The following is a 55,707-nucleotide window of genomic DNA, read 5'->3' as shown; positions in this document are numbered from 1 at the left end:
CAGTCTCGGCACCTGTCCTACGAGGCGGCCCTGAACGGGGCCGACTATGTGGACGGGTACGACGAGCTGGAGGTAGCCGCGTAAGCGGAGGTGCGGCGTCGAGCAGTTGAATACGGCCAGGCAGGAGGCGCCAGTGGCTGATCAACTGCTCGTCTCCGCGCCTCCGCCCGCATAGGGTCTCCGCTGAAGCCCTGGCAAGTTCGGGCAAGTTCCTCGCTTCACGCCAGAGCCACGTGCAAGCTCTGGCATACGGCTCGTCAATGACGATCGAGGAGGTCATCATGGCTCTGATTAGGCTCGGCAAGGACCCGAACAGCCCTGACGGCAACTCGCCCACCATCTATGTGGACGACGAAACGGACAGGTATCTCGTCCAGGGGTTCAAGGTTCTGGACAAGAAGCGGCTCGGGCAGATGGACATCCCCGAGCACGAAACGGTGGTAGAGATCCCGCGCAATATGGTGCAGTTCTTCCTGCCGAGCGACAGGGAGTCTGCCGCTGAGGAAGCCAAGCCGGAGGTGAAGAAGGTTGTCGAGTCCCCCGACGTTTAAGGAGCTGTTCCGCGACTGCCAGAGGACAGCCGTCCACTTGGAAGCTCGCGACGCCTACAGCAAGACGGACTCCGCCTTCGTCGACTGGAAGGCCGGCAGGCCGATCGACCCGGCCGAGCGCTGGGCCGCCTGGCACTCGATCGTCTCGGAGGCGGCCTCGCGGGGAGTCAAGGTACGTCGGGCCCGCATCGTGTCGACGCCCGTGAGTGAGTACATCCGCTTCGAGCACGAGGTGACCGAGGGCCTCAACATTGCGGCGGGCGAGCAGGTGCGGTGGCTTCCCCGGCGGAGCGTCTCGGATCTGCTCGTCCCGGGAAACGACTTCTGGTTGTTCGATTCGCGGCTGCTGTACCTGAACCACTTTGACGGAGAGGGTGAGCCCACAGAGCCCGAGATCACCGAAAGCCCGGAGATCGCGAAGCTCTGCGAGTCGGCCTTCGACGCCATCTGGAGCAGGGCGATCCCGCACGCAGAGTTCGAAGCACGCTGAGCACCTCGCATAGGACCGTCACCCCAACATGGAACCGGCATCTTCGAGCGCGCGGGAAGCCCGCAAGGCGCTAGGGAAACGCCTCGCAGAAATCCGGAATACCGCCGGATTGACCAAGCGGGCCCTTTCTGTGAATTTGGGTTGGCACGAATCGAAAGCATCACGCTTCGAGAGCGGCACACGGGCGCCCTCGGAGCGTGATCTTCGCGATTGGTGCCGAGCCTGCGGTGCAGATAGCGAGGTGGAGGATCTTGTAACGACAGCCCGCGGAATCGAGGGCATGTACGTCGAGTGGCGCAACATGGAAGGTAACGGGCTCAAATGGGCCCAGGAGTCCACCCTCCCTCTGTGGGATCGGACGCAACACTTCCGGTTCTACTCGCCTTGGCTCATTCCCGGACCTGTGCAAACGGCTTCCTACATCAAGGCACTATTGACTTCCATCCGAGACCGTCGCGGTGTGATTGACGACGTGGACTCTGCTGTTGAAGTCCGGCTGGAGAAGCAGAAGATCGTATACACGCCTCGCACATTCGCCATCCTCCTGGAGGAGAGTGCCCTTTACCACCGTGTCGGCGGAACTGAGGTGATGGCTGGCCAGCTCGGTTACCTCCTGAGCGCCATGGCCCTGCCGAGGGTAAGTGTCGGCATCATTCCGCGCATCACCAACCGCCCCCTCATGCCCGTCGAGGGCTTCTTCATGTTCGACGACCACACAGTCAAGGTCGAACTGGTGTCGGCACACCTGACGGTCATCCAGCGGCACGAACTTGCCATGTATGCAAGGACGTTCGGTGATCTAGCCGATCTGGCCGTCTACGGCTCAGCCGCGCGTGAACTCATCACCGCAGCCATCGATTCTCTGGAGTGAATGCCTGGCAAGTACCGGCAAGCTCCTGGTGTCTCGCGCACTCCTCTCTCTAGCTTCATTGGCAAGGTTCCAGAACTTGCCCGGAGGAGGCACTGATGGCTTTGGCAAGTACCGGCAAGGCGATGAGGGTGACCGAGAACGCCTTAGCCGACAACCTCCCTATCGACGTTGAGGAAATCTCCTCGCGCACCGATGTGGCCCTCACCATGCGGATGGACTCCACGCTCCGCGCGGACATCTACAGGGTCACGCCGGCCATCGTGCGACACCTGAACGTCCTGCTCGACCAGAACTTGGGGGCGGACGAGGACACGGAGGTACGGGCGCTCGTTCGCAAGGGTCGCGACTTGCTCAACCCTGCGAACCGCCCGACCGCGGACGCCCCCGCCTTCGGAGCGTTCATCTACCTCCGGGATGCCGCCCTGCTCACGCGACGGCTCCTCTGGGTCTACGTCCAACGCAACGAGCTGGACGCGCCGTGAGCGTCAAGGAAGACCAGATCATTCGGGAACTCTCCCACTACATCCATGAACACCCCGCCGACGAGACGGCGTTAATGCCGCTGTACGACGCGGCCCTCGATCACTCGCGACGCCGAGCCTGCGCACACGACCAACGCTGCCCCCTCGTGATGACGGCTGCGGTCGTCGTTGACGAACAGGACCGCATCCTGTGCCTGCGGCATGAGGGCGGCTACGCCCTCGCGGAGGCGGAGCCGGAGGACCGAGACGACTCGCTCAGCGAGGTGGCCCTCCGCCTGCTGGCCGAGGAGGTCGGCATCCGCTACCTCTTCCGGGCGGCCTCGGGCGCGGTGCTCCCCTCGGGGATCGAAACGGGTGCAGCGGCCTGGGTGCCCCTTGCCGAAGTCGGCATCCCGGCGCTCCGCAGCCGCCTGGAAAGCTTTCTGATCGGAACCTGATGAGCCACCGAAACCAGCAACTCGACTGCGTCATCAGTGTTGTGGCCCTCGGTGGCGCCCTCCTGCTGGCCATCTGGAGGGGCTGATGTACGCCAAGTACATTCCCCCTGTCGGGACGGTCGAGCAGGCGAACAAGCCCCCGACCGATGTCCGGATCGGGGACTGGCTGTACCTCGACGACCGCTTTCAGCGAGTCCGGGACATGCGGGCCGCTGGCGCCTCCGCCCACCGGGTTCTCCACTTCGCCGGGCGCCGCCCATGGATCATGCGGAAGCCCCGGACCGTCTACCGGCCTCTCAGATCTCTCTGACCACAGCCCATCCGAGCAACGCCTTACCCCTCTCACTTCACGCTGCGAGGAGCTTCGCCATGCGCTTCCGCAAGATCCATGGAGCAGGCAACGATTTCGTCCTGCTCTCCGACCTCGCCCCCGGCAGCATCAGGGAGTGGCCGAAGGAGGCCGAACGCCTCTGCGCCAGACCTGCGGGCGTCGGCGCGGACGGCCTTGTCATCAGCCACCTGGTCAGCAACGTGCCGGCCGTCCTCGAAGTCGAATGCTTCATGCCTGACGGCTCGATTGCGACGATGTGCGGCAATGCACTCCGGTGCTCCGCCTGGGCCGCACATCAGGACCACGGCTTCGGCGAGATGCGCCTCCGCATGGCGGGGGTGATGCACGAGGCTCGCATCACGGACGACTCCGTGTGGGTTACGGCCGAGGTCGGCATGATCGACCCGCGTCGCGTACAGACCGTGATCAACGGCAAGCCGACCTGGTTCGACGGCGTGCACACCGGTACGGAACACGTCGTCGCCATCGTGGACGACGTGGACGCCATCGACACGGTCACGGTCGGACGCCTCATCCGGCACCATGCCGCCCTCGCGCCATTAGGGACCAACGTCAACTTCGTCCAGTCCCTCGACGGCCAGACGCTCAAGATCCGGACGTACGAACGCGGCGTCGAGGCGGAAACCCTCTCTTGCGGCAGCGGAGCCGTCGCCGCCGTCGTCATCGCCGCGATGCGCGGACTCGTTGCCCCGCGCACCGTCACCGTCCACAACCGTGCTGGCGAACCGCTCACGGTCCGGCCCCACAGCAGCCGACCCAAGCGGACGCAATGGGTTGGCGGTCCGGTCACCAACACCTTTGAAGGGGTGCTCGCATGACTCACTTTCTCACCTCCAGCTCGAAATCCGCGATGCAGGAGGCCACCGCGACTCTGCGCGGCTGGCAGCGCGACCGGCAGGGGCTCAAGGTCGCCCTCGTCTATGGCCCGGTATCCGCCGAGGACAGGCTGTACCACTCGAAGTGCCCCGTCGAGCAGCGGTCCGTGACCGCTCTGGGCGAGGCTCTGGACGAGATCGGCGCGCGGTGGACGGTGCTGGACCCCACCCAGCCCGACTTCATCGCGGAACTGGTCTCGTACGACGTGGCCCTCTCGAATCTGCACGGCCCCTACGGCGAGGACGGCCGCCTTCAGGGGTTGCTCGACTACCTCCGCGTGCCCTACTGCGGCAGCGGGGTCGCGGCCTCCGCGGTGGCCGCTGACAAGATCCTCTGCAAGCGGATCATGCTGACTCTCGGAGTTCCGACGCCCGGTTGGCGGGTCTGGTCCGGCGGCCCGGTCAACTGGGGCAGCCGGGCCGTCATGGTGAAACCGCCCTTCGGCGGGTCCAGCGTGGGCATGAGCTTCGTTCGCGACGCGGTCGACCTGCCCCGCGCGCTCACGGAGGCCGCTGGCGAAAGCGGCCACGAAGTGCTCGTCGAGGACTACGTGATCGGCACCCCTGTGACCGTGGGCCTGCTGGAGCTTCCCGGCGGCGCGGTCGTCGCGTTCCCGCCGCTGGCCACCGAGGCGACCGAGGCCGAGTACTACGACGCCGACACCAAGCTCGACGTGGACTCCAAGGGCGCCGTCACCGTCCGCGTCGCCGAGCTGGAGCCCGTGGCACTGAATCGGATCACCAGGGACGTCCGGACGCTGTGGGACGGGATCGGACTGCGCGGCTCGGCGCGCATCGACTTCATCGTCACTGAGGACGGTGACGCCTACGTGCTGGAGGTCAACAGCACGCCGGGCATGTCCCGTGACAGCAACTTCGCGGTCGGTGCGGCAATGGTCGGACTCACGCACTCTGATGTCGTACTGGCGATGCTCCACGAGGCCCTGGCCCGGCCGCCGTACGATGTTCCCCTGCCCACTCCCGTGTTCTCCAGCACCACGGCGACGCGGGAGGCCGCCGTCTCCCTGTAGGAGCCCTGCCGCTGTGCCGCGTGTCCACGATGTCCCCCTGTGCCGCCAGCTCATCGCCCCCTCCGAATGGGATCTACACGGGGGGTGGGCACTCGGGGACAGGATCGAATGGTCCAACCGGGCGTGCGGCCTGGCGTCGCTTCGTATGATCCTTCTCGCCTACGGGCAAGAGGCACCCACGGTCACGGAGCTCCTGAAGATCGCGGTCAAGCACGAGGTTCTCACGCCCCGTGGAGCGCTCCACGCAGGTGTGGCGAGCCTGGCGAGCGACCTGGGAGTTCCGTCGACCGCTGAGCCGGTGCCGGCCGAGGAGCTGCCGAGGCGGCTCGACTCCGCACCGCTGATCGTGTCCGTGACCGAACAGCTCCCCGAGGACGGGCGTAGGGGTGGTCACCTGATCATCCTTCGAGGCTACGAGGACGGCCCGGACCCGGTCATCCGCTTCCGCGACCCATCGGCCTGGGGGCAGAAGCACGACCGTGTCCCGCTCAGCCGCCTGGCCCACTCGTACACCGGCCGTGCGATCACCTTCGCGCCCCTGATCGACGGAAAGTCCTGATGACCGAGACGGACGGCGGAACGAACGAGGCCGAAGGCGGCCGGAAAATCGCCGTACTCGGGGAAATGCTGGAGCTGGGAGACCAGTCGGTCGAGGCTCACCGCGAGATCGGCCGCTTCGCCGCCGAGGTCGGCGTTGACCTTGTCGTGGCGGTCGGCGGACCCAACGCGAAGCAGCTCGCCCTCGCGGCGGGGGCCGCTGGCGTGCCCGAGATCGCGTTCGTCGCGGACAACGCGACCGCTGCCAGGTTCCTCGAAGGCACGCTCAAGCCCGGTGACGTCGTACTGGTGAAGGCATCACGAGGCGGGATGCTCTGGCAGATCGCGCAGCAGCTCACCGGGCAGCCGGTCACCGGACTGTGACGGCGTACGAGGCGACTTTCGCCCTCCAACGGGGGCCTTTCACCGCCACACGATCGCCACACAGCATCGAGAAACAGTCAAAAGAAACGGACAAACGGCCCTAAAACAATCTGGGGCCTGTCCGGGAAGTAAAAACCCCTCTGACCCACAAACATGCAGGTCAGAGGGGGTCCCCCTCCCTTGGGGGAGGGGTGGCGCAGACCGACACAGGCTGTACGCCGGGTTCTGTCGCCCGGAGACCTCGCGGTCACCGGGGAGACGGCCATCCATCTAGGACCGGCGTTGCCGCCGGCCTCGTGCGGTCTACCCGCGAACTCGGGCGGGCAGCCCTCGAACGTTCGCGCAGGGCCGTTCGTCCTGGGACGAGCGGCCCCTCTTGACCTTGCTCCGGGTGGGGTTTACCTAGCCGCCTGAGTCACCTCAGGCGCTGGTGGTCTCTTACACCACCGTTTCACCCTTACCGGGGGCCGAAGCCCCAGGCGGTCTGTTTTCTGTGGCACTGTCCCGCGGGTCACCCCGGGTGGGCGTTACCCACCACCCTGCCGTGTGGAGCCCGGACGTTCCTCGGCGGGACACGGATGTCCCGACGCGGCCGTCCGCCTGTGTCGTTCTGCGTGCGCCCATGCTACCCGGGGCCGGAGCCGCCGCCCGCCCCCGGCCGACCCCCGGCCGGGCGGGGGTCGGGCGGCGGGCCGGGTCAGGCCGGGGCGAAGAGGATCTTCGCGGTGCCCGGGTCGGCCTCGGTGAGCCGGACCCGGATGCGCTCGCCCAGCGGGAGTTCCCGCAGCGGTGACTCCACCCGGCCGACCACCGCCGGGTCCTCCAGGTGGACCGTCCCCACCAGCGGCTCCCGCTCCTTGACGTCGATCACCGTGGCCTCGAAGGTCTCCCCGACCCGGTCCTTCAGCAGGGCCGCCTCGACCAGTTCCACACACTCCCGCTCCACCGTGTTGGCCAGCCGGGTGCCCGCCGCCATCTCCTGCGGGAGCGCCGCCAGGGCCGCCACCGCCCACGGCGGCGGCTCCTCGCCCGCCACCGCCGCCACGCACAGCTCGCCCGCGTACCGGTCGGCCAGCCTGCGCAGCGGCGCGGTGCAGTGGGCGTACGGGGCCGCCACGGCGGCGTGGACGGCGTGCTCGGGCCGCTGCCCACCGGTGAAGACGGTGTAGCCCGCGCCCCGCAGCAGGGCCGTGCACTCCTGGAGGAACGCCGCGTGGGCCGGGCGGCGCGGGTCCAGGGAGCGCACCAGCTCGGCGTACGGGAGGTGGTGCGGCCAGTCGATCCGCAGGGCGGCGGCCGTCCGCCGCAGCCTGCCCACCGCGCCGTCCGGGGCGGTGGGCAGGGTCCGCAGGACGCCGGTCCCGGCGGTGAGCATCAGCGTCGCCGCGGCCATGCCGGTCATCAGGGAGATCTGCGCGTTCCAGCCGTCCGCCGGGAGCGGGGCCCGGTAGGCCAGGGTGTAGGCGCCGCCGCGCTCGACGACCTCCTGTTCGGGCACGTTCAGCGAGATGCCGCCGCGCTCGCGCTCCAGGGCCTCGCGGAGCCTGCCGACCACCTCCAGCAGGGTCAGCGGCTCCTCGGCGGTGCCGGTGGTGAGGGCCTTCTGGACGCCCTCGTAGTCGAGCTTGGCCCGGCTGCGGACCAGGGCCCGCCGGACCTCGGCGGTCTCCACCCGGCCCTCCGCGTCCAGGTCGAGCCGCCACAGCAGGGCCGGCCGGGTCTGCCGGGGGAGCAGGCTGGCCGCGCCCTCCGAGAGCAGGGCCGGGTGGAGCGGGACCCGCAGGTCGGGGAAGTAGAGGGTCATGACCCGGCGGTGGGCCTCCGCGTCGAGCGGGCCGCCCGGGGCGACGAAGGCGGCGACGTCGGCGATGGCGTAGTGCACGCGGTAGCCGCCGCCGGGGCGGCGGGCGAGGTGCATGGCCTGGTCGAGATCGACGGAGTCCGGGGGGTCGATGGTGAAGAGGGGGATGCCGGTGGCGTCGAGCGCGGGCAGGCGCGGCTCCCGGGCGGCCCGCCCGGCCTCGGCCAGCGCCTCGGCCGGGAACTCCCCGTCCGCGCCCAGCGCGGCCCGCAGTTCACGCAGCGCGGCGCGCAGGGCGGCCCCGTCCGCGGCGGCCATGTGCAGATGACGGCGTGGCATGGACCGAGCGTAGGACGGTCCGGGCCGCGCGGCGCGGCGGCGGCCCGGCCCCGGCCCGCCTCCGGGCGGTACGGCGGGCAGAGCCGCAGGTCCGGTCTGAGCCGCAGGTCCGGGCGGTGCGGCGGCCCTGCGGGCTTCCCGGCGGCAGCCCTTACGCTGGCCGGGGGCGCCCCCCCCACGTCGCGCCGTACCGAAGGAGAACCACCGTGCTCGTGCTGCTGCCGCCGTCCGAGGGAAAGGCCGCCGGGGGCTCCGGCGCGCCGCTGGAGCTGGGTGCGCTGTCGCTGCCCGGCCTGGACCCGGCCCGGTCGGCGGTCCTGGAGGAGCTGGTCGGGCTGTGCGCGGCCGACGAGTCCAAGGCGCGCGAGGTGCTCTGCCTGAGCGAGGGGCTGCGGGGCGAGGTGACGAAGAACGCGGAACTCCGCTCGGCGGTCGCCCGCCCGGCGGGCGAGATCTACACCGGTGTGCTCTACGACGCGCTCGGCCTGGCCGGCCTGGACCCGGCGGCGCGCGCCCTCGCCGAGCAGTCGCTGCTGGTCTTCTCCGGCCTGTGGGGCGCGGTGCGGATCACCGACCGCATCCCCTCCTACCGCTGCTCGATGGGGGTCCGGCTGCCGGGGCTGGGACCGCTGGGCGCGTACTGGCGTACGCCGCTGGCCGAGGTGATGCCGCGGGCGGCGGCCGAGGGGCTGGTCCTGGACCTGCGCTCGTCGGCGTACGCGTCCGCCTGGCGGCCCCGGGGCGAGGTGGCGGCGCGGACCGCGACCGTACGGGTGCTGCACGCGCAGGTGGTGGACGGGGTGGAGAAGCGGTCGGTGGTGAGCCACTTCAACAAGGCGACCAAGGGCCGGCTGGTCCGGGACCTGCTGCTGGCCGGCGCCGTCCCCGGGACTCCGGCGGAGCTGGTCACGGCCCTGCGGGACCTGGGCCACGTGGTCGAGGGCGGGGCCCCCGCGAGGGCGGGCGCCGCGTGGTCCCTGGACGTGGTCGTCACCCACATCCACTGAACCACCGGTCACGTGTCACCCGTCGCAGGTGACACGTCAGGCGCTACGGCCGCTGGTCATGGGCCCCCCGGCCGGGGCCCGGGGGGTTCAGCGGCCCAGTGGCCAGGCCACGGCGGCCGGGACCTGGTCGGAGGCGCCCGCGTACCGGGCGCAGGCGTCGGTCAGGGTCTCCAGCAGGGTGAGCGGGTCCGGGAGGGGGTGCTCCATGCCGCGCAGCCAGCTCACCGCCAGCTCACCGGGGAGCGCCGCCGGGGGGACCAGGACGTAGCTGCCCCGGCAGTGCCAGCGCAGGCCCGGGTGCTCGTCCATCGTCTCGGGGTGACAGTCCAGCTCGCACGGCCACCACTCGTCCTCGTCCTCGGGGGTGCCGCGGGTGGCGGTGAAGAAGAGCATCCGGGCCCCGTCGCCGGTGCCGCCCGACTCGGCGACGGGTCCGACCTCGATCCCGGCCGCCAGCAGTCGGCTCAGGGCGCCGAGCCCGGCCTCCAGCGGGACGTCCAGGACGTCGTGGACCATGCCGGTCGCGGTGACGAAATTGGCCTGGGGCTGGTTGCGCGCCCAGCGCTCGACCTGCGCGCGGTCGGTGGTCGACTGGGTCTGCCAGGCGAAGGAGAGCGGATGCCGTGCGGGGGTCGGACAGCCGATCCGGTCGCACGAGCACCGGTAGCCGACGGGATGCGCGGCGGGGGCGAGCGGCAGACCGGCGGCGGCGACGGCCAGCAGGAGCGCCTCGCGCTCCAACCCGGCGTCCTCGGCGGCGGGTTTCTGCCGCCTGCGCAGCCACTGGGAAATCCTGCTCTGCTCGCCGCGTTTGACGCGGCCGGACTCGGACCCCATCTGTCCCCTCACCTCACCGTTGCCCCCGGCGGACCCTCACATGGTCCCACCATCCTGCGCCCCGGGTGACCGGACTCCTCGACCCGTCCCGGGCCACCCGCAGAAAGCCCCCACATAACCACATCATTCGGTCGTACGTTCTCGGGTGGTCCGGGGGACGGCGGCCGGACAGCGGCCGGGCGCCGGGCGCCGGGCGGCCGTACGGGCGGTTCTCTCCCTCTCATCTTCTGATCAGGTTCCCCTTCTGATCAGGTAAAACCACCGGGCGGCTCCGTGCGCTTCCCGCCCTGAGGAGAGACGATTCGCTCCACCACCCGTCATGAGCCGATGACGGGTCGTGAGTCGTGAGGAGCCTTCTTTGCGCAGAGACGCCACACCCCGGCGCTACCTGATGTGCCCACCCGCACATTTCAAGGTCACCTACTCCATCAACCCGTGGATGGACCCCACGAAACCGGTGGACCTGCCCCTCGCACAGACCCAGTGGGAGGAGCTGAGGGACCGCTACCGCTCGCTCGGCCACACCGTCGAGACCCTCGTACCGGACCCCGCGCTGCCCGACATGGTCTTCGCGGCGAACGGCGCCCTGGTCGTCGACGGCCGGGTGCTCGGCGCCCGGTTCGCCCACCCGGAACGGGCCGCCGAGGCGGAGCTCCACCTGGACTGGTTCCGCGACCACGGCTTCCGGGAGATCCGGGAGCCCGACCACGTCAACGAGGGCGAGGGCGACTTCGCCGTCACCGCCACCTACCTGCTGGCCGGGCGGGGCTTCCGCTCCAGCCCGCTCTCGCACGACGAGGCCCAGGAGTTCTTCGGCCGCCCCGTCGTCGGCCTGGACCTGGTCGACCCCCGCTACTACCACCTGGACACCGCGCTCTGCGTCCTGGACGGCGACGAGATCATGTACTACCCGCCCGCGTTCTCCCCGGGCAGCCGCGCCGTGCTCCGGCGGCTCTTCCCGGACGCGCTGACCGCGAGCGACGCGGACGCCGGGGCCCTCGGCCTGAACGCGGTCTCCGACGGCCGGCACGTGCTGTTCCCCCAGGCGGCGGCCGGACTGTCCGCACCCCTGCGGGACCGGGGCTTCGACCCGGTCCCGATGGACCTCGGGGAACTGCTCAAGGGCGGCGGCAGCGTGAAGTGCTGCACCCAGGAGCTACGGCCCTAGCGTCGCGGGCGGCGGGGCGGGACTGAATCCCCGCCGGGGTGTTCAACCATGCCGCGTGGCGCTGTTCCGCCTGATCAGCGCCGCGCGCACACCGGGGGGACCTCAGTGCCGTACGGCAGGCTGAACCCTGGTGCGGCTGGGGTGTTCCTCCTCGATGTCCGCGAGGAGGAACACCCCAGGATGGCCGGGCCACACAAGAAGTGCCGGGTGTTCAGCCTGTTCGGCAGCCGGTGATCAGGTGCTGGTGCACCTCACGCTGGTGATGAGTGCCGCAAACGCGGCCGGCTCCAGCAGGAGCGCCGGACCGTCCACGACCTTCGAGTCCCGGACGGCGATGGTGGCGTGAACCGTCCGACGGAGGTCGGCCACTTCGACGCACTGCTCGCCGCCGTCGCTGAAGGACGACTTGAACCATGCCGCTTCAGTCAGCTCGGAAGCGTGGATCGTCTTCTTGCTGGTCATGACGAGGTCTCCTCCATGATGGATCTGATTCTCTCCCGTGAGTCATCCACAGGAAGGGCGGCGCCCTGAATGAGCCCGAAGGCCGCTTCGTAGACCTTCACGTCGGCCGTCTTCTCGGTGAAGTTCCCACCGCGCAGGTTTTCGAGGTTGATCACCGTGGGCCAGGGGTACGGGAAGCGGACGATGTGGAAAGGTCCCACCATCCCGGGGTGTGGGTTGGCGAGTATCGGCATCACCTGGATGTGCACGTTCGGCAGGGACGTCATGTCGATCAGGTGACGTAGCTGTTCCCGCATGAGTGCGGGGTGAGTTGCCGACTTGTAGTGCAAGGTCGACTCGTGGATCACGGCCCATAGTTCAAGTGGGCCTCCGTGCCTGGTCGTATCGGTGAGGATTGCCTGTCGTTTCTTCCTCATCTCGACCAGGGCGTTGACCTCGCCAGCGGTCCGGGTGATCGCTGTAGCGGTGATGATCTCTCGGGCGTACTGCGGCACCTGGAGCAGACCGGGGAGAAGGCCCGGTGTGTAGACCCGGGTGGACTCGGCGTCCTCCTCCAAGCCGATGAAGTCGCGGTACGCCGTCTCGGGGAGGTCGCCATAGCTGGCCCACCAGCCGACTTTGTTGGCGTCGCGCGCCAGTTCCTCCATCGCGGTGACCACTGCCTCGTCCGTGACCCCGTATGCCTTGAGCAGCGGGGCGACATCCTTGATCGGCAGATGGGCCTTGGCGTTTTCGAGCCGATTGATCTTGCTGCCGTCCCAGCCCGTCGCGGCGGCTGCCGTGTCGGTTCTCATGCCGGCTTGGGTTCGAAACTCGCGAAGCGCGCTGCCGAGGCGTCGTCTGCGTACGGTCTGCACGAGCGGAGGTGTGGGCACGGGAGGTTTGACCTTTCTGCGGGCGGGCGGGGGGTAACGCGGGTTGGGCTTCCCTCTCCTCGGGTGTGACGGCCTCGCTCCGGGTAAGTCTGCCCGGATCTGGGGTGTGAAGTCGACAGAACATCGCTACACCCATTGGCAATTGGGCCGCAATGGTTGCAGCCATCGACGCGGCAGGTGCATCCTTCCATGGACGGCGAACGTAACTGTGCGTCAGGTAATGATCACTGCTGGTGTGCTGTCGTCGCTGCGCCGTGCGTGGCTGGGAACTGCTCCTGACCGCCCCGGTACGCCGAGGCCGATCATGCAGACGAGCCGGACACCACCCTCGCCTTGCCGCAGCTCCGTACACCACCTACTCGGACAGGTGTGGACCATGACACAGATGATCACCCCGCTCCTGTCTCCGTCGGTGACGACGGAGACAGGAGGTTGTACCTTCCGCCGGAACGCAGCAGATCTGACGGCAACCTCATTTCTGGTCGAGGGCCGGGCGGCTGACGGGTCGATGGCCGTCGTGGATGCCCAGCGGGTGGGTCATGTCCGGCGGATCGTGGCCGCGCGGCTCCGGTACCTCGGGCTGGCGGTGCTGCTGGACCCTGTCCTGCTGGTCGTCAGCGAGCTGGTGACGAACGCCGTCGAACATACGGCCGCCCCCGGTGGGTCGGTGACGGTCACGCAGGTGTTCGCGCGGGGTGAGCTGCATCTCCTGGTGCAGGACGACGGCCGTGGCCTCCCGCGGGTACAGGCCGCCGGGCCGGAGGCGGAGAGCGGGCGGGGTCTGTACCTCGTGGACTGCGTCACCGCCGAGCTGGGCGGGCGGTGGGGGCACTCACTCGGCACCGGGACCGTCTGGTGCGTGATCCCCGTCCCCCGCGCCGGCCCGTAGAACCCCTTCGCCGTACGGCCCCAACCCCCGGCACCACCATCCCTGTTCTGAAGGACGAACCGATGTACGAGGTCGGCAGGCGCGGATTACCCGTGGCCGTACCGAAGCCGCTCCCGGCCCGCTCGTCCGGCGGGGGGCGTGAGGGGGGCCGGGCCCGGTGTGCGGGGCCGCCGTCGTCCGCTACCTCCACGCCTGCGGATGGAAGGACGTGCACCCCCGTGACCCTGTGCGAGAGCGTTCAGTTCCGGCCGTGCTCCCGTGGCTGTCTCGCCCCGCAGCGAACAGCGCAGTCGTGGGGTCGGTGGCTGACTGGCGCCACCGCACACCGGCCACACCATGCGGAAGTTCTACGTTCGGCGCCCCGGCTGACACCCCGCTGAGGGAAGGTCCGCCTGGTGCGTCCAACCACTCCACCACGACAAGAGACAGGTAACCGAATGACTCGATCCACCGCGTCCGCCGAAGAGCTGCGTACCGCGATGGCGGACCAGCTCGTCAAGGCGGGCGACATCCGCAGCGAACGCGTCGAGGTCGCATTCCGAACCGTTCCCCGACATGCGTTCGCCCCCGAGGCGACGCCGGAGAAGGCCTATGACCCGCAGGACATCGTGGCCACGAAGAGGAACGAGCACGGCGTCATCATCAGCTCCATCTCCGCCCCCTCCATTCAGGCGATGATGCTGGAGCAGGCCGAGGTCCAGCTGGGGATGCGGCTCGGTGAGGTCGGCTCGGGCGGCTACAACGCAGCCCTGATGGCCGAGTTGGTGGGTCCGGACGGCTCGGTCGTCACCATCGACATCGACTCCGACGTCACCGATCGCGCCCGGCGGCTGCTCGACGCGACCGGCTACAGCCAGGTGGAGGTGCTCCTGGCCGACGGCGAGCATGGCCTGCCCGACCACGGAACGGTGGATCGGCTGATCGTGACCGTCGGGGCCTGGGACATTCCCCCTGCGTGGACCGATCAGCTGGCCGAGGACGGCCGGCTGGTGGTGCCGCTGCGCACGCGCGGTCTGACCCGTTCGATCGCCTTCGACCGTGACGGCGACCGCCTCGTGTCCCGATCGGCGGAGGTCTGCGGGTTCGTCACCATGCAGGGCGAGGGCGAGCACAACGAGCGACTCCTGCTCATCCGGGGCAAGGAGATCGGCCTCCGCTTCGATGACGGCCGGCCCGCCGACCCCGACGCCCTGAACGGCGTGTTCGACACCGACCGGGTGGAGAAGTGGACGGGGGTCACCGTCGCGCCGGCGGAGCCGATCAAGGGCATGCAGATGTGGCTGGCCACCGCCCTGGACGGCTTCTGCCTGATGTCGGTGGACGCCGAGCTGGACACCGGCCTCGTCGCTCCGCAGAACAAGCGGGCCAACATCACCCTCCTGGACGGCGACTCCCTCGCCTACCTGGCCATCCGCCGGACCGGGGGCGGCGCCGAGTTCGGCGTGCACGGCTACGGGCCGAACGCGGACGCGGTGGCCGAAGCCCTCGTGAAGGAAGTCCAGACCTGGGACCGCGACTACCGGCGGGCAGAGCCGGTCATCTACGCCTATCCGGCCGGCACCCCCGAGGCCGACCTGCCGGCAGGGCGGGTCATCACCAAGCGGCACCGCCGCATCGTCATCTCCTGGCCCGAGCAGGGCCAGGCCGGCAAGAGCACCACCACCGAAATGGAGAAGTGATCATGACTCAGCAGATCCCGCAGGCCACGACCGGCGCCGGCGAGTTCAACCTCGACGTGCGGGTGGTCGAGGCCGGGGCACCCGTAGCGAGTCTCCTGCTGGACACCAGCGACAACTGCGGCAGTACCTGCGCCAACGGCGCCACCGCCTGCGTCTCCGTCAGTGGCGAAGCCGCCTGATCCGGTGTCACCGCGAGGTGAGGTGGAGCACCAGCGCCGGCCGCGCTGCTCCGCGTCACCTCCGAAGTACCCGCCGCCGGGCACACGGCCGTGTGCCCGGCGGTACCACACCAACAGCGAGGGGGCCCAGGTCATGGCGGGCGGAGCGCGGCTGTACCGGCACACGGAGGCCCTGTTGGTGCGGGCCACCACTCATCCCGGGACGGGAGTACCGGAAGCGGACGTAGACCTGTCCGGACCCGGGGCCGCCGAGCGCGGCCGGACCTGGCTGGTGGCTGTCCGGGAGCATCCGCAGGCTCGCCAGGCGCTCGAAGCCGCGAGCCCCGTCCTGGCCGCGCAGACCGCCGCCGTGCTGGCCGCCGACTCGCCAGGGGCGAAGGAGGTGCAGAGGCTGGTGCACTCCACCGCCGCTTACCTGTTGCGCTGGCAAGGCCGTGCAACCCCCTTCGGGCACTTCGCCGGAGTGGCTCCCGCGCGTATCGGCCCGCAGCCACAGGCCCGGTGGGGTAGCGGGCATCGTGCCGTACTGCGCCCGGACGCCGTCTGGCTAGGGGCGGTCGCCGACCAGCTCACTGCCGACCCCGAGGTCCTCAAGAGCCTGCCCATCGCTGCAAACCCGGCCGCCGTCACCCGGGGCGGGCGGATCGTCGCCCCCGGCCGTACGCCGGACAAGGGGCTGGCCCCGCTGGAGGTGTCGGTGGCGGCCACCGGCCCCGTGTGCTCCGCGCTCGCCGCCGCCTCCACCCCTGTCGTGTTCGCAGACGTGGCCAAGGCCATCTCCCTCGACTTCCCCCACGCCGACAGCGCCACCGTCCACGGGCTCCTGGCCCAGCTCCTGGAGCACGGCGTGCTGCTGTCTGCTCTGGACGAGGTGGCCACCGCCATCGACCCCGTTGGCGCCCTGCACGCCGTGACCGCTCTTGCGGGGCAGATGACCGGGAGTCCCGCGCCGTCGTGGGCGGACACCGCCCTCGACGCTGACATCACCGTCCCCGAGGCGGTCCTGTCGCAGGTCGAGAGGGCCGCGTCCGTGCTCGTACGGCTCTCGCCGTATCCGGCGGGTACGCCGACGTGGAGGGACTACCACGGGCGCTTCCGGCAGATGTACGGGGACGGTGCGGTCGTGCCGGTCGCCGAGCTGGTGGGCGATGCCGGACTCGGCCGGCCGTCCGGCTACCTCGGCGCCGCCCGCCCGGTCCCGGCCCGGATGCTGTCCACCCGTGACGAAGCGTTCCTCGCTCTCGCCCAGCAGGCCGCCCTCGACGGGGCCCGGGAGGTGGTCCTCACCGAGGCGCTCCTCGCGGAACTGGGCGTGGTGGAGGTGTCCGGGATGGTTCCGCCGCCGTGCGTGGAGATGGCGTTCGAGCTCCACGCCGATAACGCGGAAGAGGTACGGCGGGGCAGGTTCGAAGTGTGGCTGACCTCAGCGGCCCGACCTGCCTCCTCCATGGCCGGACGGTTCGCCGACCTCCTGCCCGGCCCCGACGCCGATCGGCTGGCCGCCGCCCTCGCCGGGCCGCCCGGCCCGCTGCCCGCGCAGCTGGTCTTCCCGGCCCGCAGACGCCGCAGCGCCAACGTCACGCGTGTTCCCCGCCTGCTGGAGCACACCATCGCGCTCGGCTGGCCCACCCCGGGGCACGGCAGCATTGCGCTGGACGACCTCGCCGTCACCTGCGACCCCGACCGCTTCCACCTGATCCGGGCCTCCACCGGCCAGCTGGTCGAGCCCCGCGTTCTGCATGCGCTGGAGCCTCGCGTGCTGACGCCGCCGCTGGCACGGTTTCTCGCCGAAGTCGCCGGAGCCCACCGCACTCTCTGGCGGCTTCCCGACTGGGGCGCCGCCGCCCGTCTGCCCTACCTGCCCCGCCTGCGGCACGGCCGGGCCGTCCTCGCCCCGGCCCGCTGGCTCCTGGCCGCCGCCCAGCTGCCCGGCCCCTCCGCCGAGCGGCCCGCGTGGGAGGAGGCGTTCGACCGCTGGCGTACCCGGCAGAAACTCCCGGCCCGTGTCGTGCTCGTGGAGACGGAGACGCGACTGCCGCTGGACCTGGACGTGCCGCTGCACCGGGAGCTCCTTCGGGCCCGCCTCGCCAAGGCCCGGGAGGTCGAAATACGTGAAGCGCCTTCCCCGGCCAGGGGCTCCACGTCGCCTTCCGCGGGCGGGTTCATGGGCCGCGCCCACGAGTTCCTCACCGTCCTGCACACCACTGCCCCCACCGTCGTCCGGCCGGCCGCGCTCGTCGTTCCGGTGCCGGTGCCGGAGTTACCCGGCTCCTCCAGCACGGTGTGCGCCCGCCTGTACGGGCACCCTGGCCGACAGGACGAGATCCTCACCGAGCACCTGCCCCGGCTCCTGGCCGGGTGGGACCCGACCCCGCTGTGGTGGTTCACCCGCCACCACGACCACGACCCCCACCTGATGCTCCTCCTGCGGCTCGCCGACCGGGCCGTATATGGGCAGGCCGCCGAGCGACTCGGCGACTGGGCTGACGAGCTGCGCCGCCACCAGCTCGCCTCCCGCCTGGACCTGACCACTCACCGGCCGCACAGTGCCCGCTTCGGCCACGGCCCGGCCCGTGAAGCCGCCGAGCAGGTCTTCGTGGCGGACACCGCCGCCGCGCTCGCCCAGATCACGTATGCCGTGCGTGCCAGCGTCCCGGCTGAAGCAGTCACCGCCGCCTCCCTCGCCGACCTCGCCACCGCCTTCGCGCCCACCCCCGGTGACGGATGGTCCTGGCTGGCCGCGAACCTGCCGCGCGAGCGCGGCCCCGTGGACGCCGGGCGGCCACGGCACACCCTGGCCCTCGCAACGGCTGACGCCGACTGGCGCCGTCAGCCGGACGGGCAACCTGTCACGGCCGCGTGGGCGGACCGCGCCGAAGCGCTCACCGCCTACCGGCAGGCCCTGGCCGCCGAACGCGACCCGATGACCGTGCTGCGCGCGCTGCTCCAGCTCCATCACGTGCGTGCCCTCGGCAGCGGCCCTGGCGCCGAGCGGACCACCCACCGTCTCGCCCGTGCCGTCGCCCTCGGGCACACCCACCGTCGGAAGGCCCGCCCGTGAACGCGGCAACCGTTCTCCAGGCCCGATACCGCCACCTGCACGCCCCCGACGAAGGGCAGGACCCGGCGCTCGCGCAGTCACTGGCCAAGGGCCCGGCCGGGGTGGCCCTGTGGCACATCGAACAGGCCCTCACCGGCACCGGTGGCTGGGAGCCGGTGAAGGCGTGGCTGTCTGCCGCGACCCGGGCCGAGGTGACCGCCGCCGACTCCGCCTGCCTCACCTACGGGGCTCCGGCCTTGGCGTTCGTCCTGCACGCGGCCGGCGCGGACGGACAGGACCGTTACCGCACAGCCCGTGACCAGCTCGACGTGGCCACCACCGCCCTCGCACACCGGCGCGTGGCAGCCGCCCACGCCCGGATCAGGGGCGGCGAACCGGCGGCGTTCGCCGAGTACGACCTCCTGCACGGGCTGACCGGCATCGGTGTGCACCTGCTGCACCACACCCCTGGGGATGACGCCCTCGCCGCCGTCCTCTCCTACCTGGTCGCCCTGACCAGGCCGCTGGCCGTGGACGGTGAGACGCTGCCGGGCTGGTGGTGCGCCCACGACCCCCGCCGCCTTCATGCTCCCGGCGGGCACGCGAACTTCGGCATGGCCCACGGCATCACCGGCCCCTTCGCGCTCCTCGCCCAAGCCCTGCGCCGGGGCGCAGTCGTGGACGGGCAGCGCGAGGCAGTCGCCACCGTCACTGCCTGGTTCGACCGATGGCAGCAGCATGACGATCACGGCCTGTGGTGGCCGGAGACGATCACCCGCCAGGAAGTCGTCGCCGGACGGCCGCAGGTGACGGGCACCGGGCGACCGTCCTGGTGCTACGGCACCCCTGGCATCACCCGTGCCCTCCAGCTCGCTGCCATCGCCACCGCCGACATCGGCCGCCAGGAGGCCGCCGAGAACGCACTGGCCGCCTGCCTCTCCGACGAACGCCAGCTCGCCCACCTCGCCGACGCCGGCCTGTGCCACGGCACGGCCGGCCTGTTCCAGACCACGTGGCGTGCCGCCCGGGACGCCCGGACGCCCATCCTTGGTGCTGCCGCCCGCCGCCTCGCCGACACGTTCGCCGGCCAGCGCGCCTTCGAGGACACCGCCTTCCTCGAAGGCGCCGCCGGGCAGGCCCTCGCCCAGGCCACCGCCCTGCACGATCGTGCCCCCGCCTCCCGCTGGGACGCGTGCCTTCTCATCGACTGATCCGACCTCCAGCCGACGCAGGTGCTCCGGCCCGCACCCGTCGGCCGCCGTGCTTCCCACCTTCCGCGGAGAGGACCCGAGCCCCCGATGAACACTCCGTACGTCTCCCAGCAAACTGAGGACGCGGTCCTTGCCGTCCTGGCCGGACAGCCGATCCTTGCCATCGCCGCCCGTACGGGCATCGCACCCGCCGAACTGGGCGACGCCGTCGCCCTCTACCGGGCCGCCGGACGCGACGCCCTGACCGAACAGGCCGCCCGGCTCGACTGGTACCAGGTCCGCGTCGAGTTCCCCGACTGGAGCCGCTGCGAGGACGCCGCCGCCCTCCTCGCCGGAAGGCTCGCCGCCGCCGAGCAGACCGGCCTCGTAGGTGCCTGGTGGTTCGTGCGCAAGGCCCCCCAGTGGCGGCTGCGCGCCCTGCCCGGACCGCACGGCCCCGAGCGGCTGCGCCACGTCCTCGCCGGCACCCTTGACGTCCTCGTGGAACAGCAGACCATCACCAACTGGTGGCCGACCGTCTACGAGCCCGAAGTTCCCGCCTTCGGCGGCCAGGCCGCCATGGACATCGCCCACGCCCTGTTCCACGCCGACAGTGCCCACGTACTCGACCACATCCAGAACGCCGAGCCGCCCATGGGCCGCCGCGAACAATCCGTTCTCCTGCTCTGCGCACTGTTCCGGGCCGCGGGACTGGAATGGTTCGAGCAGGGTGACGTCTGGGACAAGGTCTCTCGTCTACGGCCGCTTCCGGCAGACGTGACGACCGCCCGGCTCACCGAACTCGGCAACGATCTCCGCACGCTGATGAACACCGATCCCTCCCCTCTCTTGGCCCCCGGCGGCACGTTGGAAGCCGTCGCCCCGTGGATGGCCGCCTTTGAGACCGCAGGACGCGCCCTCGGCGAGGCGGCAGCAGCCGGAACCCTCGAACGCGGCCTGCGGCAGGTACTCGGGCACCACGTGATCTTCCACTGGAACCGGTTCGGGCTCACCGCCCGCGCCCAGGCCCTCATTGCCCACGCTTCCACACACGTCGTGATGGCCCCGCTCTCCGCTCTCCGCTCTCCGCACTCAGCGGCGACCGCGGTGACATCCTCGTCGCCGACGTGAGCGGCCAAGGCGACATCGCCGCTGTGCATTGCCGGCGTGGCGGGGGGCGTCGTCGAGACTATCGACGTGGTGTGGGTGCCCAGAAAATCGGTGACCCGCTTCATCCCCGTCATCGCCCCCACCAGCCCGTCGTGCCGCCTGCTTGAGCTGGGTCGGCGGGGAGGGGCGCCGGCCCAGCTGATGGAGAGCAAGAGCGCGGGCGCCGGTTCGCGGCCGGGTGTCAGTGCTCCGTGGGGGCCGTGGGGCGGTCGCCGTGGCCCTCAGGGGTGGGCGGCGGCCACTCCTGGCCCCAGTCGGCGTCCCGCGCCGCCCTGTAGAGGCCGCCGTGCCGCTTGGTCACGGTGGCCCGGGTCAGGCCCGTGTCCTGCGGGCCGCACAGCTCCAGCAGGACGAGCCCCTTGCGGATCTGCGGCCTCCGCGTGATCCGCGAGGCGGCGGGCTCCACCGGGAAACGCGTCGCGGCCACGTAGCTGAACTTCTCGTCCTCGTAGGCCAGCGACCCGCCCTTGACCTTCCGGTGCAGGGAGGAGCGGCTCACCCGGGCCGAGAAGTGGCACCAGTCCTGGCCCGGCTCGATCGGGCAGCTCCCGTCGTGCGGGCAGGGGGCGGCGACCTTCAGCCCGGCCTCGATCAGCTGGTCGCGGGCCTCACGGATGCGCAGGTAGCCCTCCGGCGTGCCCGGCTCGACCAGCACCACGGCCCCGCCCGCCCGCGCCGCCTCGGCGACGACCGCCCGGCGCGCCTCGGGCGTCAGCTCGCCCAGGACGTACGAGACCGTCACCAGATCGGCGTCGGGGAGGCTGATCCCGGTGCCGATGACGGCCTTGCGCCACTCGGCCGCGCGCAGCGCCGGGGACCCGGAGGCCGCCGCCAGCTCCTGGCCGAGGGCGAGCGCGGGCTCCGCCCAGTCCAGCACCGTGGTCCCGCGGGGCCCGGCCCAGGTGGCGTCCACCGCCCAGGTCGCGGCGCCCGTGCCGCCGCCCACGTCCACGTGCGAGGCCGGCGCCCACCCCGGGGCCGCCTCCGCGAGGCCGTCCAGGGCGGACCGTACGGCCTCGAAGGTGGCCGGCATCCGGTACGCCGCGTACGCCGCCACGTCGGAGCGGTCGCGCAGCACGGGGACGTCGGTCGGGGTCTGCCCCCGGTAGCTGGCGATCAGCCGCTCGACGGCGGCCGTGGCCTGCTTGGGCGGGAGCCCGTCGAGCAGCCCGCCCAGCGCGGTGCGCAGGGTCCCGGCACTGGTGGGCACGGAGGGGAAGGCGGAGGGGAAGGCAGAGGGGGAGTCGTTCACCTGGGAAGTTTACGGCGCCCCCGGTCCCGCCCCGACGGCCCGGGACCCCTCAGGCTCCCGGGGCGCCCCGGCCCTGCGGCTACGCGGAGAGGGGCGCGGAGGGCTCGCGGGTGCGCCACGGCCGGCACAGGGTGAGGAAGCAGCCCACCGACAGCAGGGAACACACCAGCTGCACCAGCGCCATCGGCACCGCCGTGCGCTCGCCCGCGATCCCGACCAGCGGCGAGGCTATCGCCCCGATCAGGAAGGAGGAGGTGCCGAGCAGCGCGGAGGCCGATCCGGCCGCGTGCGGGGTCCGCATCAGCGCCTGCGCGTTGGTGTTCGGCAGGACCAGGCCCATCGCCGACATCAGGACGAACAGCCCGGCGGAGACCGGGACCAGCCCGACCCTCCCGAAGACCCCGGCGGACATCAGCAGCAGGGCCACCGAGGCGAGGGTGATGATCCCGAGCCCGACGGTCAGGGCCTTGTCCAGGCTGACCCGGCCGACCAGCAGCTTGCCGTTGATCTGGCCGACGATGATCAGGCCGATCGAGTTGAGGCCGAAGAGCAGGCTGAACGTCTGCGGCGACGCCCCGTGGATCTCCTGCACGACGAAGGGCGAGGCCGCGATGTACGAGAAGAGCACCGCGAAGGCGAAGCCGCCGGCCAGGGTGTAGCCCGCGAAGACGCGGTCGCCGAGGAGCCCGCGCATGGTCCGCAGCGCGGCGCCGACGCCGCCGGTCTGGCGGCGTCCGGGCGGCAGGGTCTCGTCCAGGCGGCGCCAGACGACGAGGGTGAGGACGGCGCCGACACCGGTGAGGACGACGAAGACCCCGCGCCAGTCGGCGAAGCGGAGCACCTGGCCGCCGATGAGCGGGGCGATGATGGGGGCCGCGCCCGATATGAGCATCAGGGTGGAGAAGAACCGGGCCATCTCGAAGCCGTCGTAGAGGTCGCGGACGACGGCCCGCGCGATGACGATCGCCGCCGCCCCGGCCAGGCCCTGGAGCAGCCGGAAACCGATCAGCAGTCCGGTGGTCGGGGCCAGGGCGCAGAGCGCGGTGGCCAGGACGTAGACGACCATGCCGGCCAGCAGCGGCCTGCGCCGCCCCCACTTGTCGCTCATCGGGCCGATCACGAGCTGGCCCAGGGCCATGCCCGCCAGGCAGGCGGTCAGGGTGAGCTGGACGGTGGCGGCCGGGCTGTTCAGGGCGGTGGTGACCTCCGGCAGGGCCGGGAGGTACATGTCCATGGAGAGCGGGGGCAGGGCGGTGAGCCCGCCGAGGATGAAGGTGACGAGCAGTCCGGTGCGGCGGGCGGCCACCAGGGGCGCGACCGGCGCGACCGGTGTGGCCGGTGAGATCGCCGGGGCCTGTGCGACCGGTGCGGAGGGGGTCCCGGGCGGCGCGTTCTCGGGGTGCGCGGCGGGCCTCGGGACGGAGGGCGTTCGGGGCGGCTGCTCGTTCGGGGCGGCTGTCGCGGGGCCTCTCTCCGGCATGCGGGACTCCAGTCTGCTTGTCTTGTTGTCTTGTTTTCACACCCCTGGCCGGTCCATGCTCTCAGTTGCCCGGGGCACCTGTGGACAGCCCGCCACCGGCGGGCGACGGCCGCCGGGGATATGTGCCCGGGCGTGGCGCGTCGCAGATCATGGCGGTATGACCGCCACCGAAGTACTGCGCTACGCCGCCTTCTCCGCCGACCCCGAGGGCGGCAACCCCGCCGGGGTCGTGCTCGACGCGGCGGGGCTGGACGAGGCGGGGATGCTCGCCGTCGCCGCCTCGCTCGGGTACAGCGAGACCGCGTTCCTGACCGCGCCGCCCGAAGGGCTGGGAGGCGCGGACGGGCGGGCCTTCACGGTGCGGTACTTCAGCCCGGTGGCCGAGGTCCCCTTCTGCGGGCACGCCACCGTGGCGACCGCCGTGGCGCTGGCCGAGCGGACAGGGCCGGGCGAGCTGCTCTTCGCGACGCGCGCGGGGACCGTCCCGGTGACGGTCACCGCCGGGGACGGCGGGCTGCGGGCCGTGCTGACCAGCGTCGAGCCGTACACCGAGGAGGTCGCGGCGGCCGACCTCGCCGAGGCGCTGGCCGCGCTGGACTGGCCCGAGGCCGACCTGGACCCGGCGATCGAGCCGCGGATCGCCTACGCCGGGGCCCGGCACCTGGTGCTCGGCGCCGCCACCCGGGACCGTCTCGCCCGTCTCGACTACGACTTCGACCGGCTCGCCGGGCTCTCCCGCCGCCTGGACCTGGCCACCGTGCAGCTGGTCCACCGCACGGGCCCGGCAGAGTTCCACGTACGCGACCCCTTCCCGGTCGGCGGCGTCGTCGAGGACCCCGCCACCGGCGCCGCCGCGGCGGCCTTCGGCGCGTACGCCCGGGAGCTGGGCCTGGTCCCGCCGAGCGCGGTCCTCACCCTGCACCAGGGCCAGGACATGGGCCGCCCGGGGCTCCTGACGGTCGAGCTGCGGGCCGGCGACCCGCGGGTGCGGGTGGGCGGCGCGGGCGTACGGATTCCCTGACGCGCCCGGCCTGACGCGCCCGGCCGGGCCGGACGCCCCGACGGGTGTCCGGTTCCGGCACGGGGTCACCCCCGGTCCGCCGCCGGGCCGGTGTTCCGCCGCCGGGGCCCCACGGCCGGGGCCAGGAACAGCGCCAGCACCGGGACCAGGTACAGCGCCCACACCGTGAGCTGGAGGACGGTGGGGTCGGGCTGGAAGTTGAGGACGCCCTTGAGCAGGGTCCCGTACCAGCTGTCCGGCGGGACGGCGGCGCTGACGTCGAACGCCCTGTCGCCCAGCCCGCCCAGGAAACGGGCCTCCTGGAGGTCGTGCACCCCGTACGCGAGGACGCCCGCGGCCACGACCACCAGCATGCCCCCGGTCCAGGTGAAGAACTTCGCCAGGTTGATCCGCAGCGCCCCCCGGTAGAACAGCCAGCCCAGGACGACCGCCGTGGCGATGCCCAGCAGCACCCCGGCGAGCGGCGCCGAGGAGCCCTCGCCGCTCGCCCGGACCGACGCCCACACGAAGAGCGCGGTCTCCAGCCCCTCCCGGCCCACGGCCAGGAACGCGGTGGCCACCAGCGCGCCGGTGCCCATCGCGAGCGCCGCGTCGAGCCTTCCGTGCAGTTCGCCCCTCAGGTGCCGCGCGGTGCGCCGCATCCAGAAGACCATCCAGGTCACCAGGGCGACCGAGAGGACCGACAGGGTGCCGCCCAGCAGCTCCTGCGCCTCGAAGGTCAGTTCCCGGGTGCCGAAGGTGAGCAGCGCGCCGAAGGCCAGCGAGAGCGCGCAGGCGGCCGCGATGCCCGTCCAGACGGGCGCCAGCGCGTCCCGCCGCCCGGTCTTCACGAGGTAGGCGACGAGGACGCAGACGACCAGACTGGCCTCCAGTCCCTCGCGCAGGCCGATCAGATAATTGCCGAACACGGCGGTTCCTCTCCGGAGGGGTTACGCGAACAGCGTCCGGCCCCACCAGTCGTCCGTGTCACGGACGCCCGGCGGGACGGCGAAGACGGCCGAACCCACGTGCTGGATGTATGCGTTGAGCGCGTCGCCGCGCGCCAGGGCGCGCTGCACCGGGACGAACCCGGTGCGGATGTCGCGCTGGTAGCAGAGGAAGAACAGGCCCGCGTCGAGGCGGCCCAGCCCGTCCGTGCCGTCGGTGAAGGAGTAGCCGCGGCGCAGGATCGTCGCGCCGCCGTTGCTGTCGGGGTGGGCGAGGCGGACGTGCGCGTCCGGTTTCATCGCCTTGAGGAACGGCTCGTCGTGCTCCTCGGACCTCCCCACGGGGGCGCCCTCGCCCTTGTCGCGGCCGAAGACGTCCTCCTGTTCCTGGAGGGAGGCCCGGTCCCAGGTCTCGATGTGCATCCGGATGCGGCGGGCGACCAGGTAGGAGCCCCCGGCCATCCAGTCGCTGCCGTCGCCCGGGGCGGCCCACACGTGCTCGGCCAGCGCGGCCCGGTCGGTGCCGGAGACGTTGCGGGTGCCGTCCTTGAACCCCATCATGTTGCGCGGGGTCTGCGCGTCGGGCGTGGTCGAGGAGGTCTTGCCGAAGCCGAGCTGCGACCAGCGCACCGCGACCCGGCCGAAGCCGATCCTGGCCAGCTGGCGGACGGCGTGCACGGCCACCTGCGGGTCGTCGGCGCACGCCTGGACGCAGAGGTCGCCGCCGGAGCGGGCCGGGTCCAGGTTGTCCCCGGGGAAGGGTTCCAGGTCCGCCAGGGCCTGCGGGCGCCGCCGCGCCAGGGCGAACCGGTCCCGGTCGAAGAGGGACGGGCCGAAGCCGACGGTCAGGGTGAGCCGGGACGCCTTCAGGCCCAGGGCCTCGCCCGTGTCGTCCGGCGGGGCCTGCGGCGGGCCGCCGAAGCCGCCCCCGCCGACGGGGTGACCGGCCGTCATCAGCCGGGCCGCCGCGGTCCACTCCTCCAGGAGCCGCACCAGCTCGGCGCGGTCCCCGGTCGTCACGTCGAAGGCCGCGAAGTGCAGCCGGTCCTGGACGGCGTCGGCGATCCCGGCCTGGTGCGCGCCGTGGAAGGGCACGGCCGTCCCGGCGGCGGCCGGCGCCGGGTCCGGGCCGCCGTGGAGGGCCGCGACGGCGCCCCCGGCGGTGGCGGCGCCGAGCGCCAGCCCGGCCCCGCCCCAGCCGAGGACGGCCCGCCGCGAGGGCGTGGCCCGCCCGCCCGCGCCCTCACCGGTGGCCGCGCCCGTCGCCGTGCCCCTGTCCTTGCCGGGGTCCTTGCCCGTTCCCGGGTCCTCGCCGTTGTCCGGTTCCGGGTGGTCCGGTGCCGGCTGCTGTGCCTCGGCCATCTCTCGGTCTCCCGCCCGCTCCGCCGTCGTCCGCCGCTGTCCGCTGTCTGCTGTCCGCCGCCGTCCCGCGTCTACTTCACGACCGCCGCGGCCAGCTTGGACAGCGGCTCGGCCAGCGCGTTCACCCCGTCGGAGAGCTTCTTGCGGTCTGCCTCGCCGACCTTCTCGTAGGAGGTGAACTCGTACGAGCCCTTGTCGGCGCGGTACGTGTCCAGCAGGGCGCCCAGCGCCGCGAACCGGGTGTCCAGCACCTTGGCCAGCTCCGGGTCGTTCTTCGCGGCGACCGGCCTGAGCAGCTCGTACGAGGTCTGCGCGCCTTCCAGGTTGGCCTTGAAGTCGACCAGGTCGGTGTGGCTGTAGCGCTCCTCCTCGCCCGTCACCTTGCCGGTGGCCACCTCGTCGAGCAGCTCCTTGGCGCCGTTCGCCATCGAGGTGGGGGTGATCTCGGCCTGGCCGACCCGCTTCTGCCACTGGGTGAGGTCGCTCATCAGGGTGTCGGCGAGCTTCTTCTCCTCGTCGCCGATCCTGCCGTCCTGGAACAGCGCCTTCTCCAGGCGGTGCCAGCCGGTCCACTCCTGGCCGGCCTCCAGGCCGTCCTCGCGGACGTCGACCTTCGGGTCGATGTCGCCGAAGGACTCCGCGACCGGCTCGGTGCGCTCCCAGCCGATCCGGGAGGGGGCGTACGCCTTCTTCGCGGCCTCCACGTCACCGGCCTTGACGGCGTCCGCGAAGAGCCGCGCCTTCGGCAGCGTCCCGTCGGCCTGCTCCTGCACGTACGTGCGGTACGCGGCGACGGCGGCGTCCTGCTCGGGGCTGCGCTTCTCGCCGCCGCCCTGGCCGGTGGCCCTGACGGCCTGGCGGATGCCGTCACCCTTCATGCCGGGCTTGCAGACCAGCGCGTAGTCGCCCGCCTTGATCTCGGCGGTGATGGTGGCCTTGGTGCCGGGGCCGATGTTCTCGCGTTCGGCCACGATCCGGTCGTCGGGGAAGAGGACGTAGACCTCGGTGACCTTGGAGCCCTTGTTCTCGACCTCGACGGTGACCTTGCCCGCCGGGAACTCGGTGCGGGAGACCTCGCACGCGCTGTCGCTCGCGTCGACGCGGAGCGCGCCGGAGCCGTCCGCGCCGCTCTTCTCGGCGCAGCCGGTGACGGCGGTGAGTGCGGCCAGGGAGGCGACCGCGGTGATGGCGGTGAGGCGGGCGGGGCGCATAAGGGGGCTCCTGGACGTCTGACGGGGGGCCGTCCCGGGAACGGAAAGGCGGGTTAGGCGGACCTAACCTAACCGAGGCCAGCCGGGCCCCGACCCGCTTTCCCCGTGATGCGGCTCTCACCTTTCGTCCCCGGACACGGGCCCGTCACAGACCGTCCATGACGGCCCCATGACCCGGTCAAGCAGCGGTCAAATCACCCTCGCGCCCGCTCCGGCCGCCCGCTCCGCGCCCGCTTCCGGACCTCTTTCCCGGCCTGTTCCCCGGCCTGTTCCCCGGCCCGTTTCCACGCCCGCCCGCGCACCCCGTACGGGGATCACCAGCGGGGCCCCGGTGCGCGGGTGCGGGAGCACCTCCACCGGCTGCCGGTAGACCCGGCTGAGGAGCGCGTCCTCGAACACCTCGTCCGGGGGCCCCTGCGCCGCGATCCGCCCGCCGTGCAGGACGGCGGCCCGGTCCGCGTAGGCGGCGGCCAGGCCCAGGTCGTGCAGGACGACGACGACCGCGTCCCCGGCCGCCGCCCGCTCCCGGCAGAGCCGCAGCACCAGTTCCTGGTGGCGCAGGTCCAGGGCGGCGGTCGGCTCGTCGAGGAGCATCAGCGGGGCCCGCTGGGCCAGCACGCGGGCCAGCGCGACCCGGGCCTTCTCCCCGCCGGAGAGCGCGCTGAAGGGGCGGGCGGCGAAACCGGCCACCTCGGTGGCGGCCATGGCGGCGGCCACCGCCTCCTCGTCCGTGTCGGCGAGCGGGGTCCCGGCCCAGGGGGCGCGGCCCATCCGGACCACGTCCCGCACCGGGAAGGGGAAGGAGAGCGCGGCGGCCTGGGGCAGGACGGAGCGGCGCAGGGCGAGTTCGGGGGCGCTCCACGCGCCGACCGGGCGCCCGTCGATCCGTACGGCCCCCGAGTCGGCCGGCAGGTCCGCGGCGAGCGCGGCGAGCAGGGTGGACTTCCCGGCGCCGTTCGGCCCGACCAGGGCCAGGACCTCACCGGCCCGCGCGGTCAGGGTGATCCCGGCCAGCACCTCGCGCCGTCCGAGCCGTACGTGGAGCCCCTCGGCCCCGGCGAAGGGCGCGCCGGGGGCGGGCCGGGCCGGGACCTCGCGCCGGCCCCGGCGCAGGAGCGTGCTCAGCGTGCCGGTCATGCCCAGCCTCCTTGCTTGCGGCGGGTGCGGCGCAGCAGCCAGAAGAAGAACGGGCTGCCGATCAGGGCGGTCAGGACACCGAGCGGCAGCTCGGCGGGCTGGGCGAGGGTACGGGCGGCCAGGTCCCCGGCGACGAGGACCACGGCCCCGCCGAGCGCGCTGCCGGGCACCAGGAAACGGTGGCCGGGGCCGTTGGCCATGCGCAGCAGGTGCGGCACGAGCAGCCCGATGAAGGTGATGACCCCGGCGACGGCGACGGCGGCGGCCGTGAGCAGGGCGACGACCAGGACGAGGGCGAGGCGCAGCCGTTCCACGTCGACGCCGAGGTGGCGGGCGGGCCGTTCGCCGAGCGCGAGGAGGTCGAGCCGGCGGGCGTAGAAGGGGGCGGCGAGCAGTCCGGCGGCGGCGCAGGGCAGGACGGCGAGCACCTTGGGCCAGGTGGCCTGGGCGAGGGAGCCGAGCTGCCAGAAGGTGATCTGGTTGACCTGGCCGCTGTCCGCGAAAAAGATGAACAGGCCGATGAGGGCTCCGGCGAAGGCGTTGACGGCGATGCCGGTGAGGATGAGGGTGACGACCTCGGTCCGGCCGCCGTCGCGGGAGAGCAGGTAGACGGCGCTGACGGTGACCAGGCCCGCGACGAACGCGCAGAGGGGAACGGTCCAGTTGCCGAAGAAGGTGAGCCCGAGCGCGATGGCGGCGACGGCGCCGACGGCCGCGCCCGCCGAGATCCCGATGACGCCGGGCTCGGCGAGCGGGTTGCCGAAGACGCCCTGCATGAGCGCGCCCGCGCAGCCGAGGGAGGCGCCGACGAGCAGCGCGAGCACGACGCGCGGCAGCCGGACGTTCCACAGCACGCTCTCCCCGACCCGGTCGAGCGGGGCCCCGCCGAGCCCGGCCCGGTGCTGGACGGAGGCGAGCACGTCGCCCAGGGGGATGGCGTAGGCGCCGCTGCCCGCGGAGACGAGCGCGAGGACGAGGAGGGCGGCGACGAGGGCCCCGGTCAGGAGCAGCGTGGTCCGCGCGGAGCCCCGGCGGGGGGCGTCCCCGTCGGCCTCCCGGGCCGGGCCGCCGCCGGGGGCCGCGGCCACCGGTGCGTCGGGGGCCGTGCCGGGCGAGGGGGTCCCGGGGGCCCCGGTGTCCGGGGCGCGGGTGGGCTCGTAGGAGAGGGGCACGTCAGGAAGCCTTGCCGTAGAGCTGGGTGACCAGGGAGGAGAGCACCTGGTCGGTGCGGGGGCCGTAGTTGAGCAGGACGCCGTCGTCGACGGCGATCACGCGGCGGTCCATGCCCGCGGGAGTCTGGGCCACGCCGGGGATCTTGACCAGGCCGTCGACCCCGCCGACCGAGGTGAGGCCCTTGGACATGACCAGGATCGCGTCCGGGGCGGCGGCGGCCAAGGCCTCGCTGGTGATCGGGGTGAAGTCCTTGCCGAGTCCGGACTCCTTGCCGGTGTCCACCGCGCCCGCCGCCTCCAGCAGCGAGGCGGCGCCGGAGTCGGAGCCGCCCAGCAGGTAGACGGAGGCGGTGCCGCGCAGGTAGAGGAAGGCGACCCGGGGCTTCTTGCCGGAGGCGGCCGGGATCTCCTCGCGGACGGCGTCGATCCGTTCGGCGGTGCGCCGGTTGAGCGCGGTCCCGGCCTCCTGGACGCCGAGTGCGGCGGCCACGGCCCCGATCCGCCGGGGTACGTCCTCCAGCGCCTTGGCGGGGGCGATCACCAGCACCGGGACGCCGGCGTCGCGGATCTGCTGGATCGCCTCGGCGGGGCCGGTGGTGGTCTCCGCGAGGACCAGGGTCGGGCGCAGCGAGAGCACGCTCTCGGCGGAGACGTCGTGGCCCCGCGTCACCACCGGCAGCGCGGCGGCCTGTTCGAAGGTGGCGGTGATGTCACGGGCGACGACCTGCCCGCCCAGGCCCAGGGTGTGGACGATCTCGTTGAGGCTGCCGGTCAGCGGGACCAGCCGCTCCGCCGAGGTGACGCTCACCCGGGCGCCGTCCGCCGAGGCGACGGTCACCGGCAGGGCCGGGACGGGTGCGGGGGCGAGCGGTTCGACCCGGTCCGGGGCGGTCGCGGAGCGGGCGGGGGCGCCCGGAACGGTTGCGTCCGGGGTGGTGGTGGCCGTACCTCCGCAGCCCGTCACGGCCAGGGCCAGGGCGGCCACGGCGAGCGCGATACGGGGGAAGCGGTGTGACGCGGCGGGCGTAGGCACGAAGGCACCGTCCTGATCGTCCGACTGGAGTTCTGGTGACCGGGGGGTTCCTCACCCCGACCGGGATAGCTTAGGTTAGCCTAACCTTGTTTGCCAGACCCTGGAGGGGACATTCATGTCCGCAAGACCCGTCCGTGTGTGTGCCGTCGCCCTGTTGGCGGCCCTGCTGGGAGCCCTGCTCCCGGCCACCGCCGCGCAGGCCGCGGGCCGCACCGTCCAGGGGGGTCGGCTGGACTGGGGCCTGAAGTCCTCCTTCCAGAGTTATGTCACCGGCCCGGTCGCGAAAGGCGGTTTCCAGCTGAAGAGCGGAGCCGCCACCGTCGGCGGCAGCCTGTTCCGCTTCCACTCGGCGACCGGCTCCTACGACCCCGACTCCGGCGAGTTCAGCGCCACCTTCACCGGCGGCGTGACCTTCACCGGCCACCAGAAGCCCGACGGCACCCACGAGCTGGACATGACCGTCAGCCGTCCCACCGTCAGGATCTCCGGCGGCGACGGCACCCTGTACCTGGACGTCACCAGCAAGGCCAAGGGCAGCGGTGCGGTCAGCACCCAGTCCCAGGTGCCCTTCGCCCGGCTCGGCCTCGGCGGGATCGACATGAGGGGCGGCACTTCCCCGATCGCCCTCACCAACATCCCCGCCACCCTCACCGAACAGGGCGCGACCTCCTTCGCCGGCTACTACGCGGCCGGGGTCCAGCTCGACCCCGTCTCGCTCTCCGCCGACGTCCTGGCCCCGGCCGCCGGACAGCCCGCCCAGCAGCCCCGGCCCACGCAGCCGCCCGCCACCGAGCAGGCCCCGTCCACCGCGCCCACACAGGGCGCCTTCGCCGACGCCGCCGTCGACTGGGGCGTGCGCCGCACCTTCCGCGAGTACGTCACCGGCTCCATCGGGCAGGGCCGGTGGACCCTGGCCGAAGGCGCCCAGGACGGCGGCGCCCTCTTCCGCTTCCCGCAGGGCAAGGGCTCCTACGACCCCGCGAAGGGCGCCCTGGCCGCCGCCTTCGCCGGAACCGTCCACTTCACCGGCGCCCACCTGGACCTGAAACTCGGCCGGATGGGCGTCGCCGTGGAGAACGGCAAGGGCGTCCTGACCGCCGACGTCACCACCGCCGGGGCCACGAAGAACGCCGTCCCCCTCATCGAGTTCGACGCCAAGGGCATGAAGACCGAGGGCCGGCTCGCCACCCTCACCGAAGCCCCGGCCACCCTCACCGAGGGCGGCTCCCAGGCCTTCGGCTCCATGTACAAGGCGGGCACCGAGATGGACCCCGTCTCGCTCGCCGTCGCCCTCGACGCCACCGCGCAACTGCCCGCCCTGCCCGACCTGGGCTCCACGGCCCCGCCGACGCCCACGCCGCCCGCCCCGGCCACCGCCGCGCCCTCGCAGGAGCCCGTGCCCACCGCCGCCGCGCGGCAGTCCCCGGCCGCCGGGCTGTACGTGGCCCTGGGCGTGGCCCTGCTGGTCCTGGCGGGCGGGGTGATCTTCCTGGTGCTCCGCAAGCGCCGCACCGCCGCCACCGCCGCTGCTTCCGCTTCCGCTTCCGGGGAGGCGACCGGCCCCGCCGCCCCCGGCCCCACCGACGCGCAGCAGCGCTGACCCCCCCTCACCTCACCCCCACCCCCCCCACACACACCTTCCTCCCCTCCCTCCTCCCTCTCCCTGTTCCCCCCTCTTCCCTTTTCCCTTCTCCCTCTTCACCGTTCTGCTCAGTTCTGCTCAGGAGATCCACCGTCATGACCTCCCCCCGCCGCTCGATCACCGTCGCCGCAGCCATCCTGACCGCCGCCGCCCTCGGCACCGGAGCCTTCGTCCTGCCCGCGACCGCCGCGACCTCCACGGACACCGCCCCGGCCGCCGACCGGGCCGCCGACCGGGCCGCCGCCCCGGGCCTCGTGCCCAAGGCGGGCGGGGCCCCGCCCGCCCCGTTGAAGATCATCGCGGGCACGCTCGACTGGGGTGTGGTCAAGTCCTACCGGGACTACGTCACCGGCATGGCGAAGGGCAGGGCAACCGCCGCCGACGGGGCCACCGTCAACCCGGACGGCAGCTTCCGGTTCGGCGCGCCCACCGGCCAGTACGACCCGGCCGCCGGGCACGTGGTGAAGGCCGCCTTCAAGGGCAGCGTCACCTTCACCTCCCCCGCCCCGCCGGCCGGCCACGGCTTCGAGGTCACCCTCTCCGACCTCCGCATCGACACCGGGACCAAGAAGGTCACCGCCGACGTCACCAAGAGCGGGGCGACCGCGCAGGACGTCCCGCTCGCGGACGTGGCCTTCGGCGGCCGGTCGATGGAGAGCCTGACCACGACCCTCACCCAGGAGGCCGCCGACCAGCTCGGCTCCTCCCGCTACAAGGGCCTCGCGGGCGACCCGCTGACCGCGGCGCTGAAGTTCGAGACCCCGCCGGTGGTGCCCGAGCCCACCGCGCCCACCACCGCCCCCGACCCGACGGGGACCGGTACCGCCCCCCTGGTCCCGGAGACCACCAACTCCCCGGCCCCCACCGCCACGCAGACCTCGCCCCCGGCGGCGGACGGCCCGCAGAAGGTCCTCAGCGGCAGGCTGGTCTGGGGGGTGAAGGAATCGTTCCGCAGGTACGTCATCGGCGACCCGGCGAACCCCTCCGGCACCATCACCCCCGGCGGCGGGGCCGCCAGGAGCGGCACCACCTTCTCCTTCGCCTTCGGCAAGGGCGAGCTGGACGCCAAGGCGCGGAAGCTGGCCGCCGCCTTCGAGGGCGACCTGCGGTTCCACTTCCCCGGCCACGGACTCGACCTGGCCTTCAGCAACATCCGGGTCGTCGCGGACGGCAGGACCGGCACCCTGGTCCTGGACGTCAGGACCGCGACGGGCGTCAAGAAGGACGTCCCCTTCGCCACGCTCGACCTGTCGGCGACGGACTACACGACCAAGAACGGGCTGCTGGAACTCGCCCAGGTCCCCGCGGTCTTCACCGAACAGGGCTCGGCCGCGTTCGCCAACGACGGCTCGGTCCACGACGACTACAAGCCGGGCAGGCCGATGGACGCGCTGAACCTCTCCGTGGCCGTGGACAAGGACGCCGTCCTCCCGCCCGCGCCCACCACCGGCGGTACGGGGACCACGGGCGGCTCCCCCGGCACCACCACGGGCGCCGGCACGACGGGCGGCTCCGGCTCGGTCGGCGGCTCCGGTTCCGGCTCCGCGGGCGGCTCGGTCGGCGGTTCCGCGGGCGGCAACCTCGCCGCCACGGGCGCCGAACTCCCGGCCGCGGCCCTGCTCGCCGCCTCCGGCACGGTCGTCGCGGCCGGCGCGGGCGCGGTGTACCTGGCCCGCCGCCGCCGTACGGCCCGGCTCTGACGGTACGGCCCGGCTCCGGCCGGGCCGACCGCAACCGAACCGTGTTTCAATTCCGGCGTGAACGATCTCGACGTGCTCAGGGTCTTCTGCGCGGGTGACGGCCGCCACGGCAACCTGCTCGGAGTCGTCCGCGACGGCCGGACCTGCCCGGACGACGCGTCCCGGCAGGCGCTCGCCGCCGAACTCGGCTACAGCGAGACGGTGTTCGTCGACGACCCCGAACGCGGGGTCGTCGACATCCACACCCCCGGCACGCGGATGTCCTTCGCGGGGCATCCGCTGGTCGGGGTCGCCTGGCTGCTGGACATCGAGGAGCTACGGCCGCCGGCCGGGCCCGTATGGGCCCGCGACGACGGGGAGTTCACCTGGATCACGGCCCGCGCCGAATGGGTCGAGGGCAAGCGCACCGAGCAGTACGCGAGCGCCGCCGAGGTCGAGGCGCTGCCCGCCCCGCCGCCGGGCGAGGGCTGGCTGTACGCCTGGGCCTGGGAGGACGAGACGGCGGGCCGTGTCCGCGCCCGCGGCTTCCCCCGCAGACATGCGTGCGGCGACGGCCGCTCCTGCGGTCCCGGGGCCTGCCCCGGGATGCGTGTCGTCGAGGACGAGGCCACCGGCTCGGCGGCGCTCCTGCTGACCGCCCAGCTGGACCGGGCCCTGAACATCACCCAGGGCGCGGGCTCGCAGATCCTCACCGCCCCCGGCCCGGACGGCACGATCGAGATCGGTGGCCGCGTCCGCTTCGCCCCGGACGCCCCCGGCCTCTGACCGGCGCGGGGACGGTGCGGGGCGACGGCGGGGCGACGGCAGGGGGCCGGGGGGGGGGGGGGGGGCCCCCGCCCGCCCCCCCCGGGGGCCCCCCCCCGGCGGGGGGCGGGGGGGGGGCGCCGGGGGGCCCCCGGGGGGGGCGGGGGCCGGGGCGCCCCCCCCCGCCCCGGCCCCCTGTGGAGCACCCCGCAGGGGCTACGCGGTGAGCGGGAAGCGGTCGCCCAGCTCGCGGAAGACCGCGCCGTTGAAGTCGAAGGCGCGCTTGCACTCGTCGATGATGCGCTGCTTCTCCAGGTCGTCCGCGTCGATCGCGTCCAGCAGCTCGCGGTAGCCCCGCTTGAAGGCCGCCGGGTTGGAGATGTCCGCGAAGACGTAGAACCGCACGCCGTCGCCCTTGCGCTCGAACCCCCAGGTCCGCTCCGCCTTGTCGCGGATGATCTGGCCGCCGGAGAGGTCGCCCAGGTAGCGGGTGTAGTGGTGGGCGACGTATCCGCCCGGCCATTCGGCCGCGCACCGGGCCACGCGGTCCGCGTACGCCCGGGTCGCGGGCAGCGCCACCACGGTCGCGCGCCATTCGGGGCCGAGCAGGTGCGCGAGGTCGCGCTCGATCTCGGCGACCCGCATCAGCTCGGGCTGGATGAACGGCCCGGCCACCGGGTCGTCGGCCAGGGAACCGGCCGCGTCCTCCAGGGCCCGGTACACGAACCACAGCTGTTCGGTGTAGCGGGTGTAGGCGTCCACGCCGAGCCGTCCGCCGAGCAGGTCGCTCATGAACGTCGAGGTCTCGGCCTCGGTGTGCTGCTCGTGCGACGCGACGCGGATGACCGTAGAGAAGGCGTCCACAACGGACCTCCGGAGAAAGGGGAAACAGACGTGGCAGCACCGCCGCCACGCCTGATCTTCCTACTTAGGTATGCCTAAGTCAATCCGTTCCCGACGGCCTGTCGGTAAAAACTGACCCTCTCCCGGCGCGTCTCCCGGACCGGGAGACGTCCCGGGTCACGGCAGGGTCAGGATCTCGGCCCCGGTGTCCGTCACCACGAGCGTGTGCTCGAACTGCGCGGTCCGCTTGCGGTCCTTGGTGACGACCGTCCAGCCGTCCTCCCACATGTCGTACTCGTGGGTGCCCAGCGTCAGCATCGGCTCGATGGTGAAGGTCATGCCGGGCTCGATGACGGTGGTGGCGTGCGGGCTGTCGTAGTGCGGGACGATCAGGCCGGAGTGGAAGGAAGAATTGATGCCGTGCCCGGTGAAGTCCCGGACCACGCCGTAGCCGAACCGCTTCGCGTACGACTCGATGACCCGGCCGATGATGTTGATCTGGCGGCCCGGCCTGACCGCCTTGATCGCCCGGTTCAGCGCCTCGCGGGTCCGCTCCACCAGCAGCCGCGACTCCTCGTCCACCTCCCCGCACAGGTAGGTGGCGTTGTTGTCGCCGTGCACCCCGCCGATGTACGCGGTCACGTCGAGGTTCACGATGTCGCCGTCGCGCAGGACGGTCGAGTCGGGGATGCCGTGACAGATGACCTCGTTGACCGAGGAGCACAGCGACTTCGGGAAGCCCCGGTAGCCCAGCGTCGAGGGGTAGGCGCCGTGGTCGCACATGTACGCGTGCGCGACCCGGTCCAGCTCGTCGGTGGTCACCCCCGGCGCGATCAGCTTGGCGGCCTCCGCCATCGCCTGCGCGGCGATCCGGCCGGCGGTGCGCATGGCCGCGATGGTCTCGGCCGTCTGCACCTCCGGTCCGGTGTACGGCGTGGGCGCGGGCTTGCCCACGTACTCGGGCCGGCGGATGTTTCCGGGAACGGAACGGACGGGGGAGAGCTCGCCTGGTACGAGCAGTGACTGGCCAGACATGCAGACGAGTGTATCCAGCGGGGATGGGGCAGCATGGCGGCAGAGAGCGGTACCGAGAGGAGCCCGACGACGATGGCCCTGTTCAAGAAGCGCCAGGTGGGGAAAGCGGGCGAGTGGTACTACTGCCTCGTCCACAAGAAGGTCGAGGAAGGCCCGGAGTGCCCGGCCAAGGACCGCTTCGGTCCCTACGCCACCCCGGAGGAGGCGAACCACGCCATGGAGACCGCGCAGGAGCGCAACCTCGAATGGCAGAACGACCCCAAGTGGAACGACACGCCCCGCGAGGAGGGCGACGGCACCACACCCGCGCCCTGACCCCGGCCGGAGCCGCCGCCCAGCCGCCGGTAGCGGCCCCGGGCCGGGGGCCCCGGCCCCGCGCGGTCACCAGCGGCTGGGCGGCGGCGAGGTCAGCTGGTCGGCCAGCCGCGCCAGCCGGTCCCGCAGCCGGACCGGCCCGCGCTGCGCCGGCAGGCTGTTCTCCCCGGCCGCCGCGCTGACCAGGTGCTGGACGGTGTCCAGATCCAGCTCGGCGCCGCCCTGCGGCACCGAGAGCACCTCGTGCGCGAGCACGCCCAGATCCGGGTCCCCGCCGTCCAGGGAGAGGACGGTCGCCCCCGCGCGCCGGGCGTCGTGCACCCGCTCCAGCAGCCCCTCGCCCGGCCGCTCCGGGGCCACCACCAGCAGGGTGTGCCCGCGCCGGGCCGCCGCCAGCCGGCTCAGCCCCACCGACAGGTGCGGCGGCTCCCCGGCCCGCACCCGGTGGCGCACGAGCGTCGGCGCCAGCTCCGGCAGCCCCGACCAGGCGGCCTCGTCCACCAGGTGCGCCGCCATGTGCCACGGCTCGTACTGCTCGGTACCCACCAGCAGCAGGTTCCCGCCGGCCGGCACCACCGAGCGCCGCAGCGAACCGGCGAACCGGCGCGCGGCCCCCGGCCACTGGGTACCGGCCAGCACCTCGCGCAGCAGCGCGACCCTCACGGCGTCCATGGCCGCATCCTCCACCACCCCCCGGCGGCGCGGGAGCGGTTGGGCCCGGCTCACCCGTTCGGCCCGGTACCCGGCAGTAGGCTCGCCCCCATGACTTCCCCGACTTCCTCAGACAGCACGCAGAAGCCGCCGGCCAGGGACCCCTGGGAGCTGCCGGACGTCTCCGGCCTCGTCGTCGGCGTCCTCGGCGGCACCGGTGACCAGGGGCGCGGTCTGGCCTACCGGTTCGCCCGGTCCGGCCAGAAAGTGATCATCGGCTCCCGCGCCGCCGAACGCGCGCGGGCCGCCGCCGGGGAGCTGGGCCTGGGCGTGGAGGGCGCGGACAACGCCGAGTGCGCCCGGCGCAGCGACATCGTGATCGTCGCGGTGCCGTGGGAGGGCCACGCCAAGACCCTCGCAGCGCTGCGCGAGGAACTCACCGGCAAGCTCGTCGTGGACTGCGTCAACCCGCTGGGCTTCGACAAGCAGGGCGCCTACGCCCTCCAGGTCGAGGAGGGCAGCGCGGCCCAGCAGGCCGCGGCCCTGCTCCCCGGCTCCCGGGTCACGGCCGCCTTCCACCACCTCTCGGCGGTCCTGCTCCAGGACGCGTCGGTGGCGGAGATCGACACCGACGTCCTGGTCCTCGGCGACTCCCGCGCGGACACCGACCTCGTCCAGGCCCTGGCCGCACGCATCCCGGGCATGCGCGGCGTCTTCGCCGGACGGCTGCGCGGCGCCCACCAGGTGGAGGCCCTCGTCGCCAACCTGATCTCCGTCAACCGCCGCTACAAGGCCCACGCGGGCCTGCGCGTCACCGACGTCTGAGCCGCCCCGCGCCGCCCGCCGCCGTTCGGGCCGCCCGGCCCTCCGGGGAGCGCCGCGAGGCCCTCCCCGGAGCACGGCGGGCATGGGGGACACTGGAGGGGCTCGACCCGCCCCGTGCCCCCGAGGAGCCCGCCCCATGCCCCGCCTTGCCGTCTTCGCCGTTGTCGTCTGCGCCCTCGCCGTGGCCGCGGCCGTCGTCGCCTTCGCGCAGGGCAGTCTCCTCGGCATCGTCTGGGTGCTGATGGCCGGCCTCACGTCCAACATGGCCTGGTACTACGTGCGCAAGGCCAGGGCGGCGAAGACCGCCGAAACGGCCTAGATCACCGGCCCTCCTCAGGCGCCGGAGGCCGGGACCGTGCAGAAGGAGTCCCGCGCGTCCTCCCAGAAGCGGTACAGGCCGTGGCCGCAGTACGTGTCCAGGCCGGAGACGCCCAGGACGGACAGCAGGTCGCGCACCACACCGAAGAAGACCTCGTTGACCCCCGGAATCCACAGCAGCGCGATCACCCCGATCAGGGCGAACGGCGCCAGCGGCGCCAGCTCGCGGCGGATGCGGGGGGAGAGCCAGGGCTCGATGATCCCGTAGCCGTCCAGCCCCGGCACCGGCAGGAAGTTCAAGATCGCCGCCGAGACCTGGAGCAGGGCGAGGAAGGCCAGCGCGAAGCGGAACGCGGGCGGCACCCCGTCCAGGGCGCCCAGCCAGAACGGGGCCGTGCACACGACCGCGAAGACCACGTTGGTCAGCGGACCCGCCGCCGAGATGGCGCTGTGCTTCCAGCGGCCCCCGATCCGGCCCCGCTCGATCTGCACCGCGCCGCCCGGCAGACCCAGCCCGCCCAGGATCACGAAGACCACCGGCAGCACGACGCTGAGCAGCGGATGCGCGTACTTCAGCGGGTTCAGCGTGAGGTAGCCCTTGGCACCGATCGACAGGTCACCGCTGTGCAGGGCGGTGCGGGCGTGCGCGTACTCGTGCAGGCAGAGGGAGACGACCCACGCCGAGGTCACGAAGAGGAAGACGGCGAGCCCCGCGCTGTGCGCGTAGTCCGTCCACACGGCCCAGCCGGTGACCGCCATGACCGCGACGACCCCGAGGAAGACGGAACTGATCTGTCGCTCGCCGCGACCGCCCTGATGACCCATGCCGCGCAACCTATCCCGCGCGGGAGGAGCGGACGATGTCGGGGTGAAGCCCGGGGCCGGTGACAATGGGCCGGTGCGCTACGCGATTCTCGGCACCGCCCAGGCCATCCACGACGACGGGACCCCCGTCGCCGTCGGGGGAGCGCGCCTGCGGGCCCTCCTCACCGCGCTCGCGCTGCGGCCGGGCCGGGCGGTACCGGCGGGCCTGCTGGTCGCCGAGGTCTGGGACGAGGACCCGCCCGCCGACGCCGTCGCCGCGCTCCAGGCCCTGGTCGCCCGGTTGCGGCGGGCCCTCGGGCACGCGGCCGTCACCTCCTCCGAGGGCGGCTACCTGCTCGTCGCCGCGCGCGAGGACATCGACCTGTACCGCTTCGAGCGACTGGCCCGCGACGGCGGCGCCGCCCTGGCGGCCGGTGACGCGGCCGGGGCCGCCCGGCTGTACGAGGAGGCCCTCGGCCTCTGGCGCGGCCCCGCCCTGGCCGACCTCCCCGACCCCGTCGCCGAGGCCGCCCGCTGGGAGACCGTACGGGCCGACGCGCGGCGCGGCGCCCTCGCCGCCGCCCTCGCCCTGGGCCGGGCGCAGCAGGTCCTGCCGGAGCTGACCGCCCTCTGCGCGCGGGAACCGCTGGACGAGCCCTCGCAGGCCCTGCGCATCCGGGCGCTGCACGAGGCCGGCCGCCCCGCCGAGGCCCTGGCCGCCTACGACACCGTCCGCCGGGAGCTGGCCGCCCGCCTCGGCACGCGGCCCGGACCCGCCCTGCGCGCCCTCCACACCCGGCTCCTGGCCGCCGGACGGCCCGGGACCCCGGCCGCCGGAGCCCCCGCACCCGCCCCGGAAGCCCCCGCCGGGGCCCCCGCACCCGCACCCGTGCCCGCCGCCGTGCCCGCCCCGGGGAACCTGCGGGCCCGGCTCACCACCTTCGTCGGACGGGAGGAGGACATCCGGGTCATCGGCGACGACCTCGCGCGGGCCCGCCTCGTCACCCTCCTCGGACCCGGCGGAGCCGGCAAGACCCGGCTCTCCCAGGAGGCCGCCGAGACCCACGCGGCGACCTTGGCCGGGAAGACCGCGTGGCCCGACGGGGTGTGGCTCGTCGAGCTGGCCCCCGTGGACGACCCCGAGGACGTCGCCGAAGCCGCGCTCGCCGCGCTCGGGGCGCGCGGGACCAAGCTGCGCGGCGCCGCCGCCGAGGAACTGCGGGCCCTGACCGACCGGACCGGGGACGACCCCCTCGGCCGGCTCGCCGAACACTGCGCCCGCCGCCGCCTCCTGCTCCTCCTGGACAACTGCGAACACGTCGTAGGAGCCGCCGCCGAGCTGGCCGAACGGCTCCTCACCCACTGCCCCGGCATCCAGGTCCTGGCCACCAGCCGCGAGCCCCTGGGCGTGCCGGGCGAGTCGCTGCGCCCCGTGGAACCCCTGCCCGACCCCGTCGCGCTCCGGCTCTTCGCCGACCGGGGCGCCGCCGCCCGCCCCGGCTTCCGCGTCGAGGACGACCCCGGAGCGGGCGCCGAGATCTGCCGACGGCTGGACGGACTGCCCCTGGCGATCGAACTCGCCGCCGCCCGGCTGCGGCTGCTCTCCCCGCGCCAGATAGCCGACCGGCTGGACGACCGCTTCCGGCTCCTCACCGGCGGCGCCCGCACCGTCCTGCCCCGCCAGCAGACCCTGCGCGCCGTCGTCGACTGGTCCTGGGAACTCCTGGCCGCCCCCGAGCGGGCCGTCCTGCGCCGCCTGTCGGTCTTCGCGGGCGGCTGCGACCTCACCGCCGCCGAAGCCGTCTGCGCGGACGCCTCCTCGGACGTCACCGACGTCACCGCCGCTCTCGGCCTTCTCGTCGACAAGTCCCTCGTCCTGGCCGAACCGGCCCCCGCCCCCGCCGACGGCATGCGCTACCGCCTCCTGGAGACCGTCGCCGAGTACGCCGCCGAGCGGCTCGCCGAAGCAGGCCGGGACCGCGCCGACACCGAACGCCGCCACCTCGTCCACTACCGGGAACTGGCCCGCACCACCGAACCGGAGCTGCGCACCAGCGGCCAGCGCGCCGCCGCCGTACGGCTCTCCACCGAGTACGAGAACCTCCGTACCGCCCTGCGCCGAGCCGTCGCCGCCCGCGACACCGACGAGGTGCTCTGCCTCGTCCACTCGCTCGTCTCGTACTGGCAGATGCACGACCTGCGCACCGAGTCCCGCCACTGGGCCGACGCCGCGGCGGCCCTCGGACCCGACCCCTTCGCACCGCCCTCCACCCCCGCCGAACCCGTGTACGAGCGGCTCGTGGACACCCCGCCGCCCTACACGGGCGAGCTGCTCACCGAGGCGTGGCGCGGCATCCGGCTGATCCACCTCGCCGCCCGCGACCAGAACAGCGGCAGCTGGCACTCCGAGGAGATCCAGGCCCAGGTCGACAACGTGCTCGCCGTCTACCGCCCCGGCCTCCCGCAGACCTGCCGGGCCCCCGGCACCCTCTGGATCTACGCCGTCATGATCGCGGGGGAGGCCGGACTGCTCCGGCGCGTCGTGGAGGAGACCGTCACCACCGCCCGCGCCCTCGGCTACCGCTGGGAACTCGCCTCCGCCCTCCAGTTCCGCGCCAACATCCTGGCCAACCGCACCGACTGGGACGGTGACGCCGCCCACGACGCCGAGGAGAGCCTCGCCCTCTTCCGCGAGCTCGGCGACGACTGGGGCTGCGCCGAGGCCCTGTCCGCGCGCGGCGAGGCCCGCGAGAGACGCGGCCGGTACGCCCTGGCCACCCAGGACTTCCGCACGGCCATCGAGCACGCCGAACGCCTCGGGGCCAGGGCCCAGGTGACCGTCCTGCGGGTCCGGATGGCCGGGACCCTGATAGAGGGCGGCCAGGGCGAGGAGGGCGAGGAGATCCTCACCGAGGTCCTCGCCGCCGGGGGCCGGCACGGCAACGAGGCCATGCCCGCCGCCCGGCTCTTCCTCGCGGGACGCCTCGGCCGCACCGGCCGGACCGCCGAGGCCCGCACCCAGCTCGTGCTGTTGCGCGAGGAGTTCGCCTTTGGCGCGTACGCCATCTTCGACGGCTTCCTCCTCGGCACCCTGGCCTGGCTGGACAACCAGGACGGCGAGTACGAGGAGGCCCTCGCCCTGCTCCGGCAGGCCGCCGGGACCATGGGGGACCCGCTCGCGCAGATGATCGCCCCGCACCAGCCCGCGGTGTACGTGATGACCGCGGCCCTCTCACTGGCCTCGCTCGGCGGCCACCGGCGCTCCTACGACGCCGCCCGCCTCCTCGGCGCCTACCGGGCCCACGTGCCGCCCGCCCACTTCCCGGTCACCACCGAACGCGAGGACGCCGCCCGGGCCGAGGAACTGGCACGGGCGGCGCTGGGGGACACCGCGTACGAGAAGGCGTACGCGGAGGGCGGCGGCCTCACCCTGGACGAGGCCGCCGCCCTGTTCTGACCCGCGGTTCTCGCGAGGGGCCCCGGGCCGGGGCGCGTCGGATCAGGTCTTCTGACGGAACTTGCGGACCGCGAGCGGCATGGTGACCGCCGTGATGAGGAGCGACCAGGCCAGGACCATCCAGACCGAGTCGGCGACCGGACCGCCGTTGATCAGCCCACGGGCCGCGTCGGCCAGGTTGGACAGCGGGTTGTAGTCCGTGAAGGACTGCAGCCAGCCCGGCATCGTCGACGGCGGGGCGAAGATCGAACTGCCGAACTGCAGGGGCATCAGGACCAGCATCGCCACGCCCTGGACCGCCTGCGGGGTCTTCATGGTGAGACCGAGCAGGATGAAGATCCACATCAGGGAGGAGCCGAAGACGGCCGCCAGACCGATGGAGAAGAGCAGCTCCGGCACCGAGGTCTTGATCGACAGGCCCAGCAGGAAGCCGACGCCGAGCAGGATCGCGATGGCGACCATCATCCGGCCGATCTCGACCACGATCTTGGCTATGAGCACCGAGGACCGCGCTATGGGCATGGACCGGAAGCGGTCCATCACGCCCTTCTTGAAGTCGTCGTTGACGCCGGTGCCGACCCCCATGGCGATGTTCATGCCCATCATCGCCATCAGGCCCGGGACCACGTAGTTGACGTACTGCGCCTGGTTGCCCTTGCCCGAGATCGCGCCGCCGAAGACGAAGACGAAGAGCAGCGTGAAGATGATCGGCATGAACAGGACGTCGAACATCGACTCCGGGTCCTGCTTGATCTGGAGCGCGTTGCGGCGGACCAGGGCACCGATGTGCCGCAGGTTGGCCCGCAGACCGATCCGGCCCTCGCCCGCGAGCACGGGCCCGGGGGCCGGGGCGGACATGCGGGCGGCGGGCTTCGTCGTGGTCACGGTGCTCATGCGGCGACCTCCGCGGTCTGCTCGGCGGAGGAGAAGTCCTCGGCGCTGGAGGGCTTGTGCCCGGTGATGGACAGGAACACCTCGTCGAGGCTGGGCAGGTAGGTGGAGAGGTCGGCGACCGGGTACCCGCGCCCGGCGAGCAGGCCGATCACGGCGGTCAGCTGCTGGTCGCTGAGGATCGGGACCAGCAGGACGCCCTCGTCCGGCACGGCCTGGGAACCGGCCACGCCGTCCAGCCCTGCCTCGGCCAGCGCACGGGCCATCCCCGGCAGGTCGGACGCCGAGACGGGCCGGATGCGCAGCGTCCGGCCGCCGACGCGCGCCTTCAGCTCGTCCACCTTGCCGTTGGCTATGACCTTGCCGCGGTCGATGACCGTCAGCTCGTCGGCGAGCTGCTCGGCCTCCTCCATGTACTGGGTGGTGAGCAGGACGGTGGCCCCCTCGGCGACCATCCGCTGCACCTCGTCCCACACCTCGTTGCGGGTGCGGGGGTCCAGGCCGGTGGTCGGCTCGTCCAGGTAGAGGACGGCCGGGTGGCCGATCATGGAGGCGGCCAGGTCGAGACGGCGGCGCATCCCGCCGGAGTAGTGCATCGCCGCCTTCTTCGCGGCCTCGGTGAGCGAGAACCGCTCCAGCAGCTCGTCGGTGCGCCGCCGGGCGTCCTTGCGCGACAGGTCGAGCAGCCGGCCGATCATGTAGAGGTTCTCCCAGCCGGAGAGCTTCTCGTCGACCGAGGCGTACTGGCCGGTCAGGCCTATGGTGCGGCGGAGCTGCCGGGGCTGGCGGACCACGTCGTAGCCCGCGACGGTCGCCGTTCCGGCGTCCGGGACGATCAGGGTGGAGAGGCAGCGGACCAGGGTGGTCTTGCCGGCGCCGTTGGGCCCGAGGACACCGAGGACGGTGCCTTCCCGGACGTTCAGGTCGACCCCGTCGAGGGCCTTGGTCTCGCCGTAGTGCTTGACCAGCCCCCGCACCTCCACGGCGTGGGGATTCTTGTCGTTTCGCGTCATGTCCCCATGGGAACACCCGCCACCGACAAAGCACCGACAGGCGACCGACACCCCGGCCGCCGGGCCGCGCGGTCCGCCGTCGGTGATCTGTCGGTCCTCTGCCGGTGCTCCGTCACGGACCTGCCGGTTTCCGGCCGGTGTCCCGTCGGCGGCCCCTCCCGGTCCGGCGCGGGGCGCACCCCGGACCGTGAGCCGTCTCACGTGAGGCGGTTCGCGTGAGACGGCTCACGGGGCACGGCTCAGTGGAAGGCGTGCTCCTCCTGCGGGAACGCCGCGCCGACCACGTCCTCGGCGAACGCCTTCGCCGCGTCCCCCATGGTCGCGCGCAGGTTCGCGTACTGCTTCACGAACCGGGGCAGCTTCCCGCCGGTCAGGCCCATCATGTCGGTCCACACCAGGACCTGCGCGTCGCACTGGGCGCCCGCGCCGATACCGACCGTCGGGATGTGCAGGGACCGGGTGACCTCGGCGGCCAGCTCGGCGGGGACCAGCTCCAGCACCACCGCGAAGGCACCCGCGTCCTGGGCCGCCTTGGCGTCGCGCAGCAGCTGGTGCGCGGCCTCGTCGCCACGGCCCTGCACCCGGTAGCCCATCGCGTTCACGGACTGCGGGGTCAGGCCCAGGTGGGACATGACCGGGATGCCGGACCGCACGATCAGTTCGGTCTGGCGCAGCGAGCGCTCCCCGCCCTCCAGCTTGACCGCGCCGACCCCGGCCTCCTTGACGAGCCGGGTCGCGCTGCGCAGCGCCTGTACGGGGCCCTCCTGGTACGAGCCGAACGGCAGGTCCCCGACGATCAGCGCACGGCCGGTGCCCCGGACGACGGCCGCCGAGAGCAGGGTCATCTCGTCCATCGTCACGGGGACGGTGGTCTCGTAGCCGAGATGACAGTTGCCCATCGAGTCACCGACGAGCAGGACCGGGATGCCGGCCTCGTCGAAGACGGAGGCGGTCATCGCGTCGTAGGCGGTCAGCATGGGCCACTTCTCGCCGCGTTCCTTGGCGAGGGTCAGGTCGCGGACGGTGATGCGCCGGGTGCCCGTGCCTCCGTACAGGGTGGTGCCGGAGGTTTCGCGGGCAGGCGAAACGGCATGCGTCATGGCAACTGCTCCTTGAGTCATCTCGAGGCGCCCTCACGGCGTCCCCGGACTTACCCACCATGGTGGCACCCGTGCGGCCCGGGGCGGAAGTGGCCGAAGGCCCGGTCCGTCAATGTGCGCGTTTCGTGACAGCCGGAACTCCGGGCGCAAGGCCGTTCGTCCTCTCGGACGTACGAACGCGCCAGGCGGTCGTACGTACGGCACGGAAGGCTTCCCCCATCGCCTAGGGTCAAGGGGCGGGGACGGAGCGCAAGCACGGCAGTGAGGGCAGTGGTATGGCACAGGCGTACATGACGGAAACGGGAAACAGCGGTTCGGCCCCCGAGCCCTCCGCGTCCCGCTTCCGGCGCCGGCTGGCCGACCTGCGCGGTGACCGGGGCATCTGGCGGCGCGGGGTCGTGCTGGCCGTGACCGCCGTGCTGCTCTCGCTCGTCATGATCTTCCACGCCGATCTGCCCAACCAGGTCGGCAACCTCGGCAGCCTCACCGAGACCTTCCTCCCCTGGCTGGGCCTGGCGGTCCCGGTGCTGCTGGCCGCCGCCGTGTTCCGCCGGTCCGCGACCGCGCTGATCGCGACGCTGGTGCCGGCCGTGGTCTGGCTGAACCTCTTCGGCGGGCTGGTCGACAACAAGTCCGCTGCCGGCGGCAACCTCGTGGTCGCCACCCACAACGTCGACGCCGACAACCCCGACCCGCGCGGTACCGCCGAGTCCGTGGCCACCTCCGGGGCCGAGGTGCTGGCCCTGACCGAGCTGAAGGCGAGCGCCGTCCCGGTCTACGAGAAGGCGCTCGCGGGGACCTACCGGTACCACGCGGTCGAGGGCACCGTCGGGGTGTGGAGCAAGTACCCGCTGACCTCCAGCCGGCCCGTGGACATCAAGATGGGGTGGACCCGGGCCATGCGCACCACCGTGGACACCAGGAACGGGCCGGTCGCGGTCTTCGTCGCCCACCTGCCGTCCGTCCGCGTCAAGCTCAACGCGGGCTTCACCGCCAACCAGCGCGACAACAGCGCCGACGCCCTGGGCGCCGCGCTCGCCGCCGAACCGCTGAAGAAGGTCATGCTCCTCGGCGACCTCAACGGCACCATGAACGACCGCGCCCTCTCGGAGGTCACCTCCCAGATGCGCTCCACCCAGGGCGCGGTGGGCGACGGCTTCGGCTTCAGCTGGCCCGCCCAGTTCCCGATGGCCCGGATCGACCAGATCATGGTCCGCGGGATCAAGCCGGAGGCGTCCTGGAGCCTCCCGCGCACGGGCAGCGACCACCTCCCGGTCGCCGCCCGGGTCACCGTCAGGCCGTAGGCACCGCGGACGACGTACGCGTGAGGCCCCGGCCCGCTCCTGGAGAGCGGGCCGGGGCCTCACGCGTACGGGACCGCCCTCCGGGCCGGGCCGGGGCTACGCGTGCTCGCGCCAGCCGTTGGTGATGGGCAGGCGGCGGTCCTTGCCGAAGCCCTTCGCGGAGATCTTCGTGCCCGGCGGGTACTGGCGGCGCTTGTACTCGGCGGTGTCCACCAGGCGCAGGATCCGGGCGACCAGCTCGCGGTCGAAGCCCGCCGCGACGATCGGCTCCAGACCCTGGTCCCCGTCCACGTACAGCGCGAGGATCGCGTCCAGCACCGGGTAGTCCGGCAGGGAGTCCGTGTCCACCTGGTCCGGGCGTAGCTCGGCGCTGGGCGGCTTCACGATGGAGTTCTCCGGGATCGGTGGGGTCTCGCCGCGCTCGGCCGCGGCCCGGTTGCGGTAGCGCGCGAGCCGGAAGACGTCCGTCTTGTAGACGTCCTTGACCGGACCGTAGGCGCCGACCGAGTCCCCGTAGAGCGTGGAGTAGCCCACGGCCAGCTCCGACTTGTTGCCCGGGGCCAGCACGATGTGGCCCTCCTGGTTGGAGACCGCCATCAGCAGGGTGCCGCGCAGCCGCGACTGGAGGTTCTCCTCGGCGAGGCCGGTGAGGCCCAGCGCACCCATGTAGGCGTCGAACATCGGCTCGATCGGTACGGTCCGCAGGTGCAGACCGGTCCGCGCGGCCAGGTCGGCGGCGTCGTCCTTGGAGTGCTCCGAGGAGTACTTCGAGGGCATCGAGACGCCGTACACGTTCTGCGCGCCGATCGCGTCGCAGGCGAGGGCCGCGACGAGCGCGGAGTCGATGCCGCCGGAGAGCCCGATCAGGACCGAGCGGAAACCATTCTTCCGGACGTACGCGCGCAGGCCCACGACCAGTGCGTCGTAGATCTCCTCGTCGTCGTCCAGCCGGTCCGCGCAGCCGCCGGGGACGACCGGCGCGTACGGGGCCACCGGCTCCTCGGAGAGGATCACGCGGTCGATGCGCAGCCCGTCGTCCACCACGCCCTCGGGGGCGTCGGCGCGCGCGGCGGGCAGGTCGAGGTCGACCAGTACGCAGCCCTCGGAGAACTGCGGGGCGCGGGCGATGACCTCGCCGTCGGCGTCGACGACGATCGAGTCGCCGTCGAAGACCAGCTCGTCCTGGCCGCCGATCATGGCCAGGTAGGCGAGGGTGCAGCCGGCCTCCTGGGCCCGCTTGCGCACCAGCTCCAGGCGCAGGTCGTCCTTGTTGCGCTCGTACGGGGAGGCGTTGACCGAGATCAGCAGCCCGGCCCCGGCGGAGCGGGTGGCCGGGACCCGGCCGCCGTCCTGCCAGAGGTCCTCGCAGATGGCCAGGGCCACGTCGATGCCGCGCACCCGGATCACGGGCTGGGTGTCGCCCGGCACGAAGTACCGGAACTCGTCGAACACGCCGTAGTTGGGGAGGTGGTGCTTGGCGAAGCGCAGGACGACCCGCCCCCGGTGGAGCACGGCCGCCGCGTTCTCGGGGGAGCCGGCCGGGCGGCCGAGGCGCGGGGTGGCCTTCCCGGTGCGGTCGAGGTAGCCGACGACGACCGGCAGCTCGCCGAGCCCCTCGGCCGCCAGCCGCTCCGCGAGCCCGTCGAGCGCCGCGCGGGAGGCGTCGACGAAGGACGTGCGCAGGGCGAGGTCCTCGACGGGGTACCCGGTCAGCATCATCTCCGGGAACGCCACCAGATGGGCGCCCTGCTCGGCGGAGTGCCGGGTCCAGTGGACGACCGAGTCGGCGTTGGCGGCGATGTCGCCGACGTGCGAGTCGATCTGATTCAGAGCGAGGCGAAGTTGAGGCACGGGCCCAGTGTAATCGTCCTTCTGACGCGATGTCCTGGGCCGGGCCCCTGCGGGAAGCCCGGCAGGGGCCCGTAGGGGCCCGCCGGTCCACCGGGACCGGCCGGGCGGACCGGGCCCGGGTGCCCGGGCCGCCACCCGGCCGGGGGTCAGCCGATGGGGCCGCTGAACTTCACGTCGTTCAGCATCGTGCCCGCCGAGACGTCCGCGCTGATCGAGGTGGTGCCCTCGGGGACCTCGTAGGCGAGGATTCCGCTGGCGGACTCACCCGGCAGGATGGACCCCTTGACCGTATTCGGCAGGGTGCCGTCGTAGACGAGCTCGGCGGTCATGCCCTGGGCGTCGCGGACATGGGGCACCACGTAGATCATCTCGTGCGGCGCGGTGGAGTTGTTGGTGATCGTGACGGTCAGCTGGACCGCGTTCTTCACCTTCGTGCGGGCGTACGCGTCCTTCGGCTGGTACTTCTTCGGCGCCGAGAGGCTCACCTTGATGCCGCCGTCGTAGGCGAAGGTCTCGCCGAACGGCAGCGCGCTGGTCAGGCCCGGGACCTGGGAGGGCGAGGGCGTCGGCGAGGCGCTCGATCCGGCGGCCTCCTCCAGCTGCCGCTCGGTGATGGTGACGGCCTCGTCCACGACGACGGTGGTGAGGAAGAAGCCCCCGACGGAGGCGCCGAGGCCGAGGACCCCGAGGACGGTTCCGGCGATGGACATCGCCTTGCGCGGGGCGCCCTTGGAGGCGCGGACGACGGCCCCGATGCCGATACCGACGGCGGTCAGGGCGAGGACGGCGCCGAGCCAGAAGAAGAACGGGGTGGCGCCGATCAGGACGGAGCAGATCCCGAGGACGAGGGTGGCGACGGCCAGGCCGTTCGTGACCGGGGCGGCCTGCGGGTAGCCGGGGTACGGCATCGTGTGGCCCGCGCCGGGCGGACCCCACGGGTTGCCGGGACCACCGGGGCCACCGCCGTACGCGGGCGCGGGCGCCGTCGCGACCGGCGCGAACGCCGACGGCTCCGGTGCGGCGGGGGCGCCCGGGGCGGCAGGTGCGGCCGGGACCGGCTCCGGGCCGGTACCCGCGGCGGGCGCCACGGCCCCGGGGTCCTTCTCCAGCGACAGGGGGCGCGCGGCCCCCGGCTCCGGAGCGGGGGCCGCCCCGGATATGGACGGGTCCACGGGCTCGGTCGGCGGGACGGCCGGAGTGCCGGACGGGTTCGGGGGCGTGCTCATGCCTGGGGGTCCTTCGTGCGGGTCGGCCGGTGTGATCATCCCCAAGCCTGCCACGTGCCCCGGAGCGCGCCACCACGCCCCCGGCCCGGCCGCTACCTCTGGTAGCCGAGGACCGTCATCATCCCGGACTCCGCGTGGTAGACGTTGTGGCAGTGGATCATCCACAGCCCCGGGTTGTCGGCGTCGAAGTCCGCCGTCAGCGTCCCGTTCGGCAGGATCACCGCCGTGTCCTTGCGGGCGCCGCCGGGGCGGTTGCCGAGGGCGAAGGTGTGCCCGTGCAGGTGGAGCGGGTGCCACATCGTGGTCGCGTTGGAGAACTCCAGCCGGACCCGCTCGCCCGCCTTCACCGGGTGCCGCTGGTCGGGCGAGTACGGCTTGCCGTCGAAGGCCCAGTCGTACGCGGCCATGGAGCCGGTCAGCCTGATCCGTACCGTGCGGTCCGGCTCGCGCGGGGCCAGGGCGACCGGGGCCGCGGCCCTCAGCGTCTCGGCGGTCAGCGGGCGCCCGGCCAGCTCGGCCGGCCGGGTCGCGGCGGTGGGTGCCGTCCCCGGCGCCGTGCGCAGCAGCGCCAGCGCCGACCGCCCCTTGCCCTCGGCCAGCGCGGTGAGCGGGAAGACCCCGTCCCCGGCGGTGACCAGGACGTCGTACCGCTCGCCCATGCCCAGCAGCAGCGAGCGCGTCCGGGTGTGCTCCACCGGGAAGCCGTCGGTGTGGGTGACCGTCAGCTCGTGGCCGCCGAGGGCGATCCGGAACGCGGTGTCCCCGCCCGCGTTGATGATCCGCATCCGGACGCGGTCGCCGGGGCGCGCCTCGAAGACCGAAGGGTCCTCCGCCGTGCGGCCGTTGACCAGGTAATACGGGTAGGCGACATCGCCCGCGTCCTTGCCGAGGACGTCGCTGTCGGCGCCCATGAGGGCGCGCGAGGGCCCCTCACTGCCACTGGCGGCCGGTTCGGGCGCGGCGCCGTGGCCCGCGTGGCCGCCGGGGCCCATGCCCTTGCGGAGTCCGGCGAGGACGGCGTCCGGGGTGGAGCCGTCGACACCGTCGACCCAGTCGTCCAGGACCACCACCCACTCCTTGTCGTAGGCGAGGGGCTCCTTCGGGTCCTCCACGATGAGCGGCGCGTACAGCCCGCGGTCCTGCTGGACGCCGGAGTGCGGGTGGAACCAGTACGTCCCCGGGTGCGGGACGGCGAACTCGTAGGTGAAGGAGGCGCCCGGGGCGATGTCCCGCTGGGTCAGCCCGGGGACCCCGTCCATGTCGTTGCGGAGCGCGAGCCCGTGCCAGTGCAAGGAGGTGGCCTGGGGGAGGTTGTTGGCCAGGGTGAGGGCGAGGGTGCCGCCCGCCGTGACCCGGACCTCCTGGCCCGGCAGCCGGTCCCCGTACGCCCAGGAGCGGACGGTGCGTCCGGCGCCGAGGTCCAGCGGGGTCGCGGTGGCGGTGAGCCGGACCTCGGTCAGCGGCCCGGTGGCCTTGCGGGCGGCCTCGGCGGCCCGCACCTCGGGGCCGGAGGGGTCGACGTACCCGCCGGGGGAGGCGCCCGGGGCGGAGGGGGAGGGGGAGGCGCCGCCGTGGTTCATGGAGCCGTGGTCCGTGCCGGAGCCCCCGGCGCCGGAACAGGCGGCGAGCAGTCCGGTACCGGTGACGGCGGCGGAGGCGCCGAGCACGGCGCGACGGGAGGGAAGGAGGGAGGGGAGGAGGGTGGGAAGACGGGTGGGAAGAGAGCGCATGGAAGCACCTCGTGGTGTGGGTGGTGCGGTCGGAGGGACGCCGTCTGCCACCGCCCGCGGGCATGCCGGGGCGGCGGCGGGCTCCGTCCTATACGCGCAGCACCGCCAGCCGGGTGAGGAGTTCCCGGGGCGCGGGCGGATCGGGTCCGCGGGGGGTCCGGGCCGGGCCGCCGCCCGCGCCAAGCGCCCGGCGCGGGCGGCGGCGCGCGGCCGACCGGCCGAGCGCGAGCAGGACCAGCGCGGCCAGCACGGCGAGACACAGGGACATCGGGTCCATGCCGGGCCCGGGGGGTTCCTGGGCCGCCGCGGCGGGCACCCCGGGCACCCCGGACAGGGCCGCCGCGGTGGGCGCCTCGCCGGCGGTGTGCGCGGAGCCGTGCGCCGGGAGGGGCTGGGGCTGCGCCGGAAGGGGCTGGGGCTGGAGTGAGGGGAGTGGTGGGAGTGACTGAGGTGCCTGGAGGGGCTGGTGAGACGAAACCGGCTGCCCCAGGGCAACGGAGTGGGCCGCCGGAGCGTCATCCATGGCGTGGGACTCAGTCGGATGGCCCAGGGTGTGCATGGCGACGATGCCCAGCAGCAGCGCGGCAAGCAGCGGCAGCCGGGGCCACCGGGCGGCTCGCTGGGCACTGCGCGTCATGCACGGAACCCTACCCGGGGTGGGTATCCGATCGAAGGACCGACCCCGGGTCTGCATAGGATCAGTCACATTATGTCCCCTTCGCCCTCTGGCTCCCTCTCCTCCGGTTCACCTTCGGGAAACCGTGCCCCGCGCACCGCGGGCGCGGTCGCCGTCCTCCTCGGACTCGGCGCCGCCACCTACACCGCGTGGGTCCTCGAAGTCGTCCTCTCCACCGGCCTCGACCCCGTCAAGACCTACGTCAGTGAACTCGCCGCCCAGGACCAGCCGCTCGGCGGTCTCTTCCGGGCCACCGACTTCACCGCCGGTCTGCTCGCCTTCGCGGGCGGCCTGCTGGCCCTGTGGGGGTTGCTGAGGTCCACCGGCTCCCGCTACCCCTGGGCGCTCGCCGGCTGGTCCGGAGTCACCCTCTTCGGCGCGGCCACCGCCGCCGATGCCTGGCTGCCGCTGAGCTGCAAGCCCACCGTCGACCCCGAGTGCGCGGCCCGTGAGACCGCCGGGCTGGTCCCGGCCACCCATCAGGCCCACGCCGTCAGCAGCAGCCTCGCCATGACCGGGGCGATCCTCGGCATCGTGGCCCTCACCCTGGCCGCCCGCCGCTACGGCTGGTTCGCCCCGCTCGCCCGCTACGGCCCCGTGCTCGTCGTCCTCGAACTGCTCACCACCGTCTGGACCCTCTGCGCCATCGCCATGTTCACCGCCGGACGCGGGATATGGGCCCTCGGCGCCGGGCAGCGGCTCCAGGTCCTGCTGGTCGCCCTCTGGATCGGCCTGCTCGCCTACTCCGTCCACCGGGAGAACCGGGAGAACCGCAAGGTCCAGGAGAACGGGGACCACCAGGAGCACCGGGACCACCAGGAGCACCGGGACCACCAGGAGCACCAGGCGTGACAGCCGTGACGGGAACGGGCGAACCAGGCGAACGGGATGAATCAGTCGCCACCGCCACCGCCACCGCCACCGGCCGGTTCGTCCGGGTGGACGGGACGACGCTGCACGTGGAGGTGGCGGGCCGGGGGCCGGTCTGCGTGCTCAGCGCCGGGCTCGCCCTGGCCTGGTTCGACTGGGACCCCGTCGCCGCGCTCCTCGCCCCCCACCGCACCGTCGTCCGCTTCGACCGCCCCGGACACGGCCTCAGCTCCCCGGCCACCACGGCGGCGACCGCCGCCGGGGAGGCCCGCCGGATCGCCGCCCTGCTGGACGCGCTGGGCCTGGGCGGCGCCCCCGTCACCGTCGCCGGGCACTCGATCGCCGGGTTCCACGCCGAGGCGTTCGCCCGCCTGTACCCGGAGCGCACCGCCGCCCTGGTCCTGGTCGACAGCAGTGTCGAGGAGGAGCCCCGGGCGCTGCTGCCCGCCCCGGTGCGCACCGCCTTCGCCCGCCTCCTGGGCCGGGCGGTGACCGCCGCCGGGCTGCCGGCCGCGCTGGGTCCCGCCGCCCGCCGCGCCGCCGTACGGGGCTCCCGCGTCACCGGCGGCGACCCGGCCCCACGGGACCTCGTACGCCGCTGCTACCGGACCGGCCGGGTCTGGCGCGGGGCCCTGCTGGAGAACTCCGGCTACCTCGACACGGCCGCCGAACTGCTGGAGCTGCGGCGCACGCACCCGCTGGCAGCCCCGGCCACCGTCCTCGCCGGGTACGACGGCTCCGCCTCCGGCGCCGCCCTGCACTGGCTGGGCCGGCAGGCGGGCCTCGCCGACCGGCTCGCCGCCCGCTTCGAGGTCGCCGAACCGTCCGGGCACCTGGTCATGGCGGACCGGCCGGGCCAGGTGGCCCGCGCCGTCCTGGACACGGCCCGGCCCGCGCCGGACGCCTGAAACGGGCTCCGGGTCCAGGGCCGGGCGCCCACGCGAAAGGCCCCGGGGGCGGGTGTCCCCACCGCCCCCGGGGCCCTCACCGGCTACCCGCGCGGGCCGCTCACCCGCGCGGGCCGCTCACCCGCGCGGGCCGCTCACCCGCGCGGGCCGCTCACCCGCGCGGGCCGCTCATCCGCGCGGGGCGGCCCCGCGCCGGCCGAGCATGTCCGCCATCAGGGTGAGTTCCGACTGCTGCGCCGCCACCATGCCCTGGGCGAGCGCCCGCTCGGCCGGGGTCACGCACTGCCGCGCACACCCCTCGGCCATGGCCACGCCGCCCTTGTGGTGGTCGGTCATCAGCTGGAGGTAGAGCACCTCCGCGTCCCGGCCACCGGTCTCGCCCAGCCGCAGCAGCTCCTCCTTGGTGGCCATGCCGGGCATCAGCCGGCCGGACCCGGCCACGGCGGAGCCCATGTCGTGGGCCCCGCCCGCGCCGTCGCCCATGGCGTGGCCGCTCATGTCGTGCCCGCCGGTGCCATGACCGTCCGCGCCCTGCTCCGCGCCCTGCTCCGGGCCCATCCAGGA

54 protein-coding genes and 1 other RNA gene (2 of these 55 running past the window's edge) are annotated in these 55,707 nt (G+C 73.0%); 30 read left to right on the top strand and 25 right to left on the bottom strand.

Annotated features, from left to right (window positions below; genetic code table 11):
• From ACIA5F_RS08550 to ACIA5F_RS08500, 11 genes are all read left to right on the top strand, one after another.
• Positions 1-84, top strand: partial view of a hypothetical protein gene (locus ACIA5F_RS08550; protein ID WP_399350568.1) — the end only. Its footprint begins 249 nt before the window's first position; the window shows 84 of its 333 coding nt (coding positions 250-333); its start codon lies off the left edge, out of view; its stop codon occupies positions 82-84.
• A gap of 176 nt (positions 85-260) precedes the next feature.
• Positions 261-551 carry a hypothetical protein gene (locus tag ACIA5F_RS08545; protein WP_399350566.1) on the top strand — a complete coding sequence of 97 codons (291 nt, stop codon included), beginning with the start codon at positions 261-263 and terminating at the stop codon, positions 549-551.
• The gene (locus tag ACIA5F_RS08540) at positions 529-1,041 is read left to right on the top strand and encodes a DUF6879 family protein (protein ID WP_399350564.1); all 513 of its coding nucleotides are present in this window, start codon (positions 529-531) and stop codon (positions 1,039-1,041) included. Before ACIA5F_RS08545 ends, ACIA5F_RS08540 begins: the two co-directional genes overlap by 23 nt.
• 28 nt (positions 1,042-1,069) lie before the next feature.
• Positions 1,070-1,912: a helix-turn-helix domain-containing protein gene (locus ACIA5F_RS08535; RefSeq protein WP_399350562.1), complete on the top strand. Its 843-nt coding sequence runs from the start codon at positions 1,070-1,072 to the stop codon at positions 1,910-1,912.
• Between the two features lie 95 nt (positions 1,913-2,007).
• Entirely contained in the window at positions 2,008-2,394 is a 387-nt protein-coding gene (locus ACIA5F_RS08530; protein WP_399350560.1) for a hypothetical protein, read from the top strand.
• Complete coding sequence (locus ACIA5F_RS08525; RefSeq protein ID WP_399350558.1) at positions 2,391-2,831, top strand: NUDIX hydrolase; 441 nt, start codon at positions 2,391-2,393, stop codon at positions 2,829-2,831. The genes ACIA5F_RS08530 and ACIA5F_RS08525 overlap by 4 nt, the downstream gene beginning before the upstream one ends.
• Positions 2,832-2,916: 85 nt before the next feature.
• Positions 2,917-3,141 (top strand): hypothetical protein, encoded by a 225-nt coding sequence (locus tag ACIA5F_RS08520; protein ID WP_399350556.1) that lies wholly within the window; start codon positions 2,917-2,919, stop codon positions 3,139-3,141.
• A 59-nt stretch (positions 3,142-3,200) separates the two neighbouring features.
• A complete protein-coding gene (gene dapF, locus ACIA5F_RS08515; protein WP_399350554.1) occupies positions 3,201-4,001 on the top strand; it encodes a diaminopimelate epimerase in 801 nt (266 codons plus the stop codon).
• The gene (locus ACIA5F_RS08510; protein ID WP_399350552.1) at positions 3,998-5,089 is read left to right on the top strand and encodes an ATP-grasp domain-containing protein; all 1,092 of its coding nucleotides are present in this window, start codon (positions 3,998-4,000) and stop codon (positions 5,087-5,089) included. The genes dapF and ACIA5F_RS08510 overlap by 4 nt, the downstream gene beginning before the upstream one ends.
• Positions 4,974-5,648 carry a C39 family peptidase gene (locus ACIA5F_RS08505; RefSeq protein ID WP_399350550.1) on the top strand — a complete coding sequence of 225 codons (675 nt, stop codon included), beginning with the start codon at positions 4,974-4,976 and terminating at the stop codon, positions 5,646-5,648. The genes ACIA5F_RS08510 and ACIA5F_RS08505 overlap by 116 nt, the downstream gene beginning before the upstream one ends.
• Positions 5,648-6,010: a glutamate ligase domain-containing protein gene (locus tag ACIA5F_RS08500; RefSeq protein WP_399350548.1), complete on the top strand. Its 363-nt coding sequence runs from the start codon at positions 5,648-5,650 to the stop codon at positions 6,008-6,010. The genes ACIA5F_RS08505 and ACIA5F_RS08500 overlap by 1 nt, the downstream gene beginning before the upstream one ends.
• A 198-nt stretch (positions 6,011-6,208) precedes the next feature.
• Here the strand turns inward: ACIA5F_RS08500 and rnpB are convergent.
• Both rnpB and ACIA5F_RS08490 read right to left on the bottom strand, forming a co-directional pair.
• Positions 6,209-6,618: RNase P RNA component class A (gene rnpB, locus ACIA5F_RS08495), an RNA gene on the bottom strand.
• Between the two features lie 89 nt (positions 6,619-6,707).
• Entirely contained in the window at positions 6,708-8,150 is a 1,443-nt protein-coding gene (locus tag ACIA5F_RS08490; RefSeq protein WP_399350546.1) for an RNB domain-containing ribonuclease, read from the bottom strand.
• Between the two features lie 206 nt (positions 8,151-8,356).
• Between ACIA5F_RS08490 and yaaA the strand changes: the two genes are divergently transcribed.
• A complete protein-coding gene (gene yaaA / locus ACIA5F_RS08485; protein ID WP_399350544.1) occupies positions 8,357-9,157 on the top strand; it encodes a peroxide stress protein YaaA in 801 nt (266 codons plus the stop codon).
• Between the two features lie 87 nt (positions 9,158-9,244).
• Here the strand turns inward: yaaA and ACIA5F_RS08480 are convergent, their stop codons facing one another.
• Positions 9,245-9,994, bottom strand: a complete 750-nt coding sequence (locus ACIA5F_RS08480) for a bifunctional DNA primase/polymerase (RefSeq protein WP_399350542.1) — start codon at positions 9,992-9,994, stop codon at positions 9,245-9,247.
• 358 nt (positions 9,995-10,352) lie between these two features.
• Between ACIA5F_RS08480 and ddaH the strand changes: the two genes are divergently transcribed.
• The gene (gene ddaH, locus ACIA5F_RS08475; protein WP_399350539.1) at positions 10,353-11,162 is read left to right on the top strand and encodes a dimethylargininase; all 810 of its coding nucleotides are present in this window, start codon (positions 10,353-10,355) and stop codon (positions 11,160-11,162) included.
• A 234-nt stretch (positions 11,163-11,396) separates the two neighbouring features.
• On the opposite strand, the gene ACIA5F_RS08470 is transcribed toward ddaH, so the two are convergent.
• The gene (locus tag ACIA5F_RS08470) at positions 11,397-11,624 is read right to left on the bottom strand and encodes a DUF397 domain-containing protein (RefSeq protein ID WP_399350537.1); all 228 of its coding nucleotides are present in this window, start codon (positions 11,622-11,624) and stop codon (positions 11,397-11,399) included.
• A complete protein-coding gene (locus ACIA5F_RS08465) occupies positions 11,621-12,481 on the bottom strand; it encodes a helix-turn-helix domain-containing protein (RefSeq protein ID WP_399350535.1) in 861 nt (286 codons plus the stop codon). Before ACIA5F_RS08465 ends, ACIA5F_RS08470 begins: the two co-directional genes overlap by 4 nt.
• A 526-nt stretch (positions 12,482-13,007) precedes the next feature.
• Here ACIA5F_RS08465 and ACIA5F_RS08460 point away from each other — a divergent pair.
• The 6 genes from ACIA5F_RS08460 (at position 13,008) to ACIA5F_RS08435 (ending at position 20,607) form a co-directional block, all read left to right on the top strand.
• Complete coding sequence (locus tag ACIA5F_RS08460; protein ID WP_399350533.1) at positions 13,008-13,388, top strand: ATP-binding protein; 381 nt, start codon at positions 13,008-13,010, stop codon at positions 13,386-13,388.
• Between the two features lie 437 nt (positions 13,389-13,825).
• Entirely contained in the window at positions 13,826-15,067 is a 1,242-nt protein-coding gene (gene fxlM / locus ACIA5F_RS08455) for a methyltransferase, FxLD system (protein ID WP_399350531.1), read from the top strand.
• Positions 15,068-15,069: 2 nt separating this feature from the next.
• A complete protein-coding gene (locus tag ACIA5F_RS08450; RefSeq protein ID WP_399350529.1) occupies positions 15,070-15,246 on the top strand; it encodes an FxLD family lanthipeptide in 177 nt (58 codons plus the stop codon).
• Between the two features lie 133 nt (positions 15,247-15,379).
• On the top strand, positions 15,380-18,307 hold the full coding sequence (locus tag ACIA5F_RS08445; RefSeq protein WP_399350527.1) for a lantibiotic dehydratase: 2,928 nt from the start codon (positions 15,380-15,382) through the stop codon (positions 18,305-18,307).
• Positions 18,304-19,497: a lanthionine synthetase C family protein gene (locus ACIA5F_RS08440; protein WP_399350525.1), complete on the top strand. Its 1,194-nt coding sequence runs from the start codon at positions 18,304-18,306 to the stop codon at positions 19,495-19,497. The genes ACIA5F_RS08445 and ACIA5F_RS08440 overlap by 4 nt, the downstream gene beginning before the upstream one ends.
• An 87-nt stretch (positions 19,498-19,584) precedes the next feature.
• On the top strand, positions 19,585-20,607 hold the full coding sequence (locus ACIA5F_RS08435; RefSeq protein ID WP_399350523.1) for a thiopeptide-type bacteriocin biosynthesis protein: 1,023 nt from the start codon (positions 19,585-19,587) through the stop codon (positions 20,605-20,607).
• Between the two features lie 220 nt (positions 20,608-20,827).
• Here ACIA5F_RS08435 and ACIA5F_RS08430 read toward each other — a convergent pair whose 3' ends face one another.
• Together ACIA5F_RS08430 and ACIA5F_RS08425 are read right to left on the bottom strand one after the other, a co-directional pair.
• Complete coding sequence (locus ACIA5F_RS08430; RefSeq protein ID WP_399350521.1) at positions 20,828-21,898, bottom strand: small ribosomal subunit Rsm22 family protein; 1,071 nt, start codon at positions 21,896-21,898, stop codon at positions 20,828-20,830.
• Positions 21,899-21,977: 79 nt separating this feature from the next.
• Entirely contained in the window at positions 21,978-23,378 is a 1,401-nt protein-coding gene (locus tag ACIA5F_RS08425; protein WP_399350520.1) for a Bcr/CflA family efflux MFS transporter, read from the bottom strand.
• Between the two features lie 157 nt (positions 23,379-23,535).
• Here ACIA5F_RS08425 and ACIA5F_RS08420 point away from each other — a divergent pair, with 157 nt between their 5' ends.
• Complete coding sequence (locus ACIA5F_RS08420) at positions 23,536-24,399, top strand: PhzF family phenazine biosynthesis protein (protein ID WP_399350518.1); 864 nt, start codon at positions 23,536-23,538, stop codon at positions 24,397-24,399.
• A 65-nt stretch (positions 24,400-24,464) separates the two neighbouring features.
• Here the strand turns inward: ACIA5F_RS08420 and efeU are convergent, their stop codons facing one another.
• From efeU to ACIA5F_RS08390, 6 genes are all read right to left on the bottom strand, one after another.
• Positions 24,465-25,307: an iron uptake transporter permease EfeU gene (gene efeU, locus ACIA5F_RS08415; RefSeq protein ID WP_399350516.1), complete on the bottom strand. Its 843-nt coding sequence runs from the start codon at positions 25,305-25,307 to the stop codon at positions 24,465-24,467.
• A gap of 21 nt (positions 25,308-25,328) precedes the next feature.
• Positions 25,329-26,687, bottom strand: a complete 1,359-nt coding sequence (efeB, locus tag ACIA5F_RS08410; protein WP_399350514.1) for an iron uptake transporter deferrochelatase/peroxidase subunit — start codon at positions 26,685-26,687, stop codon at positions 25,329-25,331.
• 71 nt (positions 26,688-26,758) lie between these two features.
• Positions 26,759-27,898 (bottom strand): iron uptake system protein EfeO, encoded by a 1,140-nt coding sequence (efeO, locus tag ACIA5F_RS08405; protein WP_399350512.1) that lies wholly within the window; start codon positions 27,896-27,898, stop codon positions 26,759-26,761.
• Positions 27,899-28,087: 189 nt separating this feature from the next.
• Complete coding sequence (locus tag ACIA5F_RS08400; protein WP_399350510.1) at positions 28,088-29,035, bottom strand: heme ABC transporter ATP-binding protein; 948 nt, start codon at positions 29,033-29,035, stop codon at positions 28,088-28,090.
• Positions 29,032-30,123 (bottom strand): FecCD family ABC transporter permease, encoded by a 1,092-nt coding sequence (locus tag ACIA5F_RS08395; protein WP_399350797.1) that lies wholly within the window; start codon positions 30,121-30,123, stop codon positions 29,032-29,034. Before ACIA5F_RS08395 ends, ACIA5F_RS08400 begins: the two co-directional genes overlap by 4 nt.
• Before the next feature lie 85 nt (positions 30,124-30,208).
• The gene (locus ACIA5F_RS08390) at positions 30,209-31,240 is read right to left on the bottom strand and encodes a hemin ABC transporter substrate-binding protein (protein ID WP_399350508.1); all 1,032 of its coding nucleotides are present in this window, start codon (positions 31,238-31,240) and stop codon (positions 30,209-30,211) included.
• Positions 31,241-31,355: 115 nt separating this feature from the next.
• Here ACIA5F_RS08390 and ACIA5F_RS08385 point away from each other — a divergent pair, with 115 nt between their 5' ends.
• From ACIA5F_RS08385 to ACIA5F_RS08375, 3 genes are all read left to right on the top strand, one after another.
• Positions 31,356-32,840 (top strand): HtaA domain-containing protein, encoded by a 1,485-nt coding sequence (locus tag ACIA5F_RS08385; RefSeq protein ID WP_399350506.1) that lies wholly within the window; start codon positions 31,356-31,358, stop codon positions 32,838-32,840.
• 137 nt (positions 32,841-32,977) lie between these two features.
• Positions 32,978-34,582, top strand: a complete 1,605-nt coding sequence (locus ACIA5F_RS08380) for an HtaA domain-containing protein (RefSeq protein ID WP_399350504.1) — start codon at positions 32,978-32,980, stop codon at positions 34,580-34,582.
• Between the two features lie 57 nt (positions 34,583-34,639).
• Positions 34,640-35,347: a PhzF family phenazine biosynthesis protein gene (locus tag ACIA5F_RS08375; RefSeq protein ID WP_399350502.1), complete on the top strand. Its 708-nt coding sequence runs from the start codon at positions 34,640-34,642 to the stop codon at positions 35,345-35,347.
• A gap of 195 nt (positions 35,348-35,542) precedes the next feature.
• Here ACIA5F_RS08375 and ACIA5F_RS08370 read toward each other — a convergent pair whose 3' ends face one another.
• A complete protein-coding gene (locus tag ACIA5F_RS08370; protein ID WP_399350500.1) occupies positions 35,543-36,190 on the bottom strand; it encodes a heme oxygenase (biliverdin-producing) in 648 nt (215 codons plus the stop codon).
• A gap of 156 nt (positions 36,191-36,346) precedes the next feature.
• Positions 36,347-37,204 (bottom strand): type I methionyl aminopeptidase, encoded by an 858-nt coding sequence (gene map, locus ACIA5F_RS08365; RefSeq protein WP_399350498.1) that lies wholly within the window; start codon positions 37,202-37,204, stop codon positions 36,347-36,349.
• 72 nt (positions 37,205-37,276) lie between these two features.
• On the opposite strand from map, the gene ACIA5F_RS08360 reads away from it, so the two are divergent.
• A complete protein-coding gene (locus ACIA5F_RS08360; RefSeq protein WP_399350496.1) occupies positions 37,277-37,519 on the top strand; it encodes a hypothetical protein in 243 nt (80 codons plus the stop codon).
• Between the two features lie 66 nt (positions 37,520-37,585).
• On the opposite strand, the gene ACIA5F_RS08355 is transcribed toward ACIA5F_RS08360, so the two are convergent.
• A complete protein-coding gene (locus ACIA5F_RS08355) occupies positions 37,586-38,191 on the bottom strand; it encodes a hypothetical protein (protein ID WP_399350495.1) in 606 nt (201 codons plus the stop codon).
• Between the two features lie 90 nt (positions 38,192-38,281).
• Between ACIA5F_RS08355 and npdG the strand changes: the two genes are divergently transcribed.
• Positions 38,282-38,995, top strand: a complete 714-nt coding sequence (gene npdG, locus ACIA5F_RS08350; protein WP_399350493.1) for an NADPH-dependent F420 reductase — start codon at positions 38,282-38,284, stop codon at positions 38,993-38,995.
• 136 nt (positions 38,996-39,131) lie between these two features.
• The gene (locus ACIA5F_RS08345) at positions 39,132-39,314 is read left to right on the top strand and encodes a hypothetical protein (protein WP_399350491.1); all 183 of its coding nucleotides are present in this window, start codon (positions 39,132-39,134) and stop codon (positions 39,312-39,314) included.
• A gap of 14 nt (positions 39,315-39,328) precedes the next feature.
• Here ACIA5F_RS08345 and ACIA5F_RS08340 read toward each other — a convergent pair whose 3' ends face one another.
• Positions 39,329-40,138, bottom strand: a complete 810-nt coding sequence (locus ACIA5F_RS08340) for a site-2 protease family protein (protein ID WP_399350489.1) — start codon at positions 40,136-40,138, stop codon at positions 39,329-39,331.
• A 73-nt stretch (positions 40,139-40,211) separates the two neighbouring features.
• Here ACIA5F_RS08340 and ACIA5F_RS08335 point away from each other — a divergent pair, with 73 nt between their 5' ends.
• Positions 40,212-43,574, top strand: coding sequence for an AfsR/SARP family transcriptional regulator (locus tag ACIA5F_RS08335; RefSeq protein ID WP_399350487.1), 3,363 nt, complete (start codon positions 40,212-40,214; stop codon positions 43,572-43,574).
• 42 nt (positions 43,575-43,616) lie between these two features.
• Here the strand turns inward: ACIA5F_RS08335 and ACIA5F_RS08330 are convergent, their stop codons facing one another.
• The 3 genes from ACIA5F_RS08330 to panB form a co-directional block, all read right to left on the bottom strand.
• A complete protein-coding gene (locus tag ACIA5F_RS08330; protein WP_399350485.1) occupies positions 43,617-44,468 on the bottom strand; it encodes an ABC transporter permease in 852 nt (283 codons plus the stop codon).
• Positions 44,465-45,478: an ATP-binding cassette domain-containing protein gene (locus ACIA5F_RS08325; RefSeq protein WP_399350483.1), complete on the bottom strand. Its 1,014-nt coding sequence runs from the start codon at positions 45,476-45,478 to the stop codon at positions 44,465-44,467. The genes ACIA5F_RS08330 and ACIA5F_RS08325 overlap by 4 nt, the downstream gene beginning before the upstream one ends.
• A gap of 239 nt (positions 45,479-45,717) precedes the next feature.
• Positions 45,718-46,578 carry a 3-methyl-2-oxobutanoate hydroxymethyltransferase gene (panB, locus tag ACIA5F_RS08320; RefSeq protein WP_399350481.1) on the bottom strand — a complete coding sequence of 287 codons (861 nt, stop codon included), beginning with the start codon at positions 46,576-46,578 and terminating at the stop codon, positions 45,718-45,720.
• A 275-nt stretch (positions 46,579-46,853) separates the two neighbouring features.
• Here panB and ACIA5F_RS08315 point away from each other — a divergent pair, with 275 nt between their 5' ends.
• A complete protein-coding gene (locus ACIA5F_RS08315) occupies positions 46,854-47,882 on the top strand; it encodes an endonuclease/exonuclease/phosphatase family protein (RefSeq protein ID WP_399350479.1) in 1,029 nt (342 codons plus the stop codon).
• Between the two features lie 96 nt (positions 47,883-47,978).
• Here ACIA5F_RS08315 and ACIA5F_RS08310 read toward each other — a convergent pair whose 3' ends face one another.
• From ACIA5F_RS08310 to ACIA5F_RS08295, 4 genes are all read right to left on the bottom strand, one after another.
• A complete protein-coding gene (locus ACIA5F_RS08310; protein ID WP_399350477.1) occupies positions 47,979-49,733 on the bottom strand; it encodes an NAD+ synthase in 1,755 nt (584 codons plus the stop codon).
• A gap of 146 nt (positions 49,734-49,879) precedes the next feature.
• Positions 49,880-50,959 carry a DUF4190 domain-containing protein gene (locus ACIA5F_RS08305; protein ID WP_399350475.1) on the bottom strand — a complete coding sequence of 360 codons (1,080 nt, stop codon included), beginning with the start codon at positions 50,957-50,959 and terminating at the stop codon, positions 49,880-49,882.
• 92 nt (positions 50,960-51,051) lie between these two features.
• Positions 51,052-52,689, bottom strand: a complete 1,638-nt coding sequence (locus tag ACIA5F_RS08300) for a multicopper oxidase family protein (protein WP_399350473.1) — start codon at positions 52,687-52,689, stop codon at positions 51,052-51,054.
• Between the two features lie 88 nt (positions 52,690-52,777).
• Positions 52,778-53,326 (bottom strand): hypothetical protein, encoded by a 549-nt coding sequence (locus tag ACIA5F_RS08295; RefSeq protein WP_399350471.1) that lies wholly within the window; start codon positions 53,324-53,326, stop codon positions 52,778-52,780.
• 72 nt (positions 53,327-53,398) lie between these two features.
• Here ACIA5F_RS08295 and ACIA5F_RS08290 point away from each other — a divergent pair, with 72 nt between their 5' ends.
• Positions 53,399-54,217, top strand: coding sequence for a DUF998 domain-containing protein (locus tag ACIA5F_RS08290; protein ID WP_399350470.1), 819 nt, complete (start codon positions 53,399-53,401; stop codon positions 54,215-54,217).
• A gap of 86 nt (positions 54,218-54,303) precedes the next feature.
• Positions 54,304-55,143, top strand: a complete 840-nt coding sequence (locus tag ACIA5F_RS08285) for an alpha/beta fold hydrolase (protein ID WP_399350795.1) — start codon at positions 54,304-54,306, stop codon at positions 55,141-55,143.
• 168 nt (positions 55,144-55,311) lie between these two features.
• Here ACIA5F_RS08285 and ACIA5F_RS08280 read toward each other — a convergent pair whose 3' ends face one another.
• On the bottom strand, positions 55,312-55,707 hold the 3' portion of the coding sequence (locus ACIA5F_RS08280; protein WP_399350468.1) for a DUF305 domain-containing protein. The gene runs 336 nt beyond the window's last position; 396 of the gene's 732 nt are visible here — the last part of the coding sequence; its start codon lies beyond the right edge, outside the window — the gene reads right to left on this strand; its stop codon occupies positions 55,312-55,314.

The sequence above is a fragment of the Streptomyces sp. NPDC051567 genome (assembly GCF_044454165.1).
In the GTDB taxonomy this organism is placed as follows: Bacteria; Actinomycetota; Actinomycetes; order Streptomycetales; family Streptomycetaceae; genus Streptomyces.
The sequence above is the reverse complement of the archived record's forward strand: the minus strand, read 5'-3'. Positions and strand labels throughout refer to the sequence as shown.

Bases quoted from the DNA above. Each gene is read 5' to 3' on its own strand.
- efeB (WP_399350514.1), bottom strand. From the start codon at position 26,687: ATGGCCGAGGCACAGCAGCCGGCACCGGACCACCCGGAACCGGACAAC.
- ACIA5F_RS08360 (WP_399350496.1), top strand. From the start codon at position 37,277: ATGGCCCTGTTCAAGAAGCGCCAGGTGGGGAAAGCGGGCGAGTGGTAC.
- ACIA5F_RS08385 (WP_399350506.1), top strand. From the start codon at position 31,356: ATGTCCGCAAGACCCGTCCGTGTGTGTGCCGTCGCCCTGTTGGCGGCC.
- ACIA5F_RS08420 (WP_399350518.1), top strand. From the start codon at position 23,536: ATGACCGCCACCGAAGTACTGCGCTACGCCGCCTTCTCCGCCGACCCC.
- ACIA5F_RS08330 (WP_399350485.1), bottom strand. From the start codon at position 44,468: ATGAGCACCGTGACCACGACGAAGCCCGCCGCCCGCATGTCCGCCCCG.
- ACIA5F_RS08480 (WP_399350542.1), bottom strand. From the start codon at position 9,994: ATGGGGTCCGAGTCCGGCCGCGTCAAACGCGGCGAGCAGAGCAGGATT.
- ACIA5F_RS08425 (WP_399350520.1), bottom strand. From the start codon at position 23,378: ATGCCGGAGAGAGGCCCCGCGACAGCCGCCCCGAACGAGCAGCCGCCC.
- ACIA5F_RS08510 (WP_399350552.1), top strand. From the start codon at position 3,998: ATGACTCACTTTCTCACCTCCAGCTCGAAATCCGCGATGCAGGAGGCC.
- ACIA5F_RS08340 (WP_399350489.1), bottom strand. From the start codon at position 40,138: ATGGGTCATCAGGGCGGTCGCGGCGAGCGACAGATCAGTTCCGTCTTC.
- ACIA5F_RS08445 (WP_399350527.1), top strand. From the start codon at position 15,380: ATGGCGGGCGGAGCGCGGCTGTACCGGCACACGGAGGCCCTGTTGGTG.
- dapF (WP_399350554.1), top strand. From the start codon at position 3,201: ATGCGCTTCCGCAAGATCCATGGAGCAGGCAACGATTTCGTCCTGCTC.
- map (WP_399350498.1), bottom strand. From the start codon at position 37,204: ATGTCTGGCCAGTCACTGCTCGTACCAGGCGAGCTCTCCCCCGTCCGT.
- ACIA5F_RS08355 (WP_399350495.1), bottom strand. From the start codon at position 38,191: ATGGACGCCGTGAGGGTCGCGCTGCTGCGCGAGGTGCTGGCCGGTACC.
- ACIA5F_RS08500 (WP_399350548.1), top strand. From the start codon at position 5,648: ATGACCGAGACGGACGGCGGAACGAACGAGGCCGAAGGCGGCCGGAAA.
- ACIA5F_RS08460 (WP_399350533.1), top strand. From the start codon at position 13,008: ATGGCCGTCGTGGATGCCCAGCGGGTGGGTCATGTCCGGCGGATCGTG.
- ACIA5F_RS08300 (WP_399350473.1), bottom strand. From the start codon at position 52,689: ATGCGCTCTCTTCCCACCCGTCTTCCCACCCTCCTCCCCTCCCTCCTT.
- npdG (WP_399350493.1), top strand. From the start codon at position 38,282: ATGACTTCCCCGACTTCCTCAGACAGCACGCAGAAGCCGCCGGCCAGG.
- ACIA5F_RS08450 (WP_399350529.1), top strand. From the start codon at position 15,070: ATGACTCAGCAGATCCCGCAGGCCACGACCGGCGCCGGCGAGTTCAAC.
- ACIA5F_RS08530 (WP_399350560.1), top strand. From the start codon at position 2,008: ATGGCTTTGGCAAGTACCGGCAAGGCGATGAGGGTGACCGAGAACGCC.
- panB (WP_399350481.1), bottom strand. From the start codon at position 46,578: ATGACGCATGCCGTTTCGCCTGCCCGCGAAACCTCCGGCACCACCCTG.
- ACIA5F_RS08315 (WP_399350479.1), top strand. From the start codon at position 46,854: ATGGCACAGGCGTACATGACGGAAACGGGAAACAGCGGTTCGGCCCCC.
- ACIA5F_RS08435 (WP_399350523.1), top strand. From the start codon at position 19,585: ATGAACACTCCGTACGTCTCCCAGCAAACTGAGGACGCGGTCCTTGCC.
- ACIA5F_RS08545 (WP_399350566.1), top strand. From the start codon at position 261: ATGACGATCGAGGAGGTCATCATGGCTCTGATTAGGCTCGGCAAGGAC.
- ACIA5F_RS08520 (WP_399350556.1), top strand. From the start codon at position 2,917: ATGTACGCCAAGTACATTCCCCCTGTCGGGACGGTCGAGCAGGCGAAC.
- ACIA5F_RS08295 (WP_399350471.1), bottom strand. From the start codon at position 53,326: ATGACGCGCAGTGCCCAGCGAGCCGCCCGGTGGCCCCGGCTGCCGCTG.
- ACIA5F_RS08380 (WP_399350504.1), top strand. From the start codon at position 32,978: ATGACCTCCCCCCGCCGCTCGATCACCGTCGCCGCAGCCATCCTGACC.
- ACIA5F_RS08290 (WP_399350470.1), top strand. From the start codon at position 53,399: ATGTCCCCTTCGCCCTCTGGCTCCCTCTCCTCCGGTTCACCTTCGGGA.
- efeO (WP_399350512.1), bottom strand. From the start codon at position 27,898: ATGCGCCCCGCCCGCCTCACCGCCATCACCGCGGTCGCCTCCCTGGCC.
- ACIA5F_RS08400 (WP_399350510.1), bottom strand. From the start codon at position 29,035: ATGACCGGCACGCTGAGCACGCTCCTGCGCCGGGGCCGGCGCGAGGTC.
- fxlM (WP_399350531.1), top strand. From the start codon at position 13,826: ATGACTCGATCCACCGCGTCCGCCGAAGAGCTGCGTACCGCGATGGCG.
- ACIA5F_RS08535 (WP_399350562.1), top strand. From the start codon at position 1,070: ATGGAACCGGCATCTTCGAGCGCGCGGGAAGCCCGCAAGGCGCTAGGG.
- ACIA5F_RS08325 (WP_399350483.1), bottom strand. From the start codon at position 45,478: ATGACGCGAAACGACAAGAATCCCCACGCCGTGGAGGTGCGGGGGCTG.
- ACIA5F_RS08505 (WP_399350550.1), top strand. From the start codon at position 4,974: ATGTCGTACTGGCGATGCTCCACGAGGCCCTGGCCCGGCCGCCGTACG.
- ACIA5F_RS08305 (WP_399350475.1), bottom strand. From the start codon at position 50,959: ATGAGCACGCCCCCGAACCCGTCCGGCACTCCGGCCGTCCCGCCGACC.
- ACIA5F_RS08345 (WP_399350491.1), top strand. From the start codon at position 39,132: ATGCCCCGCCTTGCCGTCTTCGCCGTTGTCGTCTGCGCCCTCGCCGTG.
- ACIA5F_RS08490 (WP_399350546.1), bottom strand. From the start codon at position 8,150: ATGCCACGCCGTCATCTGCACATGGCCGCCGCGGACGGGGCCGCCCTG.
- ACIA5F_RS08470 (WP_399350537.1), bottom strand. From the start codon at position 11,624: ATGACCAGCAAGAAGACGATCCACGCTTCCGAGCTGACTGAAGCGGCA.